Source organism: Streptomyces desertarenae (assembly GCF_042681365.1).
Taxonomy (GTDB): Bacteria; Actinomycetota; Actinomycetes; order Streptomycetales; family Streptomycetaceae; genus Streptomyces; species Streptomyces desertarenae.
On record NZ_JBHUFU010000008.1, the window covers coordinates 220,768 to 278,438 of the forward strand.

The following is a 57,671-nucleotide window of genomic DNA, read 5'->3' on the forward strand; positions in this document are numbered from 1 at the left end:
CGCCGGTGACGATCGCGACGCGCTGCTCGGTGGTGGACATGCTGGTCTCCTCGCGCTCGAATGGGTGAGCAACCGCTTAGTACCTTCGGTGGACGTGACGCTAGAAGCACGGACACGCTCTGTCAACGCCTGGCAGCACCGGTGAGGCCCAGCCCACGCCGGGCCGCGCACCGCGGGCGCGCCGGGCCGCGGCGGGGCTCCGCCGAGGCCGGTCCCGGAGGCGGCGAGGGGGCGCATGCTCAACTGTCATGCGCCCCCTCGGACGGCGCTGCCCGCCGGGCCGGCCGCTCCGGCGTTCCGGGGAGCCGGCCGGTGCGGACCCGGCGCCGTCAGCGCACCAGCAGGTCCAGCAGCCGCTCGGCCTCGGCCTCGGGATCGGCGGTCAGCCCGGTGTGCACCGGCCCCGGCTGGACGACCGTGGAGCGGGGCGCCACCAGCCAGCGGAAGCGCCGCCCGGCGTCGTCCCCGGCGGCCTGCCCGGCCCCCTCGCCACCGCGGCAGACGCACTCCACCGCGTGCAGCGCCGCCCGCACGCCGTCGACGTCGGCCTCCGGGTCGAGCGCCCTCAGCCGCCCGACGTCCAGATGGGTGCGGGCCGCGACGAAGGACCGGGCGCGGCAGTAGAGGACCACCCCGGCGTTCATCGTCTCCCCGCGTTCGACCCGCGGGACGACGCGCAGGAGGGCGTACTCGAAGACGTCGCGCTCCGCCGCGCGTCCCGGCATGCGGCCGCTCACCGCGCCCCTCCGTCCTTCTTCAGTCCGCTCACGGCCTCCGCCCAGTCCCGCAGCCAGCCCGGCGCCCTGGAGGGGCCGTCCTGGCTGCGCCGCCCGACGGTGATCCGCTCGTGGACCGTACCGGCCCGCGCGGCCAGCACCTCCACGTAGGCCCGCCGCACCTCGTCCGGCGTGCCGAACCCCGGCTCGTCCGCCAGCCACTCGTCGGGGACGTCGGCCGCGCACTCGGCCAGCAGCTCCGCCGTCACCCGCGGCGCCAGCTCGGCGGCGGCCGCGGCGATGTCGGGGCCGGCGGGCGCCAGGACGTGGTCGGAGGCGTCGTAGGGCTTGTCGGCCGCCCTGGCCGCGGTGGGCCAGTTGTGGTGCCAGATCAAGGTGGCGCCGTGGTCGATGAGCCACAGGTCGCCGTGCCAGACGAGCAGGTTGGGGTTGCGCCAGGAGCGGTCGACGTTGCCCACCAGGGCGTCGAACCACACCACGCGCCCGGCTTCCCCGGGCCCCACCGCGTAGGCGAGCGGGTCGAAGCCGATCGAGCCGGGCAGGAAGTCCATGCCCAGGTTCAGCCCGCCGCTGGCCTTCAGCAGTTCCTGCACCTCCTGGTCGGGCTCGCCCAGGCCGATCACCGGGTCGAGCTGCATGCGGACCAGGTCGGGCACGCGCAGGCCGAGCCGCTGGGCGAGCCGCCCGCACAGCACCTCGGCCACCAGGGTCTTGCGGCCCTGCCCGGCGCCGGTGAACTTCATGACGTAGGTGCCCAGGTCGTCGGCCTCGACGATGCCGGGCAGCGAGCCGCCCTCGCGCAGGGGTGTCACATAGCGCGTGGCGGTGACTTCGGGGAGCATTTCCCCAGGCTATCCAATGTGTCGCCCGTGCAATCCGCGGGACTCCGGGCCCATAATCCGAACCCCCGCCTCGACGCCGTTCGGGAGCTTTCGTCGGCACCGGCCTTCGTATGACGCACCATCTCCCGGTCTCCGCAAGGGGTTCGGTCTCGACTCGGAAAAAATTCTTCGGAGGCTGTTATTCTGAGTGACCGAGCGTCACCGGAGGGGCATGATGGCGAAACAAGAGAGAGCTCTCAGGACTCAGGAAAGGTTTTTAGACGCGTCGGCTGACGAGTTCTCGCGGTACGGCTACGCAGGGGCCAACCTGCAACGCATCGCAGCCCATGTCGGCATGACCAAGGGTGCTCTGTACGCCCACTTCCCTTCCAAGGACGCGCTTGCCGCCGTGTTCACCTCCGCGCTCGACCAGATCTGGCACGAGTTGCTGCAGGAGGTGGGCGACGGCGACCCTCCCCTGACGAACCTGCACCGCGTCACGGCCGGCTTCGTGTGCCGCATGCACACGGACATCCGGTTCCGCGCCGGTCTCCGCCTCGTCTGCGAGGAGGCGTGCTCCCGAGGGGAGACCCCGGCGGTGATAGCCAACCTGTCGGACGCACTGACCCGGATCATCAGCGACGCGCAGGAGCAGGAGGAACTGGCCGCCACGCACAGCCCGGAGCTGATCAGCTCGCTGGTCCTGTCGCTGATCTTCGGTACGTACTACACGGTACCGCCGGACGAGCCCCGCAACGGCACCGAACAGGTCTGCCAGATACTGCGGTTGCTCTCGCAGAACACCACGGCGCCGGCCGACCGGTGCGAGGGGCCCTCCACCGCGCGGTGAGCACCGGCCCGCCGCGCACCGCACGACCCCGGTGCGCGGCAGCCGCGCGGGCGCCGGCGCCGGTCATGGCGGTGCGCCACCGCGCACCGACCGTCAACTTCCAGTCACGCCACGCATCGCACGTCTCCGGCGAAACCCTCCCGGCTGCCCGCTTCCGGCTTCCGGAACCGGGGCCCGGAATGTCCCCGCGAAGCCTGTGAGCTCGAAGAAGAGCGGGCTCCTCGGTGAACGGGGGCCCGCGCCCGCCTGTTGACGCCGCCGCTCAGCGCGATCACGCCATACTTGAGCCTTCGATTTTCCGCCATTTTCAAGTAAGATTCCTTCCCAACGGTATGTAACCGAACCGCCGACTATGCCCGAAACCGAGGCGAGGCAAGGCATGGAGTGTTCCGTTTCCCGGCGGGACGGCGACGGCCCGAAGACCCCGGCGCACACAGGGCGTGGACGGACCGGAAGGGCCCGGGGCTCGGTCGGCGGCCGCGGAGCACGTCGCGCGGAGCGACGGCCGGACGGGGCGGCGCACCACCGGTGCGCCGGACGGACAGGAGCCCGCCGGATCACCTCGGCAGGCAACAGGAAGTCACTTCCGCGAAGAGCATCGGAACGGTACAGCACGTGACCTCATGGCCACTGGTTTCCCATCAGGAGAAGGCGCTCAAGCAGGAGCGGGCGGTACGGACGCGGGAGCGCGTGCTCAACGCCGCCGCCAAGGCGTTCGCCGTCAAGGGGTATCCCGCCGTCACCATTTCGGACGTGGCCCGCTCCGCGGGAATGACCAAGGGCGCGGTTTACTTCCACTACGCCAACAAGGAAACCCTCGCCATCGCGGTGACCGACCTGTTCTACCGCCGGATCGCAGCCCTCTCGGATTCCGTCGAGGAGTTGGGGCTCCCTCCGGTCAGCTCCGTGATCGAACTCCTGGTCCGGACGGCCGTGGCGTTCCGCGACGAGACCGTGCTCCAGGCGGGGGCACGCCTGCAGTTGGAGCGGCAGTTGATCGGCGCCCGGCTCCCGGTCCCGTACGAGGCGTACACCGACCTGATCACTTCCTGGCTGGCGAGGTGGAAGAAGGCGGGCCCACGGGACGAATCCTTCTCCCCCGCCACGCTCGCCACCGTGCTGGTGTCCGCCTTCTTCGGCACGCAGTACATCTCCTGGACGCTCGACAGCCACGCCGACCTCCCGGAGCGGACCATCACGATGGTGCGGACGATCATTCCCTGCGCCGAGGAGGACATCGAGCTGTGCCCGTCCGCGCGCCGCTGAGGGGCGGGGATCCGGGCCGCGACGGACGGCGGTCCGGGGCGGCGGGGCACCCTCACCCCGCACCGTCCGCCGGCCAGCCGAGCGTCGCACACGCGTGGCGCACCGCCTCCTCGGCGGTCAGCCGTGCGCCGCGCTCGAACGCCTCCGCGAAGGCGGCCTCGCCCAGGGTCTCCCGAGCCGCTGCCGCGATGCGGTCGACGTCGCCGCGCTCGGCGGCCGGCAGCGGGGCTCCCAGGCCGCGGCGCGCCGCGTCCGCCGCCCCGAGCAGCACCGCCGCGCACGCGGCCGCGCGCCCGTACGCGTACCCGAGCAGCGCCGCCGCGCCCGCCAGGCCCTCCAGGGAGAGGGCGAGAGCGCGCGGCTCGCCCAGGGAACGGGCGATGGTCAGGCCGCGCAGGTGGCGGGCGACGGATCGGTCCGCGTCACCGCGGAGCTCCGCGACGAAGCCGAGCTCGGCGAGGAGCAGGTGGTCGCCCGCCTCCGAGGACACGTCGGCGTAGCCGTCGCGGATGTGCAGCAGGTGCGCCTCGGCGGCGTCGAGGTCGCCGGAACGGCGCGCGCCGAGCGCGAGGCCCATCTCCGAGTGGATCTCGCCGTACTTGTAGCCCTGTTCCACGGCGATGCGACGCGCCTGCTCGTGCAGGTCACGGCCCCGCTCCCAGTCGCGGGCCAGCAACGCGAGCCGGCCGAGTCCGGACAGCCGGGCCGACACCTCCGTCTCCAGGCCCAGTTCCCGCGCTATTCCCAGCCCCTCGCGCTGGCGACGTGCCGCGGCGTCGTAGTCACCCCTGATCTCGGCGAGCGCGGCGAGCGGCGAGACGGTCTGCAACTCCCCCCAGCGGTCCCCCAGTCCGCGGAAGAGTTCAGCGCTGCGCAAGCCGTCGCGGCCGAGTCCTGTGAGGTCCCCGCGGATCAGGGCGAGTGTCGCCCGCAGGCCGAGGGCGGCGGCAGTCCCCCACCGGTCGCCCGCCGCGGTGAAGAGGTCGAGGGCGCGCGTGTTCAGCTCACCGCCGGCAGCGGCTTCGCCCGCGCTGAACATCCCGTACGCGCACAGCCACAGGGCACGGGCGCGGCGCACGGGGTCGGGGACGGCGTCGGCGGCCGCGACGAGGTCCGTCTCGGTGTGGTCGCCGGTGAGCAGCGCGAACGCGGCGTGCAACAGGGCGATCTCGGGCGCGCTGCCGTCGGCGGCGGCCAGGACGGCCGCCAGGCTGCGGCGGGCCTCGGTGAGGCGGCCGCGCAGCAGCCACCACCAGGACAGGGCGGTGGCGAGCCTCACCGCCTCGGCGGCCCCTCCCTCGGCCGGCCGGCGGATCCCCTCGTCGAGTGCCGCGCGTAGATTGCCGGCCTCGGCGTCCAGGCGAGCGAGCCAGATCCGCTGGTCCGCCCCCCGCAGCCGGGGCTCGGCACGTTCCGCGAGGGCGAGGTAGTAGCGCAGATGGCGGTCGCGTACAGCGGTGAGGTCCTCCATCTCGTGCAACCGTTCCGCCGCGTACGCGGTGACGGATTCCAGCAGCCGGTAGCGGGGCCCGGTGGGGCCGTCCACCACGACCACCAGTGACCGGTCGACCAGCCGCGTCACCAGGTCGAGCACTTCCTCGCGGGCGACGCCCTCGCCCGCGCACGTCGCCTCGGCGGCTTCCAGGTCGCAGCCGTCGCTGTGCACCGCGAGGCGGCGCAGGACGATCCGCTCGGGCGCGCTGAGCAGCTCCCAGCTCCAGTCGATCATCGCCCGCAGGGTCTGCTGGCGGGCGGGCGCGCCGCGCTGCCGGGAGGTCAGCACCCGGAACCGGTCGCCGAGCCGGACCGCCAGTTCCCTCAGCCCCAGGACGCGCACCCGGGTGGCGGCGAGTTCGAGGGCGAGCGGGATGCCGTCGAGGCGGCGGCAGATCTCGGCGACGGCCTCGCGGTCGGACGCCTCCCGGTCGAGGCGGAAGCCGGGGGTGGAGGCGGCGGCGCGTTCGGCGAACAGGCGTACGGCGTCGGCGGTCCCCAGGGGCTCGACCAGGAACACCGCCTCCCCCGCCAGGCCGAGCGGTTCCTGGCTGGTGGCCAGCACGCGCAGGCCGGGGGCGGTGCGCAGGAGCAGCTCGGCGAGTTCGGCGGCGGCGTCGACGACGTGCTCGCAGTTGTCCAGGACGAGCAGGGCGCGGCGGTCCCGCAGCGCGGCGGCGAGGCGGTGCGCGGGGGACCGGTCCGCGGCGCCGGTCCCGTTGCCCGGCAACGCGGAGGGGGCGTCCTCCCGGATGCCGAGGGTGGCGGCGACCACCTGGGCGAGGTCGGCGCTGGTCCCGGCACGGACGCCCGCGAACTCCACCAGCCAGACGCCGTTGGGATGCCTGCCGGCCAACGTGGCGGCCGCCGCCACGGCCAGGCGGGTCTTGCCGACGCCTCCGGGCCCGGTGAGGGTCGCCAGGCGCACGGCCTCCAGGAGCCGGGAGAGCCGGGCGAGGGCCTGGTCGCGGCCGATGAGGGGGGTGAGCGGGACGGGCAGGTTCGAGGTGGGGTCCGCCGCAGGCGGTGCCGCCGTCGGCACGCCCGCCGTGCCGGACGCCGGCTCGGACGGTTCGGGGGCCGGCGCGGGCGGTGGTGCGGCCGGCGCGGAAGCCGTCCCGTTCCGGGCGGGGTCCGGTGCCGCGGAGGCCGGGCCCCGGCGGAGCCCCGGGTCCTGACGGAGTACCGCCTGGTGCAGTGCGCCGAGTTCGGGACCGGGGTCGACGCCCAGCTCCTCGGCCAGGTGGGCCCGCAGGTCCTCGTACGACGCGAGGGCCTCGCTCTGCCGGCCCGCGAGGTAGAGCGCCCGTATCTGGACGGCGCGCAGGCGTTCCCTCAGCGGGTGCCGGGCCACCAGGTCGGCCAGCTCCCCCGCGAGGAGCACGTGGTCCCCCGCCGCCAGGCGCGCCTCGGCCTGCTCCTCCAGGACGGACAGCCTCTGCTCCGCGAGGCGGTGCGCGGGCCCCCGCGCGAACTCCTCGTCCGCGAAGTCCGCGTACGCGGGCCCCCGCCACAGGCCGAGGGCCTCGGTGAGCAGCGCGGCGCGCGCGTGGGGATCGCGTACGGAACCGGCCTCGGCCACGAGGGCGCGGAAGCGGTCGGCGTCCACCTCGTCGGCGGCCGGGTCGAGCCGCAGGCGGTACCCCGGCCCCTCCCGCACCACACGGTCCCGGCCGAGGACCCGGCGCAGCTGGGAGACCTTGGCCTGGAGGGCTCCCGTCGGCTTCCCCGGCGGCTCCCCGCCCCACAGGTCGTGAACGAGGCGGTCCGCGGAGACCGGATCCCCGCCGTGTGCGAGCAGGTCCGCGAGCAGCGTCCGGACCTTGGCCTCGGGGACCCTGATCGCCTCTCCCCTGTCGTCCCACACCGCGAGTGGTCCGAGCACCCCAAACCGCATGTGAGCAACCGTACACGTCCGGTCCGGTCCGCGGTCCTCCCCGTCCGTCCCCCGAAGGGGCCGTCAGCGGACCGTCAGCGGCTCCGAAGCTCGGCCGAAGCGCCTTGGCGCACAGTCTTGTCCGCCGGATGACATGGCGCTCCCGGACGCACAGGGCGCCGGAAGGGAGCGGCGGGCATGCCCAAGTACGCAGGGAGAAGGGCGGTCGTCGTCGGCCAGGCCACCAGTATCGACCTGGCCATCGCCAAGCGCCTCGTGGAGGGGGGCGCGGAGGTCCTGCTGGCCGCCGGCACCCCGCACGAGCGCGCGTACGCGAGCGCCGAGTTGGGCTCCGCCGCCCGGGTCGTCACTCCGGCCGCCGTCGGGCACGGTCCCTGGTCGGACGGCGAGGGCGTCGACTTCGTGTTCGCCGACACCGTGGCCACGGCGCGCCCGCTGCTGCCGTACCTCAGGGACGGCGGCGGGGTCGTGCTCACCACCCCGGCCGCCGTGCACGAGTTCGCCGCCGAACTGGCCTCCCGCGGCATCCGTGTCAACGCGGTGGCGCCGGGCTGTATCGAGGCGTCGGCGGACGGCACCGCGCCGCTGCCGCCGCTCGGCCGTCTCGGCTCCGCCGAGGAGGTGGCCCGTGCCGCCCTGTTCCTGGCGACGGACGCGACGTTCACGACCGGCGCCCGGCTTCCCGTGGACGGCGGTCTCGGCACCCCGTGACCGCGCCGCGCCCTCCGCTTGCAGAAGACATCCACGTCCCCCGAGACCCGGAGTACATCACATGAGCACCCCATCCGACATCGCGGACGCCTCCGGCACGAGCACCCGTGCCGCGCCGCCTGGTAAGGGCGGAGGCGAGGAGCGGGAGAAGCTGCCTCTCTTCGCCCTGCTGGCCCTGTCCACGGCCGTCTTCATCACCAGCCTCACCGAGACGCTTCCCGCCGGCCTCCTCCCCGCGATGAGCGAGGGTCTGAACGTCAGGGAGTCGGCGGCCGGGCAGACCGTGACGATCTACGCGATCGGCACCGTCCTGACCGCGATCCCGCTGAGCGCCGCCACTGCGGGTTGGCGGCGCAAGCGGCTGCTGCTGACGTCGATGACGGGTTTCGCCGTCGCCAACACCGTCACGGCCCTGTCGTCGGTCTACAGCCTGACGATGGTGGCGCGGTTCGTGGCGGGCATCGCCGCCGGTCTGGCCTGGGCCCTGCTCGTCGGGTACGCCAGGCGCATGGCCCCCGTCCGCCTGCAGGGCAGGGCCATCGCCATCGCCATGGCGGGCATCCCGGTGGCGCTCTCCCTCGGCGTGCCCGCCGGAACCTTCCTCGGCGCGGCGCTCGGCTGGCGTGCGGCGTTCCTGTCGATGACGGCGCTCACGGTGGTGCTGCTGCTGTGGATCTTCGTGGGTGTGCCCGACTACCCGGGGCAGGGGCGCGGTGAGCGGCCGAAGATGCTGGGGGCGCTGCGCGTCCCGGGGGTGTCCCCGGTGCTGTTCGTCGTCCTCGTCTTCGTCCTGGCCCACACCATCCTGTACGCCTACATCGCCACGTTCGTCCACGACCTGGGCATGGGCGACGACACCGATCTGGTACTGCTCGTCTTCGGCGGCGCCTCACTGGTCAGCATCTGGATCGTGGGGGCGCAGATCCACCACCGGCTGCGCTCGCTGACGGTCGCCAGCGTCCTGCTGGTCGCCGTGGCCGCCGCACTGCTCGCGGTCGTCGCCGACAACGCGGCCCTCGTGTACCTCGCCTCCGCCCTGTGGGGCCTGGGCTGGGGCGGTGTGCCCACGCTGCTGCAGACGGCCGCCGGCGACGCCGGCGGGGAAGCCGCCGACGCGGCGCAGGCGATGCTCGTGACCCTGTGGAACGTCGCCATGGCGGGCGGCGGCATCATCGGCGGCGTCCTGCTCGACGTGATCGGCAGCGACTCCTTCCCCTGGGCCGTGATGCTGCTCCTGGCACCGGTGCTCGCGGTCGTCCTCAAGGCGCACAAGCACGGCTTCCCCGCCAAGCGGCCCGGCACCTAGGGCGGTGTGCGGACCCTGGGCCCTCTTCAGCGGGGCCCGGGGCCCGCCCCGCCACGGGCTCCTTCCCGGACGGAGGGGGTCCGCGCACCCGCGCACTGCCGGGTCGGCTCTCTCGGAACCCGTCCCGCGCGGGGTCCCGCGGATCGCCGGCCCGGCACTCTGCGGTCCACCGCCGGTCGCGTCCACGCCGGCTTCCCGAACGGCCGCCGAAGGCACACTGCTCCCCCGCCTTCGGCGGTCACCCGCGCCCGCACGCGCCGCCCGTCCGCGGAGCCCGGGCGTCGTGCCGGGCGGACGGGGACCCGCTTCCGCACGCCCCCGTCCGCCCGGCGGCTGCCGGTTCCTGCAGCCGGATCGTCTGCCGGGCATCCCACCGGACCACGTTCGAGCAGGTCAGAGGAGGAAATCGCGAACTCGGCGATAAGCCCATAAATTTTTCCTTCGAGAAGGTATTTTTATGCCTCGTACAGACTGCCGTGCACCGGCTTCGGGTGCGAACGACGCGAGTATGAGGGGGCGCAGCGTTACATGTCGTCTAGCAGATTGCCTACGACCGTGGCAGGCGAGAGCTCGCGCATGCAGGAGTTTTTGGAAGAGGTTTTCAAACCGCTCCACCGGGCGGAGCAACATCGTTGGGCGAAGGCGTATCTGCAGGGACTGATCCACGCGCCCGGCAGGAAGACGCCGCGGCGCATGGCGCGGACCGAGCTGCTGCCTCCGGCGACGGCGCACGGCCTGCACCAGTTCATCAACGCCAGTTCGTGGGACTGGGAACCGGTGCGCCGCAGACTGGCCTTATGGGTCGCCGCCAACGCGGCACCCTACGCGTGGGCCGTCGCCGAACTGACCATCCCCAAGCGCGGCGCGCATTCGGTGGGCGTGCACCGCCGGCTGGACACCGCGACCGGGCGGCTCGTCAACTGCCAACAGACCGTCGGGCTCTTCCTCACCACGGACGCCCACTGCTTCCCGGTGGACTGGAGCCTGGTCATCGACGGCGACTGGGCCCGGGACCGGCAGCGCAGGCTCCGGGCGCGCATTCCGGAGGCGGAGACCGCGCGTCCCGTGGGCTCCCACATCCTCGGCCACGCGGCCGCCGTCGCCGCGCAGCCGCGGCTGCCCCGCGTTCCCTGGGTCCTCGACCTCGTGCAGTGCGACGACGCGGGCGGAGTGCTGGCCGGGCTCGCCCGGCACCGGTTCGACTTCGTGTGCGAGGTCGGGCCGGCCCAGCCCGTCTTCGCCGGGCACCACCCCTCCGCCGTGACCACCGTCGGCCGGCTGATGGACACGCGGCGCACCCGGAGGCCGTACGCGGTGGAGCACCGGACAGCGGGCGACCGCCCCAGAGCGGCGCCGATCCGTGTCTACGCCGGGGCGGTGCGTCTACCGCGGCACGACACCGACCGGCAGGGCGACTCCCCGTGCCACCGGCTCCTGGAACTCCGCAGTCCGGACAGTCCGCAGCCCGCCCGGTACTGGATCACCAACTTGACCGACCGGTGCGTGGAGACGGCCATGGCGCTGGTGCGCAGCCGCGCCGCCGTCCGGTCGACCGTCACCACGCTGCGCGAGGACTTCGGCGCGCTCGACTTCGCGGGCCGCTCCTTCCCCGGCTGGCACCACCACATGACCATGGTTTCGGCCGCCTACGTCCACCAGCGCCTCCACGGCGCCCCCAACTCCCTCACCGTCGCCCCGGTACCGCACGCGGCGCCGAACAGAACCGCCGGCTGACCGGACGACGAGAGAGGTCTTGGGCACATGAGAAACGTACTCGTGGTGGAGCGAGAGGCCTCCGCCGCCGACGCCATGGTGCGCGATCTGCACCGGCAGGGATACTCGGCCCACAGCGTCGACACGGGGGCGCGCGCCCTGCGCGCGCACCACGACGCCACTCTGGTGCTGTTCTCCCTGGACCTGCCGGACATCGACGGCCTGGAGCTGTGCCGGTCCCTGAGGGCCGAGAGCAATGTCCCCCTGATCGCCTTCACCCACGCCGACAGCGAGCTGGAGCGGGTCCTCGCCCTGAAAGCGGGTGCCGACGACTGCGTCGCGACCGCCTGGGGCCACCGGGAGCTGGGAGCCCGCATCGAAGCGGTGCTGCGCCGGGTCCGCTCCAGGCCGCCGATACCGCAGACCATCTCGCTGCGTCCGCTCCACATCAATCCGCGGACACGGGAGGTCCGCCTGCGCGACCGGGTCGTCGACGTCACCTCGAAGGAGTTCGAGCTGCTCTACACCCTGGCCGCCGACCCCGGAACCGTGGTGTCCCGGAAGGAGCTGATGGCCAGGGTGTGGGGGAACTCCTGGGTGCAGACCAGCCGCACCATCGACACCCACGTGAGCAGTCTGCGGGCGAAGCTCGGATCCAGCAACTGGATCATCACGGTCCGCGGGGTCGGCTACCGCATGGGCCACACCTGGCAGGTACCGGAGACGTCCGCGGGCTGAGCGTTCGCGCACCCGCTGCCGGGCCCCGGGAGGCGCGCCTCCCGGGGCCCGCGCCGTGTCACACCGCCTGGTCGTCCAAGCGCCGCAGCAGCGGGTGCGCGTCGCCGGAGCCGTGCCCCACCGTGCGCCGCGCCCACCAGGCGGACGCCAGGTTCGAGGACAGCAGGGGACGGGAGGCGTCCTCCCGGGCGAGCTCGGTGAGGGCGTCGAGCGTACCCATCCCCGTGCCGGTGAACAGCAGCGCGGAGCCGTCGGGGAGCCGGTGCTCACCCATCCGTTCCCTGATCGCCCGCGTGGTCACCCGGTACGGGTCGTAGTGGTCGCGACGGCCCGGGTGCCGCGCCGCCGGGACCATCACCACGCCGTCGACCGTGAGCCCGGCTCGCTCCCAGAAAGCGCGGGACGTGTCGGTGAGCCACGGCTGGTAGGGCGAGACGAGCGTCAGGCGGGTCACCCCGAGCGCCGCGCAGACCGCGAGTGTCGCCTGCGTCGAGGACCGCACGGGGAAGCCGGCACGCACCGACAGCTCCTCGCACAGCGCGCGGTCGCCCTCGGGGCCCAGCAGGTAGTGCGAAGCGCTGCAGGCCACCACGGCGGCGCCCAGTTCCATACCGCCGAAGGCGCCCACGGCCTCGGGGAGCACGCGGTTGTACGTCTCCAGCATGTCCCTGAGGCTTTTCCCCGGTGTCACCGGGAACCGAGAGGCGTACACGTTGAGACGGGATCCGAGCAATTGGTTGAACTCCGGTTCCGCAGTGGGATTCTCCGGAGGGACTACGACTCCGAGTCTGGGCAGCGAGAAAAGGTCCATGACGGCACGGTAGGGCGCGCGCCGCGACGGGAGGGCCCGGAGTCGTCCGAAATGACGTCCGGCGCACACCGGCCTTGCAGTCCTTTTCCTGCCTGACATTCCTTGACACTTCTCTACGGAGTTCTGACCTCGGACGCCTTGTCTCGCGCCGCCTCCCGGTGAAGTCTATGGAGCACCGCCCACCGAAATCCCCGACTTCGGTTCACCTCCCGAACCCGGAAGAAGGAGAGAAGGAAATTGACATCCTCGAATAGCCCCGAGAGACATCCGGAACCGCCCCACATATCCGACGCGACCCTGCGGGACTCCGCACACATGGCAGGTGTCGAGTTCGGCCCCGAGGACGCCGCGGTCATCGCGGATCTGCTGGTGAGGACCGGGGTCTCCCTGGTCGAGGTGGGCATGGTGTCCGGCCCGAACTCCAAGGACGCCGACCTCGTCCTCGCCACCCACGAGGCCGTCACCCCCGAACGCAGCATGACCCTCGTGGTGGTGCGGGACCGCCGGCAGGTCGCCACGGCCCTCGACGAGGCCGAGCGGCTCGGCGTACGCCACATCATGTACTCCATACCCACCTCCGAGCAGCACGCCGGCCTGAAGCTCGGCTCGTCCAGCCCCAAGTTCCTGCACTCGCTGGCCCGTTCGGCGATCTCGCAGGCCAAGGACCGCGGCTTCCACGTCACCTTCAGCGGCGAGGACGGTGCCCGCACCCCCAAGGAGCGGCTCGTCCCCTACGTCACCGCGGGCTTCGAGGCCGGCGCCGACCGGTTCCGGCTCGCCGAGACGGTCGCGTACCTGTCACCGTGGCAGATGGAGGAGGTGATCGCCGACCTCACCGCGATCGAGGGGTCCGAGATCGAGATCCACTCGCACAACATGCTGGGCATGGCCGTCGCCAACTCGCTCGCCGCCGTCCGCGCGGGAGCGCGGTGGGTCTCGGCGACCGTGGGAGGCATCGGCGAGCGCGGCGGCAACGCCCCCCTGGCGGAACTGCTCACCTCCCTGCGCGTCCTCCACGGCGACACCCGCTTCGACCTGACCCACCTCACCGAGCTGTCGCGAGTCGCGCTCAAGGGCTCCGGCCTGGGCGAGGCCTTCCAGTCGGGACCGACCACACCGCACGCGTTCGCCTACGAGCTGCCGGGGCAGCTGAGCCACCCCGAGGCGTACGAGACGCTGCCCGCCGAACTCGTCGGCAACGTGCGCGAGCTGCGCGTCCGCACGCGCCTCACACCCGCACTCGTGAAGTGGGCGCTCGACGGCTCGGGCGTCCTTGTCGACGTCGACGCCTTCACGCCGTGGCTCGTCGAGCGGCAGGAGCGCGGCGGAGGCCCCCTCCTGGACCGGGACGCGATCCACAAGGCCGCCGTCGACTTCCAGGCCGCCTGAGCTCCCCGCGCGGTCCCAGCCCGGCCCCACCCACCGTTCCACCGACCCACCACGACATACGGAGTTGAACCATGCCCACCGCAACCTTCACCGGCACCTGCCCGGAGTGCGAAACCGACCTGACCGTGCCCCCGATCGTCCAGGGCGAGACGCTTTCCTGCCCCGAGTGCATGCTCACACTGCGCGTCGAGGAGGTGCAGGACGGCAGGCTCTCCCTGCAGATGGTCGAGGTGCAGCTCCGCGACTGGGGCCAGTGACATGGCCAGGAGAGTCGCGATCGTCGCGGACCGGATCAGCTGGGAGGAACGCCGGCTGATCGACGCCGCCCCGGACTCCGGCCTGCGCATCGACTGGGTCAACGACGAGTCCCTGTGCCTCGGCCACCCGGACGGCCCCTCCGTGACCGACTACGAGGCGCTGCTGGTGCGCAGCCGCAGCTACACCCGCGGCGGCCTGATCGCCACGCTCGCCGAGGCGGCCGGGGTGACCGTCCTCAACAGCGCCAAGGCGATCAACGCCTGCGAGAACAAGGCGGTCCTGCGCACCGTCCTGCGCACCGCGGGCGTTCCCGTGCCGGACTTCCGGCTCGTGCTGTCCCGCAAGGACTTCACCAGAGCCCTCGACGAGATGGAGGTCCCCCTGGTCCTCAAGCCGGTCTTCGGCGGCATGGGCAAACGGGTCACGCTGATCCGGCACGCCGACACCGCCCAGTCCGTCTACGACTACGTCGAGGACCTCGGGCACGCCTTCGAGCAGGCCTGCCTGGCGGAGCCGTACCTGGACGGCGGCGCCTCGGTGCGCTGCCTCGTCATCGGCCGCGAGCTGGTCGGCGCCGCCGAGTTCACGAGCGGCGGCACCGACTGGCGCAACAACGCGGCACTCGGCAACAACAGCCGCACCGTCGCCCACGACCCCGACGTCCTGAAGATCATCGACACCGTGGTGGCCGAACTCGGCGCCGGAATCTACGGAGTCGACCTCTTCCGCACCCCCGACGGCTACGTCGTCAACGAGGTCAACCACGCTCCCGGCTTCCGGGCGGTGGCCTCGACGACCGGAGCGGACATCCCCTCGGCGATCGGCCGCCACCTCCAGGAGCTGCTCTCATGATCCGTGCAGGAATCGTCGGCGCCTCCGGGCTCGCCGGCGGTGAACTCATCAGACTGATCACCCAACACCCCGACATGGAGCTGACCTTCCTCGGCGGCTCCTCCCACGTCGGCCGGCGCCCGGCCGAACTGCACCCGGGCCTGCGCCTCGACCTGGGACTGACGGTGGAGCCCGCCACCGAGGCGACCGCCGACCGGGTCGACGTCGTCTTCCTGGCCACTCCGGCGCCGGTCTCGGCCGAGCTGGCCGCGCTGTTCGCCGACCGGACCGCGGCTGTCATCGACCTCAGCGGCGCCTTCCGCATCCGGACACCGGAGCTGCACGACCGCTGGTACCCGAAGGCGAAGCGGCGCACCGACCTCGCCGACCGCTTCGTGTACGGCGTACCGGAGCTGGTCGGCGACCAGATGGCGGACGCCGCCCTGATCTCGCTGCCCGGCTGCTACGCCACCGCCATCACGCTCGGCCTCGCACCCCTCACCCTGGGGCTCGGCCTGGACCTGAGGACCGTGGTGGTGGACGGCAAGAGCGGTTCCAGCGGCGGTGGCCTCCAACTGCGCACCGCCGACCTGCACCCCCTGCGCAACGGCGCCATCGCCCCGTACGCCCCGGTCGGCCACCGGCACGCGGCCGAGGTCCGGGACTTCCTGGAGCGGAACAAGCCCGGCTCCGTCGGCTCCCTGAGCATGTCCGCGTACGGCGTCTCGCACGTGCGCGGCCTGCTCGCCAGCTCGTACGTGTTCACGGACGAGGCCGTCGACCAGCGCGAACTGCAGCGGGCGTACGTCCGCTTCTACAAGGAGCACCGCTTCGTGCGGGTGCGGCGGCACGCGGAGACACTGATCCCGGTGCCCGACCCGCAGGCCGTCCTGGGCTCCAACTTCTGCGACGTGACGGTCATGCACGACGACGAGAGCGACCGCATCGTCGTCCTCTCCGCCCTCGACAACCTCGTCAAGGGCGCCGCCGGCCAGGCCGTGCAGGCCGCGAACAAGCGGTTCGGCCTACCCGAGGAGACGGGCCTGACGATGCAGCCGGTGATGCCCGCATGAGCGGGACGCGGAAGACCCGGGAGCCGGCCGTGAAGCCGACCGTCGTGAAGCTGGGCGGCAGTTGCCTCGACGACCTCGACGGATCCTGGTGGGACGACCTGGCCCGGCACGGGGAGGAAGCTCCGCTGATCCTCGTGCACGGCTGGTCCAAACCGCTGAAGCGGTTGAGCCCGCGGTACAGCGAACCCTCGGCGATCCTGCGCGACCGGTACGGCAACCAGAGCCGCTGGACCACGCCCGAGGTCATCGACGACATCAAGACCGTCAGCGCCAAGCTGGGCGAGGAGGTCATCGGGCGGCTGGCGTCCCGTGGCATCACAGCGGAGCGGCTGCTCGGCAGTGACGGCCTGGTCAGGGCGGGCGAGGCCGAACGCTGGTGGTGGCGGGACAAGCAGCTCGTCGAGCTGGAGAACCTCGTCGGCCCGATCACCGGCGTGGACACGGCGCCGCTGGGGACCCTGCGTCCCGGCCACGCCCACCTCGTCACCCCACTGGCCCGGAACGCGGCGGGCCGGGAGGTGAACACCGACGCCGACAGGGCCGCCGCCGCCATCGCCGGCGCCACCGGCGCCACCGATCTGGTCCTCGTCACCGATGTCGCGCACCTGCTGATCGACGGAGAGCCGGTACGGCGGATCGGGGCGGAGGCCGCGGCCAGGTTCCGCGACAGGGGCGCGACCGGCGGCATGCGGAAGAAGCTGCGCGCCGCGGGCGAGGCCCTGGAGCAGGGTGTGGGGCGGGTCGTCATCGGAAGTGCGCCCGTCACGGACCTGCTCGCCGCCGACAGCGGCACCGTCATCACCCGAGCGCAAGGAGCGCACACGTGACTCGATCCCGCGTACTCGTCGTCAACAACGGAACACTGTCCCTGAAACAGCTCCGCGGGCGCTTCGAGGAACTGGGTTCGGACACCGATGCGGTCGACGCGGCGTCCGTACCGCCCCGGCTCGGCGGCCGCTACCAGGCGGTCGTCCTGAGCGGCACCAAGGTCCGGGCCTACGACCTCGGCTACTACAAGCCGCTCGTCGACCTCGTCATGAACGCCGACGTCCCGGTCTTCGGCATCTGCGGCGGCATGCAGATCCTGGCCGTCGCGGCGGGCGGCCGACTCGCCGAGGGCCCCCAGCGGGTCGGCGGTTACGAGGTGCAGGTCGACAAGGAGGAGCCGCTCTTCACCTATGTGAAGCCGGCCGTGACGGTCTTCCACCGCCACACCCTCTACCTCCAGGAGGCCCCCGAGGGCTTCCGCTCCATCGGCCGCTCCGAGCACGCTCCCGTGGAGTTCCTGCGCTCCGACGACGGCCGGATCCTCGGCTCGCAGGCCCATCTGGAGTTCCGCAGCGACGGGTTGGAGATCCTGCGGGGCTTCACCCGGCTCTACCGGTGACGGCGCCCGCGCCCGGGCGCGAGCGCGCCCACCGACCTCACACATCTACCCACTGAAGGAGTTGGGGATGAGCGACGAGCAGAACTCGCCCAAGCCCGCGTTCACCGCGCACCTGAACGGCAGCGGCGGCGACATCAAGGGCTGGGTGGTCGTCGACACGCTCTACGACGGCCTGGCGATGGGCGGTACGCGGATGACAGCGGGCGTCACCGAGCAGGAGGTGGCGGACCTCGCCCGCGACATGACGCAGAAGTTCACGCTGGCCGGCCTGCCCATCGGCGGCGCCAAGGCCGGCATCGTCTCCGAGGGCGGTGACCGCGAGAAGACCTTCCGCACCTTCGGACGCACCGTCAAGCCGCTGCTGCACGGCGGTATCCACCTCGGCATCGACATGGGCGTCACTCCCGCGGACCGGGCCGTCTTCTTCGCCGAGGCCGGTTACGACCCGCGCTACCGGCTGGGCGCCCCGGACATGCCGATCGACTGGCGCACCTACTACGAGCCGCTGATCGACTGCACCGGGCACGGCGTCGGGGTCGCCGCGGTCACCGCCCTGGAGGCGAGCGGCCGCAAGGAGCCGGCCCGGATCGTGGTGCAGGGCTTCGGCGCCGTGGGCCGGGCGGTCGCACGGTTCCTGGAGGAGCGCGGGCACGTCGTCGTGGGCGTCGCCGACGTGCAGGGCACCATCAGCGCGGACCGGCTGCCGGTGGCCGACCTGATGGCCGTGACCGACGGGTTCGGGCGGATCGACCGCTCCCGCCTGCCGCAGCACGTCACCGTCTCCACCGAGCCGGACGCCTGGCTCGACGTCGACGCCGACCTGCTGATCCTGGCGGCGCAGAAGCACGCGCTCAACGCCGAGAACGTGCACCGGCTGCGCGCCGGCCTGATCGTCGAGGGTGCCAACATCGCCTCCAGCGCGGAGGCGAGGGAGAAGCTGGCGGCCTCCGGCGCCACCCTGGTCCCCGGCGTGATCGCCAACATCGGCGGAGCCGCCTCGGCCGCCCTGGCCGTGACCCGGGTCGTCCCCTTCGACCTGCCGGCCGACGAGCGCAAGGCGTGGGTCTTCGACTGGGTCGGCGACCGGGTGCGCCGCAACACCGCGGACCTCCTGGAGATCGCCGCCGCGCGTGCCGGGGACCCGCTGCCGGAGCTGCTCGGCGCCCGCGGGAAGGAACGCCGATGAGTACGGCCGCCACGGAGGCCGAGGCCGCCCGCACCGGCCCGGGGGCCGTGCCGTCCGAGGAGCGGGCGACCGAGTACAGGCGCCGCGGCTGGTGGCGGGACGAGACCTTCCTCGACGACCTGCGCCGCCACGCGCGCGAGCGCCCGCACAAACTCGCCATCGCAGGGCGGCGCATCACCGAGTCCCGCACCGACACCCTCGACTACGCCGAACTGGACCGTCTGACCGACAGGTTCGCCATGGCGCTGCTCGAACTCGGTGTACGGCGGGGTGACTTCGTCGCCGTCCAACTCCCCAACCGGTGGGAGATGGTTCCGCTGATGTTCGCCTGCATGCGTGTCGGCGCCGTCGTCTGCCCCATCTCGCCGATCTGCCCGGAGGAGGAGCTGCGCCATCGCCTCGGTCTCACGGGTGCCCGGGTGTGCGTCACGCTCCCGGACTGGTCGGGCACGCCCCTGGCCCGCATCGTCACCGCCCTCAAGGACGAACTCCCCGATCTCGACCACGTCCTGGTGGTGGACGGACCGGCCCCCGAGGGCGCCCTCTCCTTCGGTGACCACTTCGTCGCCGCCGCCCGGGAGGAGCACCGGGGTACCGCGCTGGACGGCCTGGCGCTCACGGCCGACGAACCCTTCGTCGTCCTGTTCACCTCCGGAACCACCGGCGAGTCCAAGGGCGTGCTGCACAGCCAGAACACGGTCCACTCGGCCGTGCGCGGTTACGTCGACGCCTTCGGGCTCGACGGTTCCTGGGTCGCCACCGTGTCCACGCCGCTCGTGCACTACTCGGGCTTCGCCCAAGGCGTCCTCGCGGGCGTCATGCTCGGCGGCACCGTCTCCTTCCAGGACATGCGCGAGAACGCGGCGCTCCTGGACCTGGTGGAGCGCTACGGCGCCACGCTCCTGTACGGGCCGCCCGCCACGCTCGCCGACGTGGCCGCCTCGCAGCGGGCCGAGAAGCGCGACACGGGCACGCTGCGGCACGTGGTCATCGGCTCCGCTCCGGTCCTCGCGGAGCTGGCCGACGAGGTCCGCGAGACCCTGGGCGCACGCACCCACTCGCTGTGGGGCATGTCCGAGAACGGCCCGGTGACCATGACCCGGCCCGAGGACCCGGCGGACTGGGCCGCGCACAGCAACGGGCGCGCCATCGACGCCATGCAGACGCGCATCGACCCGGCGGGCTTCGACGGCGAGAGCGACCTCGTGGGCCGGCTCAAGGTGCGCGGGGCGTCCCTGGCCCTCGGCTACTACAGGCGGGAGGAGGCGTTCGCGGCGGAGTTCGATGCGGACGGCTGGTTCGACACCGGGGACCTCGCGCGGGACGACGGCCGCGGCGGCATCCGCATCGTCGGCCGTGCCCGCGACGCGATCGTCCGCGACGGTCTCGTGGCGCCCATGACGGAGCTGGAGGCGGTCATCGGCAGCCACCCCAAGGCCGTGGAGGCGGCCCTGGTGGGCCTGCCGTCCGCGGCGGACGGTGGCGGGACGGTGATCTGCGCGGTGGTGGTCCCCCGCGGCGGGACGGGCCCCTCGCTCGACGAGATCCGCGCCCACCTCGGGGACGCGGACCACGACTCCCGCTTCCTGCCGGACCGCGTGGAGCTGCTGCCCGCCCTCCCCAAGACCCTGACCGGCAAGGTCCGCAAGGCGGAACTGCGGCAGCGGTACGCCCCGGCGGCCGGCTGACCGGGTGCCGGAGCCTTCGGGGAGGCCGTCCCCCGTCCCTACCGAGCCCCTCACCTTGGAGTCTGTCATGCGCGAATCGACACCGGTCCCCATGTCGGCGACCCTCGCCGCCGACGAGGCCCTGGCCCGCAGGCGCCGCGCCGGGGAGCGGGTTCTCTCCATGGCCAGCGGGGAGATCGGCCTGGCCGTGCACCCCGCCCTGCGGGAACGGCTCGCTGCCGCGGCGGGTGAGGGTGCGTACGGCCCCGTGGCCGGCGGCCGCGCGCTGCGCGCCGCCGCCGCCGGGTACTGGGAGCGGCGCGGCCTGGGCATCGACCCCGGGCTGGTCGTGGCCGGTCCGGGGAGCAAGCCACTGCTGTTCGCGCTGCTGCTCGCTCTCGGGGGCGACGTGGTGGTGCCCGTGCCGAGCTGGGTGAGCTACGCGGCGCAGGCCCGGCTCGTGGGGGCGCGCCCCATCCCCGTGCCGATCGTGCCCGGCCAGGGCGGAGTGCCCGATCCGGAGCGGCTGCGCGAGGCGGTCGCCGAGGCGCGCGCCGCCGGGCTGGACCCCCGGTCCGTGGTGGTGACGGTGCCGGACAACCCGACCGGCACCGTCGCCTCGCCCGACACGGTGCGGCGCCTGGCATCGGCGGCCCGGGAACTCGATCTGGTCGTCGTGTCCGACGAGATCTACCGCGATCTCGTCTACGACACCTCGGCGCCCGCCGAGTCGCCGGCCCTGCACGCCTCCGAGCGCACCGTCGTCACCACCGGACTCACCAAGAACCTGGCGGTCGGCGGCTGGCGCACCGGTGTGGCCCGACTCCCCGACAGCGACATCGGGCGTGCCCTGCACACCCGCCTCGTCTCCGTCGCCAGCCAGGTGTGGTCCAGCCCCCCGGCACCCGTGCAGACCGCGGCCGCGTACGCGTTCGGCGAACCGCCGGAGATCACCGAGCACGTCGCGGCGAGCCGCCGGCTGCACGAGGCGGTGGCGCGCGCGGTCGCCGGCCGTTTCACCGCGGCCGGGGCCGCCCTCGCCCCGGTGCGTGCCACCTGTTACCTGTACCCGGACTTCGAGCCGCTCCGCGACCGCCTGGCCCGGGCCCACGGCGTGCACGACGGCGACGGCCTGGCCCGGTTCCTCAGCGAACGCCACGGCATCGGAGTCCTTCCGGCGAGCGCCTTCGGGGAGCCCGGTCCCACCCTGCGGATCCGGGCCGCCACGAGCCGGCTCTACGGCGACACCGACGAGCAGCGTACGGCCGCCCTCGCGGCGGCGGACCCGCTCGGACTGCCGTGGGTCCGGGAAGCGGTCGAGCAGGTCGGCGGGGCCCTGTCCGACCTCGTCCGCTCCACCGTCCGCCCCCTCTCCCCCCAGTCCTGACCACCACCAGTCCCAGGAGGACCCTCCCATGTCCCTTCCCATCCTCTTCGAAGCCGCCTACAGGGGCGAGCGTCACGTCGGCTTCGGGCGGCTCGAGGCCGGCACGCCGCAGACCCTGTACCGAGTGGCCGACGGGCAGCTGGCGGCGGCCTTCGCCACGACCGACGGTTCGGAGGCCGCCCTCAGGTCCGCCGTCGCCGAGGGCGCCGGGACGGTGACCGTCACCGCCGACGACCCGGAGGTGCGGCTGCTGCCCCCACTGCTGCCGACGGCCGGCGGCACCGCCCTGCTGAGCGGCTTCATGGGCACGCACAGGAAGAAGTGGGGCGGGCAGAGCGCCCCGGAGGGCGGTGAGTTCACACCGCCCAAGTGGTTCTTCAAGGGCTTCGGGGACTGGATTCGGCTGCCGGGCGAGACGCTGAACGTGCCCGCGGACCCGGTCGCCCTCATCGAGGAGCCCGAGGTGGCCCTCGTCTACGTCAACGACGCCGACGGCACCCCGCACTACGCGGGCTACACCTTCGGCAACGACCTGTGCGACATCGGCCTGCACCGCAAGGACCCCGGCTACAACCCGTACTGCAAGCTGTGCGACACCGCCCTGGCGCCCTGGCTGTTCCTGGGGGAGCCGCCGCGGTCGGTGACCGGCCGGGTCACCATCGAGCGGGACGGTGCGGCCGCCTGGGAGGGGAACTTCGACTGCGGCGGCGACGCCCTGTACTTCCGGGTGCGGGACATGGTGGAACACCTGTTCTCGTTTCCTGCGGTACGGCGGCCCGGCATGGTCAACTACGTGCTCCTGGGGGCCGACGAGGCCAGCTTCCACGACGGGTTCCGCATCGCCGACGGGGACCGGATCGCCATCGACGTGAAGAGCCACGGTGTGGCCTTCGAGAACACGGTGCGGTACGTCTCCCCCGCCCCCCTCCCCTGAGCCGCCGGCCCCCCGGTGGGGCGCGCGGAGGTGTGGTGCTTCCTGCGGCGGGAAGCACCACACCTCCGCGCGCGGGCCGCGGTCGGGCGATCGCGACGGCCCGCTGCGCGACGAGTCGCGGGGCGTGCGCGCCACGGCCACCGCCGCGAGGGGCGGCGGAGCCGGTGGAGGCGGGCCTGACCGGTGCGCGCGCCGGCGGTGTCGGCCGGACGGGCCCACGGGTGGGGCGAGATCCGTACCGGGACCGGTCCGGGGCTCGCCGCACGCCTCCGCGGCGACCGGGAAGCCGCCGGGCGCCGCCTGAACCGGGCGCCGGCCGGGGGCCGTCCGTCGGGCCGTGCCGCCGGTGCCGCGGCCGTGCCGGCGGAACCGGACCTCTTCCCCCGGCATGGCCGGGTTCGCGCGCCGCCCCCTCGCCGGTGGCGTTCGCTCAGCGCGGGTGACGCACACCGTGCGGCCGAAGGACGGGACGATACGCCGGGCGGTGATGCCGTCGGCGCGGCCCACGCCGGGGAACACCCGCCGGACGGGAAGCTCCTCCACCACCTGCCGGAGGCAGGCGTGGGCCACGGCCTTCCCGTCCGTTCCGGCGAGGAACCGCCTCCACGCACCGCGGCATCGCGGCAGGCGTCCTCGCCGGTCGTCAGCCCCCCGGTCGGCACGGCCTCCTCCAGCCCCGTTCGGGACTCCTCTCACGGTGGCCGTGCACCGACCGCCGTCCCGTGCACCGGCCGATCCCGGGTGGTGGCACGGTGCCGCGCCCCGGATCCGCCGGGCACCGCCCGGCGTACCCGGACGGTGGCGGGGAGAGGGCGCACAAGAGCACGCCCCGGCCTCCCACGCCCCGGTCCGGTCGGCGCCGGCCAGGTCACCGCAGGACTCGGCGGCAAGAGCACGAACGGTGCAGTCCTCGTCGAGCACGGCCGAGGGAACCGTCCCGCCAGGCATGCGGGCCGCCAGGCCACCGAGGGTGACCAGACGGGCGAAAGCGGCACCACCGAGCACGAAGGCGGTGCGATCGGCGGGACAGTCGGGGTCGACCGGCGGACACGCCACCCCCCGTCCCCACCACCGCCGGCGGAGCCGCCACCGGCTCCGCAGAGCGCGGCAGCGCCACCGCCGCCAACCACTCGGGCCCCCCGCCGCACCGGCGGACGCGCCAGCCGATCGGCCCGCACGTCCAGCCCGGCACAGAACAGCCCGACATCCCCTCGGCAAGCGCCACAGCATCCGGCCCCCGCACCACCTGACACTCGGACGACTCCGGCAGGGCCCGGGGCGGGGTGTCGGCACGGTGCTCGGCCGGGACGGGCGGCACGAGCGCGCGCTCGTGCGGAAGGACGATGTCCAGCCAGTAGTCCCGGTCCCGCGCCGACCCCTCCGACGCGCCGTGTCCGGCGCCGTCCGCCGGGAGCAGGTCCTGTGAGCCGCTGCCGCCCTCCCGTACCGGTGCCCCGCTCGTCAGGGCCGTGTGGACCTCGGCCACCCGGTGCGCGGACAGCGCGGACATGTACCCGTCGGTGACCAGGTGGTGGCCGCGCACGTGGAGGAGGCGCCGGTCGGTCCCGGCCCTCGGCAGCGCCGGGGCGGACGTCCGGCCGGACTCGGGGGCCGCCGGCCGGCCCGGCTCGGCCCGCATCCGGGTCCCGGCGGGGCGGGTCACCTCGCCGTCGAGCGGCGGCCGCGCATCATTCGGCTGGTTCCACCCCGGGCGGAGGCGGAGGAGGGTGCTTTCTCACCGGGAGGCCTCACAGGGGTTCGGTCGAGCGTCAACAGCAGGCTCCGGATCACGTTGCGCCCGACACATTCCGCGTCGAGCAGCATTCCCCCTGTTCGGAAGGGCGACGGAGAGCAGGGGCCCTCCGATTCCCCGCCGGTAACTTACCGGATCGCGGCAAGAAACATTCGCCCACAGCGTGCGATCAAGCCATTGCCAAATTTTTTGTTTTCCCAGGCAACGCCGATCGGCCGGTGGCGAGAAACGGCCCGTTCTCGGCACGATGCGTCCGGAACGCAGGGGGTGGCGATGCGCGGCGCGGTCCCGCCGCCGACCGGTGCGGCCCCGTCTGCCGGCGGGCAGGGCCGCACCGGCGGGCATCGGAGGTCGGCGCCCGGCCAGGGCGAACCCCCAGGTCATCCGGCTTCCGTGCGGCCACTGCCGCCGGGGCGCCACCGGGCCGTCGGCCGCGGCGGGCGAAGCGCCTTGTTAAACGCCGGTAAATTGTCCGCGAATCCCGCCGCAACACCCGCCGCGCGGATCCGGTAATCCCCTCCATTCACAACCGTGAAAAAGTCGGCGGCCGGGATGGTAAACGATCGGCAGGGAATGCCGCTCCCCCTCCGGTCGAATCCGCCCGGTGAGTGCCTTTGGCCAAGAAGCATCGTTGAAGGCATATGGAGGCATGTGTAGGGTGATCTTCATCGAAAAGATCATTGTCGGGCCGGGTGCACGGGTGACCGCGCCCGGCACCCACCGATCCCCGCGGCGTGCGCGGGTCCGCGGTCCGGGGAGCGGTCGAAGCGCTGCGGGTCACACGGGGAGGCGTGGATGACCTCTGTCGGGCTGAACGGCCGCGCGCCCGAACTGGCGCGGCTGCGTGACCTGATCGACGGGGCGGCGCCGGGAGTCCCCACCACGGTCGTCTTCCGGGGGGAGCCCGGGATCGGCAAGTCGGCGCTGCTCGGAGCGCTCGGCGAACTCGCCGCCGGCGCCGGGTTCCAGGTCGCCGCCGCGTCCGCGCGGCACACCCCGGGCAGGGCGTTCGCGGCGGCCGGAACGGTCCTCGGCCGCCTGGGGACCGGGAGCGGGGCGCCCGGGCCGGCCGCGGCCCTCCCTTCCGCTCCGGAGGGCCTGCACGACCTCGTGGACCGGGTCGGGGCCCAGACCCGCCACGGGCCCGTCCTGCTCTGCCTGGACGAGGCGTCCCGCGCCGACGAGTGGTCGCTGCGCTGGCTGCTGGCCTCCTCGGAGATCACATCACCCGCACCACTGGTCATCGCGCTGTCCGAAGACCCCGCCCTGGAGCAGGACGGCTCACCGATGGCCGAACTCCTCGCGAAGGCACGGCAGTTCCACCTCGCCGGGCTGCCGACCGCGGCGCTCCCCGGATTCGCGGCGGCGCACTGCGGTGTCGCGCTCGACGAGGAGAGCGCCGCGGTGTGCCACGAGCTGACCGGCGGCAACCCCGGTCTGCTGCGGTCCCTGCTGCACGGGTACGCGGACTCGGCGCCCACCGCGCGGGAGCTGCGCGCGGCCGCCGGGTCCGCGGCGCTCCCGGGGGGCGAGCGCTGGCTGGGCGGGCTCAGTGCCCCCGCGCTCGCCCTGGCCCGGGCGGTCGCGGTGCTCGATGCGGAGGCCGAGATATCCCAGGCCGCCCAGTTGGCGGGGCTGGCACCGCGGGAAACGTTGTCACCCATCGACGAACTCGTCCGCCGGAGCGTGCTGGCCAACCGCACACCGCTGGCGTTCCGCCATCCCCTGCTGGCCGCCATGGTGACCGGCGGGATCCCGGTCGGCTCGCGCACCGCCCTGCACCTGCGGGCCGCCGAGATCCTGCGCGACGGCCACTTCGGGGCCACCCGGGTCGCCCGCCAGCTGATGGCCGCGGGCCCGATCGGCCAGGGCTGGACCGTCCGCCCCCTGATGCTCGCGGCGCGCCGCCTGGCGCGCGACGGCAGGACCGAGGAGGCCGCCCGGCACCTGCGCCGCGTCCTGCGGGAGAAACTCGCACCGCAGGTCCGCTCGGCCGTGCGGTGCGAGCTGGCCGGGCTGGAGGAGTTCGCCGACCCGGAGGGCGCGGCGCGTCGGCTCGAAGCGGCCCGGCAGGAGGCCGACGACCCGGAGGCCGCGACCGACTACGCCGTGGCACTGGCCGGCCTGCTGGTCCGGTGCGGCCGGCCCGCCGATGCCCTGGCGGTGCTCGACGACACGGCCGACCGCCTCGGGCCGGCCGCACCGGACCACTTCCTGCGGCTGCGTACGCACAAGGCGCTGGTCTGCCTCGGCGGGCCCCCCTGGCTGGTGGGCGCGGCCGGCCCGCCGGACGACCTGGCCGCCGACCCCCCTGCGCAGGACGCGGCCCGCCGGGAGCTCGCCGGGCTGCGCGCCGCGCACGCCGTCGGCGTCGGTGCGGACCGGCCGGAGGCCGTCCGGCAGGCCCGTCTCGCGCTCGCCGGCGGCAGGGACGGCCCCGACCGCTCCTTCTGGCACGGCTGCAGCACCCTCGTCCACGCCGACGAACTGACCGAGGCGTGGACGCACGGCAGCCGGGCCCGCCCCGCCGACGCGGCCCGCCCCGGACAGTGGGACCACGTCTGCGCCGAACTGCTGCGCGCCCGGATCTGCCGGATCCGCGGCGATCTGCCGGGGGCGGTCGGCGCCCTGGCGCCGATGGCGGACCTGCTGCGCAGGACCGCCTCCGGAGCCCGGCTGCCGGCCGCACTCTCCGTGGCGGCCCTCGTCGAGGCGCACGCGCTGATGGGCGACACCGGCACCGCCGCCGCCCTGCTGGCCGACTGCGGTCTGGAGGGGGAGCTGCCGCCGCGGCAGGACACCGTGGCCGTGCTCTCCGCCCGGGCCGCGCTGTGGGAGCACGCCGGCGACCTGCCGCGCGCGCTCGAGGACTGCCTCGCGGCCGGCCGGCTGGCGACCGAGTGCGGTGTGCGCAATCCGGCGGTGGCGGCGTGGCGCTCGCGCGCCGCCCGGCTGCTCACCTCGCTCGGCCGGAGGGAGGAGGCCGCCCGGTTCGCCGCCGCCGAGCTGGAGGACGCCCGCCGGTGGGGGACGCCGCGCGCGGTCGGCACCGCCCGGCACGCACTCGCCGTGACCGAACCGGAGGCCGAACGCGTCGCGTCCCTCGCCGCCGCCGTCCGGCTCCTGGCCGACTCGCCCGCCAGGCTGGAGCTCGCGGTCGCCCGGTTCGACCTGGGCACCGCGCTGGACGGAGCCGGCAGACCGGCCGAGGCGCGCGGCGAGCTGGCCGCCGCCCTGTCCGCGGCCGAGGCGTGCGGGGCGCGCCCCCTGGCCGCGCGGATCACGGCGGTGCTCCGGGAGGCCGACGCGGCGGGGGACGATCCGGGTGCCGACCCGCTTCTGTCGGACCTGACCCCGCAGGAGCTGCGGATCCTGTGCCTGGCCCGGGACGGCCACACCAACCGGCAGATAGCCGGGAAGCTGTTCGTGACGGTGCGCACCGTGGAGTTCCACCTGTCCGGTGTGTACCGCAAGCTCGGCATCTCCGGACGCGGTCAGCTTCCCGGGATCGCCCCGGCGACGGCGGGGTCCCGCGCGGCACACCGCTAGTGCCGCGGCCGCGCGGGTCCGCCGGGTCGGGTGGCGGGGCCGCGACGGCGGTCACGCCGGTCCCTGCGCGGCCGGTGTGATCGCGGTGCCGGAACCGTCCGGGGCGGTCCCGCTCACCGGGCGGGGGGGGGCGGGCGGGCCGCACGCCCCGGGGTGCCCACGGGGCCCGGGCGCGGTCGGCGCCGCGGGATCAGGCCGGCCCGTCCGCCCACTCCTCGCCGAGCCGGGACCACTCGGGCGTGCCGTCGGCCGGCTCGGACGCCACGTACCGCTCGAAGGCGTCGACCGCGGAGACGCCGTGCACCGCCTCGACGGTGTTCGCCGCCATGTGGCACAGCAGGGCCCGGTCCACCGGTTTCAGGCCCAGGCGGTTCAGGTGGACGTACAGGTAGTTGACGACGAGGCGGAAGGACGCGAACCAGTGGTCGGCCCGCACGAAGTCGGCGTGGCCGTGGTCGGACCGCAGCACCCGGTGGAACTCGCTGACCTGCCGGGTCGGCAGGCGGGGGGCCAGTGCCGCCCCGTGCATCGTCACCTCGCCGGACGCCAGCAGCGGGTGCGCCGCCCGCTGGTGGCGCCGTACCGCCTCGGCCCATTCGACCACGAACGGCGGCCCGCCGCTCCCCGCACCGGCCGGTGCGGAACCGGCCAGCGCGGACTCCACGGCGCGCAGCCTCGCCGACAGCGCGTCCGCCTGCCGCCGGTAGCGCTCGTCGAACGCCGACCGGTAGGCGGCCGGGTCGCCCGTGCGGGACAGAAACGCGTCGGCGTGCGACCGCAGCGACAGGAAACCGCGCGCGATCGGGGCCTGGCCGCGGCGGAAGGGGACGGCCGCCGCGGAGACCGTGCTCCACATCAGGTCCAGCGCCAGCACCGGCAGGGCGCCGCCGGCCCGGACGTGCTCGTACATGCGGAACGCCGCGTCGTTGGTGTCGGCGAGGAAGCCCGCCAGCAGCTCGCCGGCCCGCAGGGACCCCAGGACCGGCAGCCGGTGGTCGTAGGGGTGTTCCCGCACGGTGTTGTCCGGCACCCAGGGGCGCAGCGGCCCCGGTTCCATCTCCAGCCGTGCCAGGAGCCGGTGCGCCGGCTCCCACGCGGCCTCGTCCAGCCGCGCCGTGGAGGGGTGGGCCCTCAGGTGGGCCTCCAGCATCGCGACCGCGGTCGGCCGCACCTGCGTCTCCCACTCCCGGGCGCCGGTCCGGAAGTGGAGCCGCAGGTGCGGGCCGCGCAGCCAGTGCCGACCGAACCAGGCGCCGTCGGTCCACCGGGCCACGGCCTCGAACACGGGGCGGACGGCGTCCAGGACGAGCGCGGGTTCGGCCGTCTCGTCGTGGTGGTGCACGTGGATGCTGCGCCACTGGGCGCCGGGACGGCTCACGACGCCTTCAGCGTCTCGGGCAGGTCGGTGAGGACCCGGCCGACGAGGAAGCGCAGCTGGTTCTCCTGCCACAGGGTCAGTCCCAGCCGGTTGTTGACCAGGTGGGCGCAGCGGAGCAGCACGAGGCTGGTGGACGGGTGCGCGGTGTCGGCGAGGCCCAGCGGCTCGGCCAGCGGGGAGGCGGCCCATTCGGAGGCGAACCGCCCGGTCTCCTCCAGGCCGTGCAGTTCCTCCCGGAGCCGGCGCACCGACGCCAGCCAGTAGGACCGCTGGTCCGTCCCCCCGGCCGGAGCGGCCGCCGACCGCCAGGTGTGCAGGGCCCGTTCCCGCAGCCTGTCCCCCTGGACGCGGTAGCGCTGCTCGACGTCCGGCGCCTCCGGGCCGCTGCCGAAGGGCAGCGGCGGTCCGCCGTGGCGGGCCCACTGGTCGCGCACCTCCTCGCACAGGGCGAACACCCCGATCACCAGGTCGAAGGCGAGCAGGGCGCGCTGTTCCACGGTCGTGCCGGCGGCCACCACGGACAGCGCCAGTTCGCTGGACTCGTGGAAGTGCCGTTCCACGGCGCCGATGGCCGCGCCGTACCCGTAGTCCCCGTGCTCGCGTTCGTAGGCCGGGAAGTCCACGCTGTTGTTGGGCCGCACCACGTGGTCGTGGCCCGGCCTGCCCTCCAGGTCGGCCAGGCCCCGGGCCACCTGGGCGAAGCGCGACCGGTCCACGACGTCCGCGGCCGGGGTGTCGGCGAGGAAGGCGCGGATCCGCCGGGCCGCCCGCCGCTCCACCTCCGCCCGGTCCGCGGTCCGCAGGGGCAGCAGCCGCAGCCGCACGTGCGGACCGCCCTCCCAGTAGCGCAGGAAGAAGTACCGCTGCACCAGGCCGTCGGCGGTCAGTTCCCGGACCAGCGGCCGGGCGCACTCGGTCAGCAGCGCGTCCTGGTCGGTGTCGTAGAAGATGTGCGCGCACACCCAGTCCGAGCCGTCGGCCTCAGCGGGGTTCAGCGGGTCGCTTCCGCTCGGCATCGTGTCCTCCGTTGATCTCGACGAGGTATTCGGTCACCCGGCGCCCGAGGGAGCCGTGGTCCGGCAGGTCGGTCGGGTCCGGCAGGGCCTCCTGCAGGAACAGCACGTGCTCCCCATCGGTGAGCAGCCGCTCGAACACGCCCACCAGCAGCAGGTTCGCGAAGTCGACGTACAGCGGCTTGCGCGACTTGATCCGCCAGACGCTGCCGCCCACCACGGACGCCGGGTCCAGGGCGCGGACGAAGCAGCGCTCCGGCATCCCGTGCCGCCGCAGCCAGGCGGCCAGGCGGAGCAGGTACGGCCGGTCGCGCTCGCCCTTGTGCCGCACCGGCACCGCGTGCGCCGGAAACACCCACTGGCGGCGGCTGACGGTCACGTCGCCGACGGTCACCCGCGGTTCGGCGAGCATGCCGTCCACCGCGTCCAGCGAGGTGTCGCCGAACATCCTGCGGCCGGGGATCAGCAGGTTCGACGTGGCGCCGAAGGCCTGCAGCAGCAGCCGGACGGCGGGTGGGAGCCACAGCTCGGCGATGAGGTTGGGGTGCACGGGACGCACCTCGGCGCCGCGGCTGCGGGACCACAGGGTGAGCAGCCCGCGTGCCGGGTCGTGCCGCACCACCAGGTCGGCCGTCGGGACGCGGTCGCCGGTCCCGCGCCGGCTGCGCCCCTCGGGGTAGTCGATCTCCGTGGCCAGCAGCGAGGCGCGCAGGCCGACGTTGCTGCCGTAGTGGCGGCAGGTGTCCGCGACGAGCACGCCCTCGGGGGGCGGGGCGGTGTCCGGCCCGGCGGCGACGCCCGCCTGGGCGAGCAGCCGCGCGATGCGGTCCCGCCCCCGGCCGTGCCCGGAGTTCACGGCGTTGACCACGAACCGGGGGGCGTCCCGGGGGCCGTGGGGCTGCCCGTAGAACGCCACCGAGTCCGGCGGGCGCATCCACTCCGGCCAGCCGGCGGCCAGCGCGGCCAGCCGGCCGGGGTCCAGCCGGACCACGTCCCGCGCGTCCGGCGCCCCGGCCCGCGCCGTCGCCTCCGCGCACAGCGCGGCCCGCAGCCGGGCCAGTTCGCGGATCCGCGGCAGCCGGTGGCCGGTCAGGGCGCGGTACCCGTGGGTGCCCATGGACAGCAGCCCCGGCAGGTCGGGATCCTCGCGCAGCCACGTCTGCACCGCGCGGTGGAACGCCAGGAACGGCACGGCGGCGCCCGCCCCGATGCGCTCGGCGAAGGTGTCGGCCAGCGCCACCCGGCCGGGCAGCGCCGGGTCCAGCACGGCGTACAGGCGGCGCACGACGTCCAGATCGCGCAGGACCGGCGCCCACCGGTCCCGGTCGGGCCCGGCCGGCGGCGTGACCAGCAGCGCGTTCTCGATGACGCTGTTCTTGGCCGGCAGGTCGATGCCGTCCGTTCCGGTCAGCTCCGCTGCCAGGGACCTGACCCGCCGCAGGGAGGTTTCGACGGCCCGGGTGCGGTGGAGGCGCTCCGCGGGGTCCGCGAGCGCCGGGTAGGCGTCGAGGTGCCCGGCCAGCGCGGCCAGTTCGGCGCGGATGCCGGCCGCCTCCGGTCCCGCCTCCCCCAGCCAGGAGCGGAGCGCCCCGAGCGGGTCGGGGTCCTGGTCGGCGAAGGGGCGTACGGGTTCCAGGAGGCCGAGTTCCACCAGGCGGGCCAGGTACCCGGCGGCGACGTCCCGGGTGCTGCCGGTGCGGGCCGCCACTTCCCCGGCCGCCTCCGCCCGGGTGCGTTCGGTCTCGGTCACCACGTCCACGCACACCTGGACCGCCGGCGTCGCCGCCATGCTCCGCAGGGGTTCGTCGGCTCCCGGGCCGAGGAAGTCCCAGCGGTCGCCGGTCCGCAGGGCGCTCGGGTTGAGCCGCAGCGTGAGGCGGGCCGCGAGGCCGGGGTGGCCGCCCAGGTGCCGGACGAGCTGCTGGACCACCCAGACGTTGAGCTCCGCCACGGTCCGTACGGCGGGGTCGGGGGAGGATGCCGGGAGGTCGTCCCCGTCGCGCCAGCGCGCGAGACCGCTGACCGTGAAGGTGCTGAACGGGCTGGTCTTCATGGTGATCCGGGCGAGGTACTTGACCAGCCGCAGGGCCAGTTGGCGGTCGGGGGGCGTCTCGCCGGGCAGGGCGAGCCACTTGTGGAGCTGCTCGTGGAGCACCGGGCTGCTCAGCACCAGACCGTGCCGGAAGGCCGGGTCGGCGACCGCCTTGCGCAGCAGCACGTGCCGGGTGGCGGTGTGGTGGTCGACGAGTTCGTCCAGCCGCGCCACCGCGTGCTCGTGCTCGGAGACCCGGCGCTGCCAGGCGGCCACCTCCGCGACCGTGCCGTCCGGCAGCAGCGAGCGGACCTCGTCGTTCCAGCACCGTCGCGTCAGCGGGCGCCGGTTGTGGACGGCGCGGCGGAGGGCGACGAGCAGCGGCCTGCCGGCGGGGGCCCGGCCGACGATCCGGTACAGCGCGTCGGACAGCCCGGCCTCGGCGGCCGTCAGGGCGCGCTCCCCGGCCAGCACGGTCTCGACCTGCCGCCACAGCTCGGGGGAGCGCAGGTCGTCCAGGGTCGCCGCGGGCAGTCCGCCGATCCGCACGCCCAGCGTGTCCGGGGTGGAGAAGTCCTGTGTCATGGTTCCGGCCCTCCAGTCACGGGAACGGGTGCGGGTGGGGGTTGATCTCCGCCGGGCTCAGCGGCTGCCGCCGGTAGCCCAGCCGGGCGGGCAGGTCCAGGAGCCGCGGCAGGCCGTGGGTGCGCCGCATCCGGTGGCCGAACGTCATCGGCAGCAGCCCGGGGACGATCACCTTCGCGCAGGCCAGGCCGCCCGCCCGGTGCTCGTCCGTGGTCTGGTCGACCACGATGACGTCCAGGCCCCGGGCGGTGAACCGCTCGACCGCCTCGGCCAGGTCGGCGCGGAGGTCGTCGCCGCGCGGACGGCAGTCGGCGCGGTGGAACGCCTTGTCCACCGGCAGGCCCACCGGGTCCTCCAGCAGGAAGGAGAACCGGTCGAACACGGCCGGGTGGCAGTACAGCAGGGCGTGGTCGCGCATGTCCCGCACGAGCTGCGGGTCGTCGGCCATCGCCTCGATCCTGGCGCGCTCCTCGCGGTGGGCGGACCGGTTCCAGCCGAGGTTCGCCGTGAGTTCGAGCAGTCCGTTGAGGACCGCCCGCTCGGGGTCGAAGTGCGCCCCGGCCGCGCAGACCGCCGCCGGTTCGGCTCCGGGCGCGGGGTGCACCGCCATGACCCACGCCGTGGGGATGCCGTGCTCGGGGGTGGTGGCGAAGGCCGCGACCCGGTGGCCGCCGTCCTGCCGGATCCGTTCGGCCAGGATCCCGACGCGCGGGTCGGCGACCGTGTCGAGGTCGATCCTGGGCACGGGCAGCCGGGCGTACCAGGTCAGCAGGAACGCGTCGCGTTCGGCGAGTTCCACCAGCCCGTGCAGCGCCGCCTCCTCCAGGCAGCCGCCCAGGGCGCACCCGTTGGACACCTCGTACGCCGGCGGCCGGGCGAGCGGATTGCCGTGGCGGGTGCGGTAGTAGGCGTAGTCCTCGGGCACCAGCACCGGGGCGTCGCGGCCGAAGGAGTGGCCCCACACCCAGTTCAGCTCGGCGTCCGGGTCGAACGGGAGGTAGGGGAAGCCGGGCTCGGCGTACCGCTCCGGCGGGTACAGGCCCAGGTCGTGCGGGTCGACGGCCCGGTCGGCCACGGCCCGGTGGCTCGCCCGCACCACCGTCCGCCGGCCGCCCGGCCGGGCCCCGCCGAGCCGTTCCAGTGCCTCGGCCAGTGCGGTGCGGGCGCAGCTCCCGTAGTCCAGGTCGCGGCCGAACCCGGCCTCCTGCTCGTTGCCGGGCAGGTGCACGGGCGCGGAGACCATCGGGTAGGGGTAGTCGGTGCGCACGTCGAGCTGGCGCACCACGCCGGTGCGGCCGTCCACGTAGGTCTTCACCAGGGCGTCCCACGAGTCGGCGAGGTCGCGCACCCGGTAGGTGCCCTCGTCGGGCTTCGGGCGGCGGACGTCCATCAGCACGGGCGGCCGGTCCGGTGGCAGCCCGCCGCACTGCGGGCAGGACGGGTCGGGCAGGAACGGGTGCGTGTCGACGGTCATGCGGGCCAGGGAGAGGATGACGACGGTGTTCCGCGTCCACCGGCCCTGCGGGTCCGCGAGGTCCGCCGCGACGAGGTCGCCGACCGTGTCGCACGCCCAGGCCGACAGGAGCGGCGCCGCACGGTCGGCCAGCACGCCGCCGAACCGGCGCACCAGTTCCGCCCTGGGGCTGTCCGGCCCCAGCGCCCGGTCCCGCCGGACGCCCGCGCACCGGGCGCAGCCGGCGCGGCCCGGGACGACCGAGGGGCCGACGACGACGTTGCCCAGCTCGACGCGGACCGGCAGCCACCGGATGTCGTCGCGCACCGGCGTGGTCTGCGGGCTCCAGCCGTCGTCGGCGGTGACGACCGCGGCGCAGTCGGGGTCCCCGGCGGGCACCGGCCGGTGCGTACGGGAGACGGAGGTGCGCAGCGCGCCGGCGAGCAGTCCCCTGCCCAGCACGGCGACACCGCTCGGACGGGTCGGTACCGCGACGGCATCTGCCAACGTCGTGTCCCTCACTGGTGGGTCGGGGCGGGGTGCCGTGCCCGGCGGGCCGGAGCCCGCCGGGCACGGCTGTGCGGACCGGTGTCAGCAGCAGCAGCAGGAGCAGCAGCTCGCGGGCGTTCCGGTCGAGGTGCAGTTGGACGCGCCGATCTCGACCATGGCGTGGCCGACGTTGACCGACTCCAGGCTCGCGCCCGGGGAGGTGGGCAGGACGTCCAGCTCGTCCGCGCTGAGGTCGGCGAGGTCCAGAACGAGGTCCGATTCCATCGGTGTCCCCTTTCTCGGTGGTGGTCGCGACGTGGACCGGGTCCGGTCCTCGGTCCAGCCTGGCGGCGTTCGGGTCCGGGGTCTTCACGGTGCGACCACAGGGCGGACCGAAGGGTGGGAACGTGCCCACCGCAGGACGGGTCACCAGGTGAGCGGAGGCTCGTACTGCGCGGTGGCCCTGCGGCGGCCGAGGACGAGGGTGAAGATCGGCACGTGCGCCCGGTCGGCGCGGATCAGGTCTCGGACGGCCCCCTCGTCGTACCCGTTGGTGATCCGTGCCGCCAGGCCGGCCGCGGCGGCGAGGACGCTGATCCGCTGTGCGACGATTCCCCCCTCCTGGTGCAGGATGCGGTATCCGCGGTCGCCGAACCAGCGGTCGCCCTCGACGCGGTCCGCGCTCAGGAACACGATCGCGTTGGCCTTCTCCGAGTTCACCGAGGGGGTGCGGTGGCAGAGCATGGACAGCACTCCGCGCCAGTCCCGGTCCGGCAGGCCCACCAGCGCGGGCGCGGGGTCCAGCCGGTACAGGCCGGGGGGTGTGCCGGTGACGTCCCGGACGAGGACGTGGCAGTCCACCAGCGGGCGGCTGTCGGTTCCGGCGTGGTCGGACGGGACCGGTTCCAGGGCGTGCCGGAGCAGCAGGGCCAGCCGGTGGGCGGGGAGTTCCGCGTCCGCCGGCAGGAACATCCGGCCGCCCGAGTCGCGGGCCCGCAGGGCCTCGGCCAGTTCCACCGCGGCGAAGGACGGCGTCTCGTCGTCGAGCGGCACCGGTCCGGCCGGTCCGGGGTCGTCGGCCGGGAGGTGGAAGGCGCCCGCGTCCACCGGGGCGTGCCGGGTGGCGCCGTTCAGCCGGGCGGCGCGGTCCAGCGCCGAGAGCCCCGACCACAGGCCGGCGTCGGCCGTGTTGGTCCGGAGCCACGCGGGGCGGATGGGCGGCAGTGCCGCGCCGGTGTCCGCGCCGGGCGGCTCCGCAGCCGGCGGGTGTCCGCCGGCGGGCCGCCGCGCGGACAGGTCGACGACCGCGAACGCGGCCTCCTCGTCGCCGTCCAGACCGAGGGCGCGGTGGACGACCGCGTCGTCGAACCGGTGGTGCACACGGGCCCGCAGTCCCAGCGCGCCCGCCACCATCAGCACGTTCCCCAGCGTCATGCCGGCTTCCTGCGCGCACAGCCGGTAGGCGTAGTCGCGGTAGCGGAACGCCGTCTTGCGGAAGCACACGGCCACCACCAGCAGGGCGAGGGAGTCCCCGGGCGCGGTCCCGGTGGCCGTCCGCAGCGCGTCGGGGACGTCGCCGTCCCGGAGCCCGGTGAGCGCGTGGTGCGCCGGGTCGTAGTGGTGGCAGCCCGCCGGCAGGCCCCTCGCCGCGGCGGTCGTCCACAGGTACAGCTCCACCGGGTAGAAGCACCGCGCGGACGCCACCATGCGGTGGTAGGGCCACACCGCGTGGGGCCCCAGCTCGACGCGCCCCAGGCCGAAGGCGTGGTGCAGCAGCGCTGAGACGGCGGGTTCGTCCAGGGTGGCGCGGTGGGGCCCGCCGCCGGGCCGTGCCCGGCGGAACCCGTCGAAGGACCAGCGGGCGTCGCCGATCCGGCGGGCCGGCGCGCTCAGCACGCGCCGCGGCAGCCCCCGGTAGGTCTTGGTCGGCAGCGGGTCGTCCGGGCCGCCCTCCTCGCCGTGGCCCTCCGCGAACAGGTCCTGCACCCCCTCGAAGGTGCGCCACCAGAACCGGAGGCCGGCGGAGCGCGCCAGGTCCGCCGGGGGCTCACCCATCGACCGTCACGACCCGGAGCACCGAGGGGAGCACCTCGTGCACCGAGGGGTCGTGGTCGAGGGGCACCGCCACCGGGCGCCGCCCGCGGGAGAGCAGGGCGCGGGCCATGGTCCGCCGGTCCGGACCGGGCCCCCGCACCGCGCCCGCGGCCGGCCGGGGCGGCCGGCCCAGTCCGGGGATCAGGGACGGCGCGTAGTCCGCGCCGCCGTCCAGGGCCGCCTGGCGGTGCAGCAGGGCCCGCTCCAGTCCGGCCGCCGCCGCGCCCGGGCCGCAGGTGACCGCGACCGGTTCGCCGTCCTGCCACCACGCCAGCACGGGCACCCCGAGCGCGCCGCCGATGTCGGCGACCCGCACCGTCCCCCGGGCGGCCCGCAGCAGGCCGAGCAGGCGCCGCACCCGCTCGTCCGGCGCCGCGTCCTCGACGGCCAGGCCGACCGGGCGCGTCCGGCCCCCGGTGACGTCGGAGAGGGCCGAGGCGGCGCAGTGCTGGGCGATGCCGTCGGTCACGGCGGCCTCCCAGCCCGGTTCCGCCGCCAGGCCCGTCCCCGGGCCGAACGCCTCGGCCGCGGGCACCGCACAGGCCCGTTCCCCCAGGACGTCCCAGCCCCACACCGTGTCGCCGGCGCCCCGTCTGCGCGGGTCGACCGTGGTCGCCGCGTACACCGCGAGACCGCGCAGGGCGGCTCGGCGCCGCGCCTCCGCGAAGTCGAGCCCGGCGCCGAACACCCGGCCCGCTCCCCCGGTGCGCGTGACGGCCTCGGTGACGTGCAGCGGCACCTGGAGGAAGTCGCGTTCGTCCAGTCGTCCCAGGACGCCGGCGTACGGGTCGAAGCAGCGCGCCGCGGCGGCGGAGAAGTCCTCCTCGCCGAGCGGCTCCGCGGTGCGGAGCCGCTCGATCCGGGCGGTGAACTCCGTCTCGGCCTCCGGCCCGGCGGGGAGGTCGGCCGGGTGGGGCAGGAAGGCGTGGGCCGAGGTGCGCAGGGTCTCCAGGTCGATCCGCGTCAGCTCGGCGTCGTCCGGCGCGGCGATGCCCGTGACCGCCTTGAACGCGGCGAGCCCGAGGTGCCCGGCCACGACCGCGGCGGCCGGGCCCGTGCAGAACTCGCCGGTGCGGAAGGGCGGCCGGGCGTCCAGCCGCCGCCAGGCGGACCGCCAGGCCGGGCCGGCGGGGCCGAGCCACGCCACGTCGTCGAGGACCAGGCCCTGCACCAGGAGCGCCCCCGTCCGCCGGCACAGGCGGTCCAGGCGCAGGGCGCGGTCCACCGCGGGGGCCGACGCCACGTGCAGGACCACGTCCGCGCCGGCCAGCGCCGCCTCCTCGGCCGCCGCGTCCTCCCCGTCCGGCAGGGCGACGTGCGTCAGCGTCTGCTCCGGGTCGCGCCGGGACGCCTCGGCGACCAGTTCGGCCAGCCGTGCCGTGTCGGTCGCGGTCTCCGCCGTGCGGGCCGCGCGCAGCCGGCGCACCCCGGAGCGCAGCGCGGAGCAGACCAGCGAGACGAACACCGGTCCGGCACCCACCACGACGACGGCGCTGTCGCGGTAGGTCTGGAACCGCCGTGCCGCCGAGTCCCCGTGGTACTCGATGAAGGCGATCTCCGCGGCGTAGGTCTCCCGTTCCCGTTCAGTGAGGTCGTGCGGCAGGTCCTCGGCGGCGTCGAGCAGGCATCCGGCCTCGTGCAGCCGGCGTACCAGTGCGCGCACCATCGCGCGCTTGTCCTCGGGCAGACCGCGCACGAGGGCCTCGAGTTCGGTCGAGCCGTCGAGGTGCGGGGCGAGCCGGTCCAGCCACTGGTGGGCGGCGCGGCCGCGCAGCGCCATGTCGGCCCCCGCGCCGAACACGTGTGCCCCGTCGGGGGTGGGCACATAGAGCACATCGGACTTCAGTTTCGGTCGCATCGTCCGCCCTCGGTCGGTGGCCGGCTCGGTGACCAGCCGAGTATCACGCTCCCGCGGGCGGCCGTCTCGACGGGGCGACCACAGGTCCGACCACAGGAACCGCAGCCGTCCTCCCCCGGTCCCCCGAAGTCCCCGCGCTCAGTCCCGGACGGCGCCCGCCGCCGCCCGCAGCGCCTCCACCGCCGCCCGGACGGACGGCCTGCGGTCGGTCTCCTGGCGCCAGACCGCGTAGACGTGGCGCTTCATCGGATGCCGCACGGGCGCGACGGCCACCCCCTCGGGGAGCGGTCCGCGGCCCAGGCGCGGCGCGACGGCGACCCCGAGCCCGGCGCCGACCAGGGCGAGCTGGGTGTGGTGCTCCCCCGCGGTGTGGCACAGCTTGGGCTCGATGCCCTGGCCGCGCAGGGTGAACAGCAGCCAGTCGTGGCAGAACTCCCCGCCCGGCCAGGAGATCCACTCGTCGTCCGCGAAGTCCGCCAGCTCCACCGGCCCGGCTCCGGCGCGGGGGTGGTCCGCGGGCATCGCCACGTCGGCCGGGTCGTCCAGCAGGGGCTCCTTGGCCAGCCCGCCGGGCAGGGAGAGCGGCCGGTTGTACCAGTCCAGGACGACCGCGAGGTCGATGTCCCCGCGCACCAGCTCCCGCACCGCGGCGTCGGGCTCCATCTCCCGCAGCCGGACGCGCAGTTGGGGATGGTCGGCGCGCAGCGCGGCCAGCACGGCGGGGAACAGGCCGCGCGCGGCGGTGGGGAAGGCGGCGAGCAGCAGTTCCCCGACGGCCCTGCCGCGGTGCGCCTCCAGGTCGGCCTCGGCCAGTTCGAGCTGCGAGATGATGCGCCGGGCGTGCTCGGCGAGCAGCCGCCCGGCGTCGGTGAGCCTGACGCCCCGTCCGTTCCTGGCCAGCAGCTGCTGACCGGTCTCGCGCTCCAGCTTGGCCATCTGCTGGGAGACGGCCGAGGTGGTGACGTGCAGTCCCTCGGCCGCGCCGCTCACCGAGCCGTGCCGGGCGACGGCATACAGGATGCGGAGCCGGTCCAGATTCAACATGCAAGCGATACTACGGAGTCCACTCCAGAAAATCTCGCTTGTCCTTAAGCTTTGAAGGGGCGATCGTTGACCCATGTCCGCTGCCGCTCCCCTGCGTCCCGCACCCTCCGCCGGCACCCCGCCGGTCCCCTCCGCGCCCGCCGCCCGGCCGCCCTCCCCGGTCCCCTCCCCGCCGGGCGCCCGCCGCCCCGTCCTGGACTGGCGGATCCGCTTCGCCGTCCTCTGCCTGATCTGGGGCTTCAGCTTCCTGCTGATCAAGGTGGGCACCCACGGCTACGCCCCGCTCCAGGTCACCCTGGGCCGCATGGTGTTCGGCACGGCCGTCCTGGGCGCGGTGCTGCTGGTGCGGCGGGAGCGGCTGCCGAAGGGGGTGCGGACGTGGGGCCACCTGACGGTCGCGGCGTTCCTGCTGAACGCCCTGCCGTTCACGCTCTTCGCCTACGCCGAGCTGACCATCTCCTCCACCCTGGCGGGGATCTGCAACGCCACCACACCGCTGTGGGGGATGGTGCTCTCCCTGGCCGCCCTCTCCGACGACCGGCCGACACGGCGCCGGGTCGCCGGGCTCGGTGTCGGCTTCGCCGGGGTCCTGGTCGTCCTCGGCGCCTGGGAGGGCTTCAGCGGGCAGGATCCCGCGGGGACGGCCATGGCCCTGGTCGCCTCGGCGAGCTACGCGGTCGGCTGGGTCTACGTCCGGCGGACGCTGTCGGGGGCCGGCGGCTCGAACGTGGCGATGGCGGGATCGCAGCTGCTGCTGGGCACCGCCCAGCTGGCCCTGGTCACCCCGCTGGTCACCTCCTTCCCCTCCTCCTTCCCGGTCGTCCCGCTGCTGGCCGTCGTGGCGCTGGGCGCACTGGGCACCGGGGTGGCCTTCCTCATCCAGTACGGGCTGGTGGCCGAGGTCGGGCCGACCACGGCCACCCTGGTCACCTACTTCATCCCGGTGATCGCCACCGCCGCCGGGGTGGTGCTGCTGGGCGAGCACCTGAACTGGAACACCCCGGTCGGGGCGCTGATCGTGCTCGCGGGAGCGGCGCTCACCCAGAGCAGGCCGCGGCGCCCGCGGCCGTGACGGGCGGTGCGGTTCAGCCGTACCGCCGTGCCTCGCCGGGCCGGACCGCCGCCGCCACCGCGTCGGCGACCGGCCCGGTCTCGTCCTCGGACAGGGCGGAGACGGTCAGGCGGATGCCGGGCGGCGAGGCGATGCGGAAACGGGCTCCGGGCGCGACGGCCCAGCCGGCCTGCAGCAGCCGGGTGACCGCGCCGGTCTCGTCGGGCACCGGCACCCACACGTTCATCCCGCTGCGCCCGTGCGCCTCCACCCCGTGCCCGGCGAGCGCGTCCAGGAGCGCGGTGCGGCGGCGGCCGTAGGAGGCGGCCACCGCGGCGGGGTCGACCGCCCGGCCCTCCCACAGTGCGGTGACGGTGTGCTGGAGCAGGTGGCTGACCCAGCCCGGCCCCAGCCGCTGCCGTCCCCGCACCCGGTCGACGGTGACGGCGTCCCCCGTCAGCACGGCCAGCCGCAGGTCGGGGCCGTACGCCTTGGCGGTGGAACGCACCAGCACCCAGTGGTCGGTGGGCTCCCCGGCCGCCAGGGGGTGCAGGGGCAGGTCGACGATGCCGTGCCCGTGGTCGTCCTCGACCAGCAGGACGCCGGGGTGCGCGGCCAGGACGCGCCGCAGCTCCCGGGCGCGCGGCGCGGAGACGGCGGCACCGGTCGGGTTCTGCGCCCGGCCGGTGACGACCAGGGCCCGCGCCCCCTGCCGCAGCGCCCGTTCGACCGCGTCCGGCAGCGGGCCGTCGTCGTCGAGGGGCACCGGCAGCGCCTTCAGGCCCAGCGCCGGGACGAGGTCCAGCAGGCTCCCCCAGCCCGGGTCCTCCACGGCGACCGCGTCGCCGGGTTTGAGGTGGACCGCGAGCACCCGCTCGATGGCGTCCAGCGATCCGGAGGTGGCGGCGACGGGCCCCGGCGGCACCCCGTCGGCGTCGAACGCCGCCCGCGCCAGCCGGACCAGGTCGTCGGTGAGCGCGGGGGCGCCGTAGAGCGTCGGGCGCCGCCCGTGGCGGTGGGCGGCGGCGGTGAGCGCGGCGTCCAGCGGGGGCAGCAGCGCCGGGTCCGGGTTGCCCTGGGAGAGGTTGCGCACGCCCTCGGGCACCTCCACGCCGATCGCCTCGCGGGGAGTGGTCGCCGGGCGACGGCGCACCCGGCTGCCGCGCCGTCCGGCCGTCTCGATCACCCCTCGCTCGCGCAGGGTGCGGTAGGCGGCGGCGACCGTGTTGGGGTTCACGCCCAGTTCGTCCGCCAGGGCGCGCAGGGGCGGCAGGAGCCTGCCCGGTTCCAACTCGCCCGAGCCGACGCCCCGTTCGACGCTGGCGGCGATCTCGGCTGCGCGCCGCCCCTCGATCCGATACTCTCCTAGCACAAAAGGAATTATGCACTAGTTCAATAAAGGGAGCAAGTCGGCGGGCCCACCCGCCGCAGACGAACAGGGAGTTGAGCGCCATGTCCGCCACCGCCCCCGGGGGCGCCTACGCCCCCACCCCGCGCACGGTCCCGGCCCGCGGCCGCAAGCGCGCCTCGTACGACCGCGAGGTGGTCCACGCGATCCTCGACGACGGCTTCCTCTGCCACCTCGGCTTCGTCCGCGACGGCGCTCCGGTCGTGCTGCCGACGCTCTACGCCCGGGTCGGCGAGCGGCTGTACGTCCACGGCTCCACCGGTTCGCGGCCGCTGCGGTCCGCGGGCGGGGACGGGGGCCTGCCGGTCTGCCTGACGGTGACCCACCTGGACGGCCTGGTGCTGGCGCGCTCCGCCTTCCACCACTCGGTCAACTACCGCTCGGTGGTGGTCCACGGCACCGCCCGCCAGGTGACCGACCCGGCCGAGCGGGCGGTGGCGCTCGACGCCATCGTCGACCAGGCGGTCCCCGGGCGCTCGGCGGACTCGCGTCCGGCCGACGCGAAGGAGCTGGCCGCCACCGCCGTCATCGCCCTGGACCTGGCGGAGGTTTCGGCGAAGGTCCGCACCGGCGGCCCCGTCGACGACCCCGGGGACCTGGAACTGCCCCACTGGAGCGGCGTGGTGCCGGTGCGGCGGGCCTACGGCGCCCCCGTCCCGGCCGACGACCTCGCGCCGGGCGTCCCGGTGCCCGGTTACCTCGCCGCGCTCTGAGCCTTCCGCGCCGGGCGGGCCGGGAGGGCGGAACTCCCCCGGCCCGCCCGGCGGTCAGGCCCCGGCCCCTCCTCCGGCGCCCCCGGCGCCGGGGACGGCGGCCGGGGAGGTCGCCCCGGTGCCGGCCGCGCGCCGGGCGCCGGAGGCCGCGCGGGCCTCGGCCACCGCCAGCCCCGTCACGGCGGCGAGCAGCACCGCGGTGCCCACCACGGTCGCCGCGGTGAGCCGCTCGCCCAGCAGCACCACCGCGATGACGGCCGCGCTCACCGGCTCGATCAGCATGACCACCGACGCCGTGGCGGCCCGGACGACCGCGGCCCCGGCGAAGTAGAGCGCGTACGCCAGCGCCGTGGGCACCGCGGCCGTGTACGCCAGCAGGACCAGGACCCGCAGCGGATCGGCGGCCGTCTGCGGCAGCACTCCCTCGGCCAGGGCGAGCGGCAGCAGGCAGACCGCCCCGACGCCGAACGCCCAGGTGGTCGTGGCGTACGGGTCGCCGCCCGAGCCGCTGCGGCCCATCCACCGGGTCAGCAGGGTGATGGCGGCGTATCCGGAGGCGGACAGCAGGGCCAGCAGGACGCCCAGGGGGCGCACCGTCGCGCCGTCCCCGCCCAGGCACAGCACCGCGAGGCCGGCCAGCGCCCCGGCCGCGGCCGCCGCGCCCCCGCGGCCCAGCCGCTCGCCCATGGTCAGCCGGGCGCCGACGGCGATCAGCACGGGTCCGGCACCGAGGGTGACGACCGTGCCGACCGCGAGCCCCGTCTCCTGGACCGCGCCGAAGTAGGCGGTCTGGAAGAGGGTCAGGCCCAGTCCGGTGGCGACGATCCGCGCCACCCGGCGGCGGCGCGGCTCGGGGGCGGCGGGAGCGGGGACGGCACGGCGGGAGCGGGAGCGCAGGGGGAGGAAGGCCAGCAGCAGGGCGATGCCGCCGACGTAGCGCCAGAAGGAGAGGGCGATCGGCCCCAGGTCGCTGGCCCGGTAGAGCAGGGCCGCCGCGGCTCCGGCGGTGCCCCAGGCGACTCCGGCGACGACCAGGAAGAGCAGGCCGCGCCCGGTGGACAGGTCACCGGGTGAGGCGGAATCAGTGGTTCCGCCGATGGGCGCGGTCGCGGGGAGGACAGAAGCGGACTTCGACACGTGTGGTTTCTCCGCGTGCGTCGGGAAGTGGTCAGGGGATCCCGTACGCGGGCAGCGCGGACCTCCGCGGCGGCGGTGACGCCGCCGCGCGGTCTCTCGGCGACCCGCCCTACGCGGCGGGAGGGGGCAGCACGGTCGAATGCATGTCCGCAACCCTACGAGGCCGGGGCCCCGGTGGACAACCGCTGCTCCCCGCCGTCGTCCCCGCTCCCCCGCCCCCGGCCGTCCCCGGCCCCCGACGGCCCGCTCCCCGCCGCCGGCGCGGCAGCCGACGGCGCCGGGGTGGCGCGCTGCGCCACGAACGCCCCCACGAGCACCACCGCGCCCCCGAACACCTGCACCGCGGACAGGTGCTCCCCCAGCAGCACCCAGGCCAGCACGGTCGCCACCACCGCCTCCAGGCAGGCCACCACCCCCGCCACCTGCGGCGAGAGTCGACGCACCGAGACCACCCCGGTCACATAGGCGGCGACGGTCGCCACCAGCACGATCCACGCCAGCAGCACGACCGCGGGCACCTGGGCACCGGCCAGGACCACCCGGCCGGCCGGCACCGCCCAGTCCATCCGCCAGGGGCGGGCGACGACGGTGAGCACCAGGGCACCGAACAGCAGTCCGTAGGCGATGACGCCCAGCGGATCGGGCGCCTTTCCGCCGCCGGGCGCCGTGCCGTGGTCGGAGAGCACGAAGTAGCCGACCTGGCAGCACGCCGCGCCCAGTGCGAGCAGCAGCCCCACGGGATCGAAGCCGAGCCCGGACCAGATCTCCACCACACACGCCAGCCCGCCGACGGCCAGCACCACTCCCGCCCCCGCGGCCCGGCCGACCGGCCGCCGGCGCACGAAGCGCACCCAGCCCAGCACCAGCGCGGGCGCCAGGTACTCCACCAGCAGGGCGACCCCGACCGGGATGCGGGAGATCGCCGCGAAGTAGCACGCCTGCACGCCGGCCACGGCCAGCAGCCCGAAACCGGCCAGCAGGGCCGGGTGCCGCCGCAGCAGCCCGCGGTGCCGCCAGGCGATCGGCAGCAGGACCAGGGCGGCGCCCGCCACCCTGAGCCAGGTGACGTGCAGCGGTTCCAGACCGGCGGTGATCAGCGGCTTCGCGGCGGGTCCCGACCCGCCGAAGGCGAGGGCCGACACCAGGGCGAGAGTGAGCCCGGCGCTCCTTCCGGAGCCGGGCGACGGCGCTGCGGAGTCGCTCATCCGCCCATGATGGCAGGCAGGACAGGAGCGTCAGCGGCCAGGGGCATGACAGGCTGCCCCGGCGGGGGCGGCCTCCGCGGCCGGCCCCGCCGGGAGGACCCCCGCATGGCGCAGCACCTCCGCGGCCCGGCAGCACGGGTCGGCGACGAGTGCGTCCAGCAGGTCCGTGCCCCCCGCCCGTACGGCGCCCCGCGCCCGCGCCCGGCCCAGCGCCTCCTCCAGGGCCGCCACCGCCGCCGGGGACCAGCCCGTCCCGGCCGGGCGCGCGGGGGCACGGGAGGCGCCGGCGCCGCGCGCCGCCTCCTCCACCGTCCGCTGCCAGCGCAGCCCGTAGCCGATGCTGCGCTGCGCCAGGTAGCCCAGCACCCTCGCCAGCCGGGCCGGACCACCGAGTGCGGCCCGCACCGCGGGATCCGACTCGGCCAGACCGTGCAGCAGGTGGGCGGTGTCGACGTGCCGGTCGCCGCCCCGTCCCGCCCTGCGGCGCGCGCTCGACAGCGCCGCGGCCAGTTCCGGGGAGAACGGGCCGTCGGCGTCCGGTCCCGCACCGGTGGGACCCCGGGACGGCGTACGACTGTGCACGTCTTCCACCTCATCACCCGCTGCGCGCCCCGGCATCCGCGCCAGGGGCCATTCGTCCGTCCCCCGCAGGTCGGGGCGGGCGGCGCGTCGCCTCCTCCTGCGGACGGACACCCGGACGGCCCCCCTCGGGGGCGGACGCGGGACGGACACCCCGTTTCGCCCGGCGGTGCTCCGGGGACCCGTGGCACCACGGGCCGCGGAGGCGGCCGTCCGGAGTGCGCCGGAAGGGAGAAGCGGCACATGACCGACGCCACCGCGCGGAACGAGGGGACCGGACCGCCCGCCGAGGGCGGCCTGCTGTACGGCGTGCAACCGGACGTGGCCGGAGCGGCGGGCCACCGCGACCACCCGCCCCGCCTGGGCTTCTTCACCGACACCTCGATCTGCATCGGCTGCAAGGCGTGCGAGGTGGCGTGCAAGGAGTGGAACGCCGTTCCCGAGGACGGCCTGGAGCTGACGGGCATGTCCTACGACAACTCCCAGGGCCTGAGCGCCTCCACGTGGCGGCACGTCGCCTTCATCGAGCAGCGCAAGCCCCTGGGCGGCCAGGAGCCGGGGGTGCGGCACGACGGCGCGGGCGGCGCGGACGCCCACCCCGAGGCCCTCGACGTCTTCACCGCCGCCGGGCGGCTGGGCACCACCGCCCCCGCGCCCGGCACCCCGGACCGGGACGGGACGGACGCCCCCTCGGGGGAGATCTCCCCCGTGGCGCCCGACGGACGCACCGAGCTGCGCTGGCTCATGGCCTCCGACGTCTGCAAGCACTGCACCCACGCCGCCTGCCTGGACGTGTGCCCCACCGGCGCGCTGTTCCGCACCGAGTTCGGCACCGTCGTCGTCCAGGAGGACGTCTGCAACGGCTGCGGCTACTGCGTCCCCGCCTGCCCCTACGGTGTGATCGACCAGCGCCGGGAGGACGGCCGGGCCTGGAAGTGCACCCTGTGCTACGACCGGCTGGGCGTGGGGATGGAGCCGGCCTGCGCCAAGGCGTGCCCCACCGACTCCATCCAGTTCGGCCCGCTGGAGGAGCTGCGGGAGCGGGCCGCCGCCCGGGTGGCGCAACTGCACGCCGCCGGGGTCCCCGACGCGCGGCTGTACGGCGAGGACCCCTCGGACGGTGTCGGCGGCGACGGCGCCTTCTTCCTGCTGCTGGACGAACCGGAGGTCTACGGCCTGCCGCCCGACCCGGTGGTGACCACCCGCGACCTTCCCTCGATGTGGCGGCACGCGGCGGCGGCCGCCGCCGCCATGGCCGCCGGCGTGGCCGCCTGCTTCGTGGGGAGGCGCCGGTGAGGACCCCGGGATCGCACCCCGGCCCGGCCGGTCCCGAAGGTCCCGGCGGCCCCGGCCGTCCCGGCGGCCCCGGCGGCCGGGAAGCGGACGGCGGACGCTCCGGCAGGACCGCCCCCACCGGCCAGGGCGGCGGCAGGCGGCGCCGCGGACGCCGGCGCGGCGAGCAACCCGTGGTGCCGGAGGCGGAGTTCACCTCCTACTACGGACTCCCCGTCCTCAACCGGCCCACCTGGAAGGCCCTCGACATCGCGGGCTACCTCTTCCTGGGCGGCCTGGCCGGCGGCTCGTCGCTCCTGGCGGCCGGCGCGCACGCCACCGGGCGCCGCGCCCTGGCCCGTTCGGCGAAGCTCGGGGCGCTGGGCGCCATCTCCGCCTCCACCGTGGCCCTGATCCACGACCTGGGGCGCCCGGAGCGCTTCTACAACATGCTGCGCGTCGCCAAGCCCACCTCCCCCATGAGCGTGGGCACCTGGATCCTGGCCGGTTACGGCCCGCTGGCCGGGATCGCCGCCGTGACCGAGGCGGCCGGCCGGTTCCGGCGCACCGGCGCCGCGGCCACCGCGGGCGCGGCGCTGCTCGGCCCGGCGGTCGCCTCCTACACCGCCGTACTGGTCGCCGACACGGCCGTGCCGTCCTGGCACGAGGGCTACCGCGAGCTGCCGTTCGTGTTCACCGGCTCGGGGACGGCCGCGGCCGGCGGACTGGGCATGCTCGCCGCCCCCGTGGCGCAGGCGGCACCCGCGCGCCGGGCCGCCGCCCTCGGCGCCGTGCTCGAACTGTGCGCCACCGAGGTGATGACCCGCCGCATGGGCCTGGCCGCCGAGCCGCTGCAGCGCGGGCGCGCGGGGCTGCTGATGCGCGCCTCCACGGTGCTCACCGCGGCCGGCGCCGCCGCGGGCCTGCTGGCCGGGCACCGCAGCCGCACCGCGGCCGCCCTCTCCGGGGCGGCCCTGCTGGCCGGTTCGGCGGCCCTGCGGTTCGGGGTCTTCCACGCGGGCGTGGCCTCCGCCGAGGATCCCAAGTACACGGTCGTCCCGCAGCGCGAACGGCTGCGGGAGCGGGAGCGCCGGCGGGACGGCGGGACCGGCGGGACGGGCGGCGGTTTGGCCGAGGGCTCCCCGGGTACTCCGGAGAACCGGTGACAGGGATCCTCCGCCGCCCCTCCGGGGGCGGCGGCGCGGGCGCCCGCACAGAGGCACGAGGCGCGACGGGACACGAGAGGAGCGGCCGTGGGCATCCGAACCTGGATCGAGTCCTGGCCCGTCTACCGTCAGCTCACCGGTGACGACCCGCTGGGGCGCGGCGCCGCAGCGCAGAGCCGTCCCACCGCGGAGCTCGGCTCCAGGACTGCCACCGCCGACAAGGTGGTGAAGTCCGTCTGCCCGTACTGCGCCGTCGGCTGCGGCCAGAACGTCTACGTCGAGGACGGGAGGGTCACCCAGATCGAGGGCGACCCGGACTCCCCCGTCTCCCGGGGCCGGCTGTGCCCCAAGGGCTCCGCCTCCCTCCAGCTGACCACCGGCCCGGCCCGCGCCGACCGCGTCCTCTACCGACGCCCGCACGGCACGGAGTGGGAGCGGCTGGACCTGGACACGGCGATGGACATGATCGCCGACCGGGTGCTCGCGGCCCGCCGGGCGGGCTGGCAGTGGGAGCACCACGGCGAACGGGTGCGGCGCACCATGGGCTTCGCGCACCTGGGCGGCGCGGCGCTCGACAACGAGGAGAACTACCTGATCAAGAAGCTGTTCACGGCGCTGGGAGCCGTGCAGATCGAGAACCAGGCCCGTATTTGACACTCCTCCACCGTCCCCGGTCTGGGGACCTCGTTCGGGCGCGGCGGCGCCAGCACCTTCCAGCAGGACCTGGCCAACTCCGACTGCATCGTCATCCAGGGCTCGAACATGGCCGAGTGCCACCCGGTCGGGTTCCAGTGGGTGATGGAGGCCAAGGCCCGCGGCGCGAAGGTGATCCACGTCGACCCGCGGTTCACCCGCACCAGCGCCCTGGCCGACGTGCACGTCCCGCTGCGCGCGGGCAGTGACGTCGCGTTCCTCGGCGGGATCGTCAACCACGTCCTGCGGAACGAGAAGTACTTCCGCGAGTACCTGGTGGCGTACACCAACGCCCCGGTGATCCTGCGCGAGGACTTCCGCGGCACCGAGGACCTCGACGGCGTTTTCTCCGGCCTGGACCCGGACCGGCGCATGTACGACGCGTCCACCTGGCAGTACGAGGGGATGGCGCCCCAGGCGGCCTCCGGTCACCGCGAGGAGCACTACCCGTCGGCCACCGAGGACGGCGACGAGGAGGAGGGCGGCCGGGTCTCCGGCGAGGCCCGCGGCGAGGCGCACGGCTCCGGCGGCGCCGACCCCGGCGAGGGGCGGCCGCCCCGGGACGAGACGCTCTCCCACCCCCGGTGCGTCTTCCAGGTGCTCAAGCGGCACTTCGCCCGCTACACGCCGGAGGTGGTCGAGGAGACCTGCGGCGTGCCCCGGGACCTGTTCGCCAGGGTCTGCGAGATGGTCACCGAGAACTCCGGCCGGGACCGCACCACCGCCATCGCCTACGCCGTCGGCTGGACGCAGCACACCACCGGCGTGCAGAACATCCGGGCCGCGGCGATCCTCCAGACCCTGCTGGGCAACATGGGGCGCCCGGGCGGCGGCATCCTGGCCCTGCGCGGCCACGCCTCCATCCAGGGGTCGAGCGACATCCCGACGCTGTTCAATCTGCTGCCCGGCTACATCCCCATGCCGCACTCCCACACCGGAACCGACCTCGACACGTTCGTCGAGGCGGAGGCGGCCGACAAGGGCTACTGGGGCAACATGCGCGCCTACACCGTCAGCCTGCTCAAGGCCTACTGGGGCGCGGCCGCGACCGCGGAGAACGACTTCTGCTTCGACTACCTGCCCCGCCTGACCGGCACGCACAGCACCTACGAGACGATCCGCGAGCAGCTCGACGGCGTCTGCCGGGGCTACTTCCTGATGGGCGAGAACCCGGCGGTCGGCTCGGCCAACGCCCGGCTCCAGCGGCTGGCCATGGCGAACCTGGACTGGCTGGTGGTGCGCGACTTCTCCCTGATCGAGAGCGCCACCTGGTGGAAGGACGGCCCGGAGATCGAGACGGGCGAACTGCGCACCGAGGACATCGCCACCGAGGTGTTCTTCCTCCCCGCCGCCTCGCACACCGAGAAGGACGGCAGCTTCACCAACACCCAGCGCATGCTCCAGTGGCACTACCAGGCGGTGGAGCCGAAGGGCGAGGCGCGCAGCGACCTGTGGTTCATGTACCACCTGGGGCGGATCATCCGGGAGAAGCTGGCCGGTTCCACCGACGAGGCGGACCGCCCCGTCCTCGACCTGACCTGGGACTACCCGGTGCACGGCGAGATCGCCGAGCCGGACGCCGAGGCGGTGCTCGCCGAGATCAACGGCTTCGACTCCCAGGGCCGGCCGCTGTCCGCCTACACCCAGCTGAAGGACGACGGCTCCACCTCCTGCGGCTGCTGGATCTACTGCGGCGTCCGCGCGGACGGCGTCAACCAGGCCGCCCGCCGCAAACCCGGCAGCGAGCAGAGCTGGGTCGCCCCCGAGTGGGGCTGGGCCTGGCCCGCCAACCGGCGGATCCTGTACAACCGGGCGTCGGCCGACCCCGAGGGCCGGCCGTGGAGCGAGCGCAAGGCGCTGGTGTGGTGGGACGCCGACCAGGGTCGCTGGACCGGCCACGACGTCCCCGACTTCCCCGCCACCACCCCGCCGGACCACGTGCCGCCGGAGGGCGCCAGGGGCCCGGAGGCCCTGTCGGGCACGGACGCCTTCGTGATGCAGGCGGACGGCAAGGCGTGGCTGTACGTGCCCACGGGCCTGCTGGACGGCCCGCTGCCGGCGCACTACGAGCCGCAGGAGTCGCCGGTCGCCAACCCCCTGTACGGGCAGCAGCGCAACCCGGTGCGGAAGTTCCCGGTGACGCACCCGGCCAACCGCTACCAGCCCGGCGGCGCCGAGCCCGGCTCGGACGTCTTCCCCTACGTGGCGACCACCTACCGGCTCACCGAGCACCACACCGCGGGCGGCATGTCCCGGTGGCAGCCGTACCTGGCCGAGCTCCAGCCGGAGTTCTTCTGCGAGGTCTCCCCCGAACTGGCGGCCGAGCGGGGGCTGGAGCACCTGGGGTGGGCGACGGTGGTCAGCGCCCGCACCGCGATCGAGGCGAGGGTGCTGGTGACCGACCGGATCGCGCCGGTGCGGGTGCGGGGCCGGCCGCTGCACCAGATCGGCCTCCCCTACCACTGGGGGCCCAACGGCTACACGCGCGGGGACGCGGCGAACGAGCTGGTCCACCTGGCCGTCGACCCCAACGTGCACATCCAGGAGACCAAGGCACTGGCCTGCGACATCCGGCCGGGGCGCCGGCCGCGCGGCCCGGCGCTCCTGGAGCTGCTGCGCGAGTACCGGATGCGGGCGGGCATCACCGAGCACACCGGCACCGGGATGTGACGGGGCGCCGCCCGCGCGCGGGCGGACGGGCCGCGCTCCGGCCGCCCGGTCAGGCCGACGGTACGAGGTCGCCGTCGGGGGACAGCCCCTCGACCCGCCGGCTGGCCACGGTGCGCAGCTCCCAGTCGTGCCTGCGGCCCGGTTGCCACTGCCCCCCGGCCAGCCGCACGGTGGCGACGTTGGGGACGGGGCCGGCGGTCCAGTCGAGCGGTCCGGCGACGGTCTCCAGGCGGGCCCTGCCCAGTGCCTCCGCCACCGAGGCCGGCTGCGTGGGGTCGTCCGCCGTCGCCAGGGCGTGCGCGGCCACCTCGAACAGGGCATGGGCCAGTCCGAGCGGCTGGAGCCACTGCCGGCCGGTGCCCTGCTCGTACGCCTCGGCCAGCTCCGCCGCGCTCGTCCCGTCGAGCGAGGAGCGGTAGGGGTGGTTCGGGGTCCAGTAGACCAGCGTCGCCACGTTCGCCTGGGCGGGCCGCTCCCCCGCGCCCGTGGTCGTGGGCGGGTAGGCCAGCCAGCGCGAGCAGGTGATCAGCTTCGGGCGCAGGCCCCGCTCCGCCGCCTGCGTCCGGAACAGCGCCAGGTCCCTCCCCGTGGCCGCGCTGGTGACGATGTCCACGCCCCCGGTCCCGAACGCCTCCAGGTGCGTGTCGAACCCGTCCGCGGGCTCGCGATAGCCGGCCGGGTCGAGGAGGCGGTGCCCGCGGGCGCGGGCCACGGGCGCGAAGCCCCGTTCGGCGTGGCGCGACCAGTCGCCCTGCGGCCCGTCGTTCCACAGGCAGCCGACCGTCCGCCCCGGGCCGCCGGCGGCCTCCCACAGGTCGGCGAAGGTCTCGGCGATGTCGTCCAGGCCCCAGCAGAAGTGGTAGGTCCAGCGGAACGGCCGCTCCTCCGCGGCTCCCCGGCCGAAGTAGTAGACCTGCCACGGGAAGGTGCTGGAGACGCAGGGGACGCCCTCCTCCTCGCAGGTGTCGGCGACGGCCGGGAGGACCTCCGTGCCGGCCAGGGTCAGCACGATCCGCGCCCCCTCGTCCCGCACCAGCTGCCGTACCGCCTCCCGCGCGCCGTCGGCGCTCGAACGGCTGTCCCTGCCGGCGACGCGCACCTCGTGGTGCCGCCCGCCGTTGCGGATCCGGCGCAGCTCGGGCTCCAGCCGGGACATGACGAACTCCAGCGGGTCGCCCAGTTTCACCAGCCGTCCCGTCCGCGCGACCACCACGCCGATGGTGAGGGCCCCTCCGGTCCCGCTGCCCGTCGTCCCCATGACACACCCTTCCGTCGAACCGGACATCACACCCGGTCAAACCGCGGCCGTGGGCGGGTGTCACGCCCCGGCGCGGGGAGCGTGGCGTGAAACCACGGATGGCGCGGCGTGCGGACGCCGTGGACGGCGGCCGCGCTCCGGCGGGCGCGCCGGGGTGCGGTGGGCGAAGGCGGCGTGCGGCAAGCGCTCCGCCCCTCCTCCTCGGTGGGGTGTCAGCGGATCACCAGGGTCTGCTCCCCGGGCGCGACCAGTTCGCCGATCACGGGCGCTCCCGGCACCTCCCCCGCCACCAGCAGGCCGCCGGAGGTCTGGGCGTCGGCCAGCAGCAGCCGGGTGTGCTCGTCCGCCGCCCCGAAGTCGGTGTGCGGGGCGACCCAGTCGAGGTTGCGGCGGGTGCCCCCGCTGACGTAGCCGTCGCGGACGGCCTCCCGGGCCCCGTCCAGGTAGGGGACGGCGGCGGAGTCCACCACGGCGGTCACCCTGGAGGCGCGGGCCAGTTTGTACAGGTGGCCCAGCAGCCCGAAACCGGTGACGTCGGTGGCGCACCGGAGGCCCGCCGCGACGGCCGCCTCGGAGGCGTCCCGGTTGAGGGCGGCCATGGTCTCCACGGCGTGGTCGAACACCTCGCCGGTGGCCTTGTGCCGGTTGTTGAGCACGCCCACGCCGAGCGGCTTGGTCAGCGACAGCGGCAGCCCCGGCCGTCCGGCGTCGTTGCGCAGCAGCCCGTCCGGGTCGGCGATCCCGGTGACCGCCATGCCGTACTTGGGCTCGACGTCGTCGACGCTGTGACCGCCGCCGACGTGGCACCCCGCCTGCGCGGCGATCTCCAGGCCGCCGCGCAGCACCTCCCGCGCGAGGTCGAACGGCAGCCTCTCCCGGGGCCAGCCCAGCAGGTTCACCGCCACCAGGGGCGTCCCGCCCATGGCGTAGACGTCGGAGAGGGCGTTGGCGGCGGCGATGCGCCCCCAGTGGTAGGGGTCGTCCACCACGGGCGTGAAGAAGTCGGCGGTGGCGATGACGGCGGGGCCGCCCGCCGGACCGGGGAGGCGGACGGCGGCCGCGTCGTCCCCGGTGTCCAGCCCCACCAGCAGCTCGCCCGCCGGGTCGCCCGGAGCGCTCCCCAGCAGTCCGGCCACGGCCTCCTCCAGCTCGCCGGGAGGGATCTTGCAGGCGCAGCCGCCGCCGTGCGCGTACCGCGTCAGCCGCACCGGGCCCTCTTCCCCGCGGGCCTCCCCGCCGGCCGTCCCGCCTCGGGTGTACATCGCGCTCCCCTCTCGCCCGGACCGGGCCGGGCGCCCTCCACCGGATCCGGCCGGGTGTCGCGGCACCGACTGCCCCGGCGGCGCGGGCCGAAACGCCCGGCGGGGAGATTGACTCCCTCCCGGGACCGGGCTTGGATGGTCCGCGTCCGGGCACGAGTGTCCCGGCAGGGAGGCGTAAGGGTGCCTGGTGGCCCCCCCGGTCTTCAAAACCGAGGTGCCCGAGGATCTCGGGCAGGTGGGTTCGATTCCCATCCGCCTCCGCCATCCGCCCTCCGCGCTGCCCGTTCCGCGTGCGTCCCCGCCGGGGCGGCCGGTCCGGGGCGGCGCCGGAGTCGTCAGCCCGGGACGTTCCCGGCGCCGGGGGGCGCCGCCTGCTCGGGACCGTTGCCCAGCGCCCCGGCCCGGCGGCGCAGGACGACGGAGGCGGCCGCGGCCGTCACCGTGAAGGCCGCGGCCATCACCCAGGGCCGGTTGAGGCGGTGGCCCAGCGCGTGGTCCAGGGAGTAGCGGCCCGGCCCGGCGATGCCGAGGCAGGCGGCGGCGAACCCGAGGAAGGCCGGGTACTCGTAGCCGCCCTCGGTGACGAAGAACCCCGCCGGGGCGTGGACCGAGACCGCACCCGCCATGGCTCCCGCGACCGCCGCGCCGGCGGCCGGAGTGGCCAGGCCGACGGCCAGCAGCGCACCGCCGCCCGCCTCGGCGGCCCCCGCGGCGAGCGCGCTCTGCCGGCCGGGCCGGAAGCCCATCTGCTCCATCGCGTCCTGCGTGCCCTCCAGCCCGTGCCCGCCGAACCAGCCGAAGAGCTTCTGGGCGCCGTGGGCGAACAGGACGCCGCCGGTGCCCGCCCGCAGGACGAGCAGTCCCAGGTCGGTGCGGCGGTTCGGCTTCGGCATGGGGATCACCTCTCGACGGCTCTCGGCGGCCGGCCTCCCCTCCAGCCTCCGGGCTCCACCCCGGTCCCACCACCCGCGCGGTCCGTTCGGGGCACCCCGCCCGGCGGCGGAGCGCCGTCCGGGGCGGGGGCGGCGGTGCTCAGCGCGCGTCCGCCGAGGCGGCCGGATCGCAGCGGCGCAGGGTGCCGTCCAGGCGGACCGTCAGGCCGCGGGCGTCCAGGTGCTCCAGCAGCGGGATCACCACCCGGCGCGTGGTGTCCAGCGCGCGCCGGGCCTCGCTGGTGGTGAACGGCTGCTCCAGCCGGGCCAGGAGCGCGGCGGCCTCGGTGTCGGCGCCGGGCAGCAGCACGATGCCGTCGCCGACCCTCAGCAGGGCGCCCGCCGCGACGGCCGCGGCGACCACGCCCGGCGTCAGGCCGAGCTCGGCCAGCCGGCGGGCCTCCGGGGCGCGGAAGGGCGCGCGGCGCAGCTCGGCCCGGACGGCGTCGACCGCCCGCCGCACCGGGGGCGGCAGCTGCGGCCGGGCGCTGCGGCCGTAGAGCCGTCCGTCGCGCTGCCGCACGCGCGGCCCGCCCCCGTCCGCGCCCCCGGCGTCCGGCGCGGTGTCCACCAGCGCCTGGACGAGGGAGCGTTCGGGCAGGCCGAGGGCGCGGCGGGCGGCCTCGACGGGCAGCCCGGGGTCCATCGGACGGCGGGCGGCGTGCTCCTCCACCGCCTCGGCCAGACGCCGTCGCAGCCGCGCCCAGTGGCCGGGGTCGGCGAGCCAGTCCCCCGCGACGGGTTCCGCCGGGGCGAGCACCCCCATGGCCAGCAGCTCGGCGCGGCGCACCAGCCCGCGGCGGCGCAGCTCGGCCGCACCGTCCGGGGCGCCGGTCACCGCCTCCAGGTCGCGGGCCCGCGCCCGTCCGGCACCGCGCCGCTCCAGCCGGGGCGGGCGGACGTCGAGCACGGTGAGCCCGGCGGGGATCCGGTGCCTGCCGGGGTCGCGCAGCAGTGCGGTGTCGCCCGTCCGCAGCGGCAGCGGGCGCTCCAGCGTCAGGCGGGCGGTGTCGGACCCCAGCGGCCGGACGGTGGCGGGCACGGCGGCGGACCCGGCGTGCAGGACGAGGTGCCGGGGCAGGTCGGCCGCCGGGTCGCCGTGCAGCCGCACGTCCAGCACGGCGGTGGTGAGCCACCGCCCGGGGGTGAGCAGGGCGTCGCCCCTCCGCAGGGCGCCGGCGGCGGCGCCGTGGACGTTGAGCGCGACGCGGGCGACCGCGCCCACCTCCTCGCGGTCCTGCTGCAGGGACTGCAGGCCGCGGACGCGGAGGGCCGCGCCGCCGGGGGTCCCGGAGGACGACGGCACCAGGCGGTCGCCGGCGCGGACCGTGCCCGCGGCGAGCGTGCCGGTGACCACGGTGCCGCGGCCGCGCACCGTGAACGCCCGGTCCACCCACAGCCTCACGTCGGCGGCCCGGTCCGGCGCGGGCAGGGCGGCGGTCAGCCGGGACAGGGCGGCGCGCAGCCCGTCCAGTCCCTCGCCGGTGACGGAGCTGACGGCCACCGCCTCGACCTTCCCGAGCGAGGTCTCGGCGATCCTGGCGAGCGCGTCCCGGCGGACCGGGGCCGGGTCGGCGAGGTCGCTGCGGGTGACGGCGAGCACGCCGTGCCGCACCCGCAGGGCGTCCAGGACGGCCAGGTGCTCCTCGGACTGCGGCTGCCATCCCTGGTCGGCGGCGACCACCAGCAGCACGGCGGGGACGGGCCCGACGCCGGCGAGCATGTTGCCGACCAGCTTCTCGTGGCCGGGGACGTCGACGAAGGCGACCGTCCCGCCGCCGGGCAGCTCCGTCCACACGAAGCCCAGGTCGAGGGTGAGGCCGCGGCGGCGCTCCTCCTCCCAGCGGTCGGGCTCCATGCCGGTGAGGGCGCGGACGAGGGAGGACTTGCCGTGATCGACGTGTCCGGCGGTGGCGACGACGTGCACCGGCGCGCTCACCCCTCCCCGCCGGCCGCGGCGGACGCGCCCGCCCGCCGGACGGCCTCGGCCAGGTCCGCGTCCCGTTCCGCGGGGACGGTGCGCAGGTCCAGCAGGCAGCGTCCGTCCTCGAGGTAGCCCAGGACGGCGGGGGTGCCCCGGCGCAGGGCCGCGGCGTACCCCCCGGGCAGGGACAGGGCCGCGCTGGGCAGGGTGACGCCGGGGGCCCCTCCTCCGCCGACGGCGGCCTCGCTGTCCACGGCGCGGGCGTCGACGTCCGCGCCGCGCAGCCCGGCGGCCAGGCGTTCGGCGCGCTCCCGCAACCGCCGGGGGTCGGCGTGCAGCATGGCGTGGACGGGTGTCTCCGGGCCGCGCACGGTGGCCTCCAGGGCGGCCAGGGTGAGCTTGTCGACGCGCAGCGCGCGGGCCAGGGGGTGGCGGGACAGGCGGCGCACGAGGTCGGCGCGGCCGAGGACCAGGCCGCACTGCGGTCCGCCCAGGAGCTTGTCGCCGCTGGCGGTGACCAGGGACGCGCCGGCGCGCAGCCAGGTGGCGGCGTCCGGCTCGCCGGGCAGCGCGGGGTCGGGCCGCAGCAGTCCGGAACCGATGTCGGCGACCACCGGGACGTCGAGGCGGGCCAGTTCGGCGACGGTGGCCGACCGGGTGAAGCCGGTGATGCGGAAGTTGGAGGGGTGGACCTTCA

At 75.2% G+C, this 57,671-nt stretch carries 44 protein-coding genes and 1 tRNA gene (2 of these 45 only partly in view); 23 read left to right on the forward strand and 22 right to left on the reverse strand.

Annotation, left to right across the window (positions count from 1 at the left end; translation table 11 throughout):
• The 3 genes from fabG to ACFSJS_RS15695 all read right to left on the reverse strand — a co-directional run.
• Positions 1–40, reverse strand: partial view of a 3-oxoacyl-ACP reductase FabG gene (gene fabG, locus ACFSJS_RS15685; RefSeq protein ID WP_380900697.1) — the start only. It extends 722 nt beyond the left edge of the window; 40 of the gene's 762 nt are visible here — the first part of the coding sequence; its start codon is at positions 38–40; the stop codon falls past the left edge of the window.
• Between the two features lie 289 nt (positions 41–329).
• Positions 330–725, reverse strand: coding sequence for a DUF3037 domain-containing protein (locus tag ACFSJS_RS15690; RefSeq protein ID WP_380900818.1), 396 nt, complete (start codon positions 723–725; stop codon positions 330–332).
• Positions 726–733: 8 nt separating this feature from the next.
• Positions 734–1,579, reverse strand: a complete 846-nt coding sequence (locus tag ACFSJS_RS15695) for a HipA family kinase (protein WP_380900699.1) — start codon at positions 1,577–1,579, stop codon at positions 734–736.
• 214 nt (positions 1,580–1,793) lie between these two features.
• On the opposite strand from ACFSJS_RS15695, the gene ACFSJS_RS15700 reads away from it, so the two are divergent.
• Entirely contained in the window at positions 1,794–2,408 is a 615-nt protein-coding gene (locus ACFSJS_RS15700; RefSeq protein WP_380900820.1) for a TetR family transcriptional regulator, read from the forward strand.
• A gap of 615 nt (positions 2,409–3,023) precedes the next feature.
• A complete protein-coding gene (locus ACFSJS_RS15705) occupies positions 3,024–3,674 on the forward strand; it encodes a ScbR family autoregulator-binding transcription factor (protein WP_380900701.1) in 651 nt (216 codons plus the stop codon).
• Positions 3,675–3,726: 52 nt separating this feature from the next.
• Here ACFSJS_RS15705 and ACFSJS_RS15710 read toward each other — a convergent pair whose 3' ends face one another.
• Positions 3,727–7,065, reverse strand: coding sequence for an AfsR/SARP family transcriptional regulator (locus ACFSJS_RS15710; protein ID WP_380900703.1), 3,339 nt, complete (start codon positions 7,063–7,065; stop codon positions 3,727–3,729).
• A gap of 177 nt (positions 7,066–7,242) precedes the next feature.
• On the opposite strand from ACFSJS_RS15710, the gene ACFSJS_RS15715 reads away from it, so the two are divergent.
• The 4 genes from ACFSJS_RS15715 to ACFSJS_RS15730 all read left to right on the forward strand — a co-directional run bounded on the left by ACFSJS_RS15715 (position 7,243) and on the right by ACFSJS_RS15730 (position 11,533).
• Positions 7,243–7,776 carry an SDR family oxidoreductase gene (locus ACFSJS_RS15715; protein ID WP_380900705.1) on the forward strand — a complete coding sequence of 178 codons (534 nt, stop codon included), beginning with the start codon at positions 7,243–7,245 and terminating at the stop codon, positions 7,774–7,776.
• Between the two features lie 61 nt (positions 7,777–7,837).
• Entirely contained in the window at positions 7,838–9,082 is a 1,245-nt protein-coding gene (locus tag ACFSJS_RS15720) for an MFS transporter (protein ID WP_380900707.1), read from the forward strand.
• Between the two features lie 528 nt (positions 9,083–9,610).
• The gene (locus ACFSJS_RS15725; protein ID WP_465269796.1) at positions 9,611–10,816 is read left to right on the forward strand and encodes an IS701 family transposase; all 1,206 of its coding nucleotides are present in this window, start codon (positions 9,611–9,613) and stop codon (positions 10,814–10,816) included.
• A gap of 27 nt (positions 10,817–10,843) precedes the next feature.
• Positions 10,844–11,533 (forward strand): response regulator transcription factor, encoded by a 690-nt coding sequence (locus ACFSJS_RS15730; RefSeq protein WP_380900709.1) that lies wholly within the window; start codon positions 10,844–10,846, stop codon positions 11,531–11,533.
• 58 nt (positions 11,534–11,591) lie between these two features.
• Here the strand turns inward: ACFSJS_RS15730 and ACFSJS_RS15735 are convergent, their stop codons facing one another.
• Positions 11,592–12,344 carry a maleate cis-trans isomerase family protein gene (locus ACFSJS_RS15735; protein WP_380900711.1) on the reverse strand — a complete coding sequence of 251 codons (753 nt, stop codon included), beginning with the start codon at positions 12,342–12,344 and terminating at the stop codon, positions 11,592–11,594.
• A 282-nt stretch (positions 12,345–12,626) separates the two neighbouring features.
• Here ACFSJS_RS15735 and ACFSJS_RS15740 point away from each other — a divergent pair, with 282 nt between their 5' ends.
• From ACFSJS_RS15740 to ACFSJS_RS15790, 11 genes are all read left to right on the forward strand, one after another.
• Entirely contained in the window at positions 12,627–13,733 is a 1,107-nt protein-coding gene (locus ACFSJS_RS15740) for an isopropylmalate synthase (RefSeq protein WP_380900824.1), read from the forward strand.
• A gap of 71 nt (positions 13,734–13,804) precedes the next feature.
• Positions 13,805–13,990: a lysine biosynthesis protein LysW gene (locus tag ACFSJS_RS15745; protein WP_380900713.1), complete on the forward strand. Its 186-nt coding sequence runs from the start codon at positions 13,805–13,807 to the stop codon at positions 13,988–13,990.
• Between the two features lies 1 nt (position 13,991).
• Entirely contained in the window at positions 13,992–14,843 is an 852-nt protein-coding gene (locus ACFSJS_RS15750; RefSeq protein WP_380900715.1) for an ATP-grasp domain-containing protein, read from the forward strand.
• Positions 14,840–15,895 (forward strand): N-acetyl-gamma-glutamyl-phosphate reductase, encoded by a 1,056-nt coding sequence (gene argC / locus ACFSJS_RS15755; protein WP_380900717.1) that lies wholly within the window; start codon positions 14,840–14,842, stop codon positions 15,893–15,895. Before ACFSJS_RS15750 ends, argC begins: the two co-directional genes overlap by 4 nt.
• Positions 15,892–16,722, forward strand: coding sequence for an amino acid kinase family protein (locus tag ACFSJS_RS15760; RefSeq protein WP_380900719.1), 831 nt, complete (start codon positions 15,892–15,894; stop codon positions 16,720–16,722). Before argC ends, ACFSJS_RS15760 begins: the two co-directional genes overlap by 4 nt.
• A complete protein-coding gene (locus tag ACFSJS_RS15765; protein ID WP_380900721.1) occupies positions 16,719–17,282 on the forward strand; it encodes a type 1 glutamine amidotransferase in 564 nt (187 codons plus the stop codon). The genes ACFSJS_RS15760 and ACFSJS_RS15765 overlap by 4 nt, the downstream gene beginning before the upstream one ends.
• A 67-nt stretch (positions 17,283–17,349) precedes the next feature.
• Positions 17,350–18,468 carry a Glu/Leu/Phe/Val dehydrogenase dimerization domain-containing protein gene (locus ACFSJS_RS15770; RefSeq protein WP_380900723.1) on the forward strand — a complete coding sequence of 373 codons (1,119 nt, stop codon included), beginning with the start codon at positions 17,350–17,352 and terminating at the stop codon, positions 18,466–18,468.
• Positions 18,465–20,156 carry an AMP-binding protein gene (locus tag ACFSJS_RS15775; RefSeq protein WP_380900725.1) on the forward strand — a complete coding sequence of 564 codons (1,692 nt, stop codon included), beginning with the start codon at positions 18,465–18,467 and terminating at the stop codon, positions 20,154–20,156. The genes ACFSJS_RS15770 and ACFSJS_RS15775 overlap by 4 nt, the downstream gene beginning before the upstream one ends.
• A gap of 67 nt (positions 20,157–20,223) precedes the next feature.
• A complete protein-coding gene (locus ACFSJS_RS15780; RefSeq protein WP_380900727.1) occupies positions 20,224–21,522 on the forward strand; it encodes a pyridoxal phosphate-dependent aminotransferase in 1,299 nt (432 codons plus the stop codon).
• Between the two features lie 28 nt (positions 21,523–21,550).
• On the forward strand, positions 21,551–22,456 hold the full coding sequence (locus ACFSJS_RS15785; RefSeq protein ID WP_380900729.1) for a fumarylacetoacetate (FAA) hydrolase: 906 nt from the start codon (positions 21,551–21,553) through the stop codon (positions 22,454–22,456).
• Between the two features lie 2,548 nt (positions 22,457–25,004).
• Entirely contained in the window at positions 25,005–27,758 is a 2,754-nt protein-coding gene (locus ACFSJS_RS15790) for a LuxR C-terminal-related transcriptional regulator (protein WP_380900731.1), read from the forward strand.
• A gap of 190 nt (positions 27,759–27,948) precedes the next feature.
• On the opposite strand, the gene ACFSJS_RS15795 is transcribed toward ACFSJS_RS15790, so the two are convergent.
• The 8 genes from ACFSJS_RS15795 to ACFSJS_RS15830 all read right to left on the reverse strand — a co-directional run bounded on the left by ACFSJS_RS15795 (position 27,949) and on the right by ACFSJS_RS15830 (position 39,704).
• The gene (locus ACFSJS_RS15795; protein WP_380900733.1) at positions 27,949–29,136 is read right to left on the reverse strand and encodes a thiopeptide maturation pyridine synthase; all 1,188 of its coding nucleotides are present in this window, start codon (positions 29,134–29,136) and stop codon (positions 27,949–27,951) included.
• On the reverse strand, positions 29,133–30,152 hold the full coding sequence (locus ACFSJS_RS15800) for a lantibiotic dehydratase C-terminal domain-containing protein (RefSeq protein WP_380900735.1): 1,020 nt from the start codon (positions 30,150–30,152) through the stop codon (positions 29,133–29,135). The genes ACFSJS_RS15795 and ACFSJS_RS15800 overlap by 4 nt, the downstream gene beginning before the upstream one ends.
• Positions 30,118–32,766, reverse strand: coding sequence for a lantibiotic dehydratase (locus ACFSJS_RS15805; protein WP_380900737.1), 2,649 nt, complete (start codon positions 32,764–32,766; stop codon positions 30,118–30,120). Before ACFSJS_RS15805 ends, ACFSJS_RS15800 begins: the two co-directional genes overlap by 35 nt.
• 16 nt (positions 32,767–32,782) lie before the next feature.
• Positions 32,783–34,726, reverse strand: a complete 1,944-nt coding sequence (locus ACFSJS_RS15810) for a TOMM precursor leader peptide-binding protein (RefSeq protein WP_380900739.1) — start codon at positions 34,724–34,726, stop codon at positions 32,783–32,785.
• Positions 34,727–34,810: 84 nt separating this feature from the next.
• A complete protein-coding gene (locus tag ACFSJS_RS15815; RefSeq protein ID WP_380900741.1) occupies positions 34,811–34,993 on the reverse strand; it encodes a hypothetical protein in 183 nt (60 codons plus the stop codon).
• A gap of 141 nt (positions 34,994–35,134) precedes the next feature.
• The gene (locus ACFSJS_RS15820; RefSeq protein WP_380900743.1) at positions 35,135–36,763 is read right to left on the reverse strand and encodes a SagB family peptide dehydrogenase; all 1,629 of its coding nucleotides are present in this window, start codon (positions 36,761–36,763) and stop codon (positions 35,135–35,137) included.
• Positions 36,756–38,660, reverse strand: coding sequence for a hypothetical protein (locus ACFSJS_RS15825; RefSeq protein ID WP_380900745.1), 1,905 nt, complete (start codon positions 38,658–38,660; stop codon positions 36,756–36,758). Before ACFSJS_RS15825 ends, ACFSJS_RS15820 begins: the two co-directional genes overlap by 8 nt.
• A gap of 138 nt (positions 38,661–38,798) precedes the next feature.
• Complete coding sequence (locus tag ACFSJS_RS15830; protein WP_380900747.1) at positions 38,799–39,704, reverse strand: LysR family transcriptional regulator; 906 nt, start codon at positions 39,702–39,704, stop codon at positions 38,799–38,801.
• A gap of 73 nt (positions 39,705–39,777) precedes the next feature.
• Here ACFSJS_RS15830 and ACFSJS_RS15835 point away from each other — a divergent pair, with 73 nt between their 5' ends.
• A complete protein-coding gene (locus ACFSJS_RS15835; protein WP_380900749.1) occupies positions 39,778–40,776 on the forward strand; it encodes a DMT family transporter in 999 nt (332 codons plus the stop codon).
• A 13-nt stretch (positions 40,777–40,789) separates the two neighbouring features.
• Here ACFSJS_RS15835 and ACFSJS_RS15840 read toward each other — a convergent pair whose 3' ends face one another.
• Entirely contained in the window at positions 40,790–42,127 is a 1,338-nt protein-coding gene (locus ACFSJS_RS15840; RefSeq protein ID WP_380900751.1) for an aminotransferase class I/II-fold pyridoxal phosphate-dependent enzyme, read from the reverse strand.
• 80 nt (positions 42,128–42,207) lie between these two features.
• Between ACFSJS_RS15840 and ACFSJS_RS15845 the strand changes: the two genes are divergently transcribed.
• Entirely contained in the window at positions 42,208–42,876 is a 669-nt protein-coding gene (locus tag ACFSJS_RS15845) for a pyridoxamine 5'-phosphate oxidase family protein (protein WP_380900753.1), read from the forward strand.
• A 54-nt stretch (positions 42,877–42,930) separates the two neighbouring features.
• Here ACFSJS_RS15845 and ACFSJS_RS15850 read toward each other — a convergent pair whose 3' ends face one another.
• The 3 genes from ACFSJS_RS15850 to ACFSJS_RS15860 all read right to left on the reverse strand — a co-directional run bounded on the left by ACFSJS_RS15850 (position 42,931) and on the right by ACFSJS_RS15860 (position 45,800).
• On the reverse strand, positions 42,931–43,938 hold the full coding sequence (locus ACFSJS_RS15850; RefSeq protein ID WP_380900826.1) for a DMT family transporter: 1,008 nt from the start codon (positions 43,936–43,938) through the stop codon (positions 42,931–42,933).
• Positions 43,939–44,168: 230 nt separating this feature from the next.
• Positions 44,169–45,218 carry an EamA family transporter gene (locus ACFSJS_RS15855; protein WP_380900755.1) on the reverse strand — a complete coding sequence of 350 codons (1,050 nt, stop codon included), beginning with the start codon at positions 45,216–45,218 and terminating at the stop codon, positions 44,169–44,171.
• Positions 45,219–45,248: 30 nt separating this feature from the next.
• On the reverse strand, positions 45,249–45,800 hold the full coding sequence (locus ACFSJS_RS15860; protein WP_380900757.1) for a peptidase: 552 nt from the start codon (positions 45,798–45,800) through the stop codon (positions 45,249–45,251).
• A gap of 240 nt (positions 45,801–46,040) precedes the next feature.
• On the opposite strand from ACFSJS_RS15860, the gene ACFSJS_RS15865 reads away from it, so the two are divergent.
• From ACFSJS_RS15865 to fdh, 3 genes are all read left to right on the forward strand, one after another.
• Complete coding sequence (locus ACFSJS_RS15865; protein ID WP_380900759.1) at positions 46,041–47,093, forward strand: 4Fe-4S dicluster domain-containing protein; 1,053 nt, start codon at positions 46,041–46,043, stop codon at positions 47,091–47,093.
• A gap of 170 nt (positions 47,094–47,263) precedes the next feature.
• Complete coding sequence (nrfD, locus tag ACFSJS_RS15870; RefSeq protein ID WP_380900828.1) at positions 47,264–48,235, forward strand: NrfD/PsrC family molybdoenzyme membrane anchor subunit; 972 nt, start codon at positions 47,264–47,266, stop codon at positions 48,233–48,235.
• 87 nt (positions 48,236–48,322) lie between these two features.
• Complete coding sequence (fdh, locus tag ACFSJS_RS15875) at positions 48,323–51,598, forward strand: formate dehydrogenase (protein ID WP_380900761.1); 3,276 nt, start codon at positions 48,323–48,325, stop codon at positions 51,596–51,598.
• Positions 51,599–51,647: 49 nt separating this feature from the next.
• On the opposite strand, the gene ACFSJS_RS15880 is transcribed toward fdh, so the two are convergent.
• Together ACFSJS_RS15880 and selD are read right to left on the reverse strand one after the other, a co-directional pair.
• A complete protein-coding gene (locus ACFSJS_RS15880; protein WP_380900763.1) occupies positions 51,648–52,856 on the reverse strand; it encodes an ABC transporter substrate-binding protein in 1,209 nt (402 codons plus the stop codon).
• Between the two features lie 212 nt (positions 52,857–53,068).
• Positions 53,069–54,118, reverse strand: coding sequence for a selenide, water dikinase SelD (gene selD, locus ACFSJS_RS15885; RefSeq protein WP_380900765.1), 1,050 nt, complete (start codon positions 54,116–54,118; stop codon positions 53,069–53,071).
• Positions 54,119–54,286: 168 nt separating this feature from the next.
• On the opposite strand from selD, the gene ACFSJS_RS15890 reads away from it, so the two are divergent.
• A tRNA-Sec gene (locus ACFSJS_RS15890) sits at positions 54,287–54,382 on the forward strand.
• A gap of 71 nt (positions 54,383–54,453) precedes the next feature.
• On the opposite strand, the gene ACFSJS_RS15895 is transcribed toward ACFSJS_RS15890, so the two are convergent.
• The 3 genes from ACFSJS_RS15895 to selA form a co-directional block, all read right to left on the reverse strand.
• Positions 54,454–55,011, reverse strand: coding sequence for a DoxX family protein (locus ACFSJS_RS15895; protein WP_380900767.1), 558 nt, complete (start codon positions 55,009–55,011; stop codon positions 54,454–54,456).
• 139 nt (positions 55,012–55,150) lie between these two features.
• Positions 55,151–56,977: a selenocysteine-specific translation elongation factor gene (selB, locus tag ACFSJS_RS15900; protein ID WP_380900830.1), complete on the reverse strand. Its 1,827-nt coding sequence runs from the start codon at positions 56,975–56,977 to the stop codon at positions 55,151–55,153.
• A gap of 8 nt (positions 56,978–56,985) precedes the next feature.
• Positions 56,986–57,671, reverse strand: partial view of an L-seryl-tRNA(Sec) selenium transferase gene (gene selA / locus ACFSJS_RS15905; RefSeq protein ID WP_380900769.1) — the 3' portion only. It continues 670 nt past the right edge of the window; the window shows 686 of its 1,356 coding nt (coding positions 671–1,356); its start codon lies off the right edge, out of view — the gene reads right to left on this strand; it ends in the stop codon at positions 56,986–56,988.

Excerpts from the sequence above, each read along its gene's own strand:
- ACFSJS_RS15895 (WP_380900767.1), bottom strand. The coding sequence starts at position 55,011 with ATGCCGAAGCCGAACCGCCGCACCGACCTGGGACTGCTCGTCCTGCGG.
- ACFSJS_RS15845 (WP_380900753.1), top strand. The coding sequence starts at position 42,208 with ATGTCCGCCACCGCCCCCGGGGGCGCCTACGCCCCCACCCCGCGCACG.
- ACFSJS_RS15820 (WP_380900743.1), bottom strand. The coding sequence starts at position 36,763 with ATGGGTGAGCCCCCGGCGGACCTGGCGCGCTCCGCCGGCCTCCGGTTC.
- ACFSJS_RS15745 (WP_380900713.1), top strand. The coding sequence starts at position 13,805 with ATGCCCACCGCAACCTTCACCGGCACCTGCCCGGAGTGCGAAACCGAC.
- ACFSJS_RS15880 (WP_380900763.1), bottom strand. The coding sequence starts at position 52,856 with ATGGGGACGACGGGCAGCGGGACCGGAGGGGCCCTCACCATCGGCGTG.
- ACFSJS_RS15735 (WP_380900711.1), bottom strand. The coding sequence starts at position 12,344 with ATGGACCTTTTCTCGCTGCCCAGACTCGGAGTCGTAGTCCCTCCGGAG.
- ACFSJS_RS15770 (WP_380900723.1), top strand. The coding sequence starts at position 17,350 with ATGAGCGACGAGCAGAACTCGCCCAAGCCCGCGTTCACCGCGCACCTG.
- ACFSJS_RS15690 (WP_380900818.1), bottom strand. The coding sequence starts at position 725 with ATGCCGGGACGCGCGGCGGAGCGCGACGTCTTCGAGTACGCCCTCCTG.
- ACFSJS_RS15825 (WP_380900745.1), bottom strand. The coding sequence starts at position 38,660 with ATGCGACCGAAACTGAAGTCCGATGTGCTCTATGTGCCCACCCCCGAC.
- ACFSJS_RS15720 (WP_380900707.1), top strand. The coding sequence starts at position 7,838 with ATGAGCACCCCATCCGACATCGCGGACGCCTCCGGCACGAGCACCCGT.
- ACFSJS_RS15800 (WP_380900735.1), bottom strand. The coding sequence starts at position 30,152 with ATGCCGAGCGGAAGCGACCCGCTGAACCCCGCTGAGGCCGACGGCTCG.
- ACFSJS_RS15725 (WP_465269796.1), top strand. The coding sequence starts at position 9,611 with ATGTCGTCTAGCAGATTGCCTACGACCGTGGCAGGCGAGAGCTCGCGC.
- ACFSJS_RS15790 (WP_380900731.1), top strand. The coding sequence starts at position 25,005 with ATGACCTCTGTCGGGCTGAACGGCCGCGCGCCCGAACTGGCGCGGCTG.
- ACFSJS_RS15775 (WP_380900725.1), top strand. The coding sequence starts at position 18,465 with ATGAGTACGGCCGCCACGGAGGCCGAGGCCGCCCGCACCGGCCCGGGG.
- ACFSJS_RS15715 (WP_380900705.1), top strand. The coding sequence starts at position 7,243 with ATGCCCAAGTACGCAGGGAGAAGGGCGGTCGTCGTCGGCCAGGCCACC.
- ACFSJS_RS15730 (WP_380900709.1), top strand. The coding sequence starts at position 10,844 with ATGAGAAACGTACTCGTGGTGGAGCGAGAGGCCTCCGCCGCCGACGCC.
- argC (WP_380900717.1), top strand. The coding sequence starts at position 14,840 with ATGATCCGTGCAGGAATCGTCGGCGCCTCCGGGCTCGCCGGCGGTGAA.
- ACFSJS_RS15760 (WP_380900719.1), top strand. The coding sequence starts at position 15,892 with ATGAGCGGGACGCGGAAGACCCGGGAGCCGGCCGTGAAGCCGACCGTC.
- ACFSJS_RS15830 (WP_380900747.1), bottom strand. The coding sequence starts at position 39,704 with ATGTTGAATCTGGACCGGCTCCGCATCCTGTATGCCGTCGCCCGGCAC.
- ACFSJS_RS15805 (WP_380900737.1), bottom strand. The coding sequence starts at position 32,766 with ATGACACAGGACTTCTCCACCCCGGACACGCTGGGCGTGCGGATCGGC.
- ACFSJS_RS15695 (WP_380900699.1), bottom strand. The coding sequence starts at position 1,579 with ATGCTCCCCGAAGTCACCGCCACGCGCTATGTGACACCCCTGCGCGAG.
- ACFSJS_RS15710 (WP_380900703.1), bottom strand. The coding sequence starts at position 7,065 with ATGCGGTTTGGGGTGCTCGGACCACTCGCGGTGTGGGACGACAGGGGA.
- ACFSJS_RS15865 (WP_380900759.1), top strand. The coding sequence starts at position 46,041 with ATGACCGACGCCACCGCGCGGAACGAGGGGACCGGACCGCCCGCCGAG.
- ACFSJS_RS15785 (WP_380900729.1), top strand. The coding sequence starts at position 21,551 with ATGTCCCTTCCCATCCTCTTCGAAGCCGCCTACAGGGGCGAGCGTCAC.
- ACFSJS_RS15750 (WP_380900715.1), top strand. The coding sequence starts at position 13,992 with ATGGCCAGGAGAGTCGCGATCGTCGCGGACCGGATCAGCTGGGAGGAA.
- ACFSJS_RS15700 (WP_380900820.1), top strand. The coding sequence starts at position 1,794 with ATGGCGAAACAAGAGAGAGCTCTCAGGACTCAGGAAAGGTTTTTAGAC.
- ACFSJS_RS15780 (WP_380900727.1), top strand. The coding sequence starts at position 20,224 with ATGCGCGAATCGACACCGGTCCCCATGTCGGCGACCCTCGCCGCCGAC.
- ACFSJS_RS15855 (WP_380900755.1), bottom strand. The coding sequence starts at position 45,218 with ATGAGCGACTCCGCAGCGCCGTCGCCCGGCTCCGGAAGGAGCGCCGGG.
- ACFSJS_RS15815 (WP_380900741.1), bottom strand. The coding sequence starts at position 34,993 with ATGGAATCGGACCTCGTTCTGGACCTCGCCGACCTCAGCGCGGACGAG.
- selD (WP_380900765.1), bottom strand. The coding sequence starts at position 54,118 with ATGTACACCCGAGGCGGGACGGCCGGCGGGGAGGCCCGCGGGGAAGAG.
- ACFSJS_RS15835 (WP_380900749.1), top strand. The coding sequence starts at position 39,778 with ATGTCCGCTGCCGCTCCCCTGCGTCCCGCACCCTCCGCCGGCACCCCG.